Source organism: Clostridium aciditolerans (genome assembly GCF_016316925.1).
GTDB lineage: Bacteria > Bacillota > Clostridia > Clostridiales > Clostridiaceae > Clostridium_AM > Clostridium_AM aciditolerans.
This window is the reverse complement of record NZ_JAEEGB010000015.1, coordinates 115,344-173,014: the sequence shown is the minus strand read 5'-3', so window position 1 is coordinate 173,014 and position 57,671 is coordinate 115,344. Positions and strand designations below refer to the sequence as shown.

General features: G+C 31.0%; 50 protein-coding genes and 20 tRNA genes (1 of these 70 only partly in view). 61 read left to right on the top strand and 9 right to left on the bottom strand.

Annotated elements, in window-relative coordinates; all coding sequences use genetic code 11:
* On the bottom strand, positions 1-2,001 hold the 5' portion of the coding sequence (pulA, locus tag I6U51_RS14275; protein ID WP_211143269.1) for a type I pullulanase. 105 nt of this gene lie to the left of the window's left edge; 2,001 of the gene's 2,106 nt are visible here — the first part of the coding sequence; it begins with the start codon at positions 1,999-2,001; the stop codon falls past the left edge of the window.
* 213 nt (positions 2,002-2,214) lie between these two features.
* Between pulA and I6U51_RS14270 the strand changes: the two genes are divergently transcribed.
* The 7 genes from I6U51_RS14270 (at position 2,215) to I6U51_RS14240 (ending at position 11,142) form a co-directional block, all read left to right on the top strand.
* Positions 2,215-4,218, top strand: a complete 2,004-nt coding sequence (locus tag I6U51_RS14270; protein WP_211143268.1) for a triple tyrosine motif-containing protein — start codon at positions 2,215-2,217, stop codon at positions 4,216-4,218.
* Positions 4,219-4,289: 71 nt separating this feature from the next.
* Positions 4,290-4,946, top strand: coding sequence for a lytic transglycosylase domain-containing protein (locus I6U51_RS14265; protein WP_211143267.1), 657 nt, complete (start codon positions 4,290-4,292; stop codon positions 4,944-4,946).
* A gap of 105 nt (positions 4,947-5,051) precedes the next feature.
* Positions 5,052-5,768: a pseudouridine synthase gene (locus I6U51_RS14260; RefSeq protein WP_211143266.1), complete on the top strand. Its 717-nt coding sequence runs from the start codon at positions 5,052-5,054 to the stop codon at positions 5,766-5,768.
* A gap of 290 nt (positions 5,769-6,058) precedes the next feature.
* Complete coding sequence (locus tag I6U51_RS14255) at positions 6,059-6,367, top strand: YerC/YecD family TrpR-related protein (protein ID WP_178908357.1); 309 nt, start codon at positions 6,059-6,061, stop codon at positions 6,365-6,367.
* Between the two features lie 148 nt (positions 6,368-6,515).
* The gene (gene pcrA, locus I6U51_RS14250; RefSeq protein WP_211143265.1) at positions 6,516-8,777 is read left to right on the top strand and encodes a DNA helicase PcrA; all 2,262 of its coding nucleotides are present in this window, start codon (positions 6,516-6,518) and stop codon (positions 8,775-8,777) included.
* 9 nt (positions 8,778-8,786) lie between these two features.
* Complete coding sequence (gene ligA, locus I6U51_RS14245) at positions 8,787-10,787, top strand: NAD-dependent DNA ligase LigA (protein WP_211143264.1); 2,001 nt, start codon at positions 8,787-8,789, stop codon at positions 10,785-10,787.
* A gap of 85 nt (positions 10,788-10,872) precedes the next feature.
* Complete coding sequence (locus I6U51_RS14240) at positions 10,873-11,142, top strand: hypothetical protein (RefSeq protein WP_211143263.1); 270 nt, start codon at positions 10,873-10,875, stop codon at positions 11,140-11,142.
* Between the two features lie 89 nt (positions 11,143-11,231).
* Here I6U51_RS14240 and I6U51_RS14235 read toward each other — a convergent pair whose 3' ends face one another.
* Positions 11,232-11,417, bottom strand: a complete 186-nt coding sequence (locus I6U51_RS14235) for a hypothetical protein (protein WP_178908361.1) — start codon at positions 11,415-11,417, stop codon at positions 11,232-11,234.
* Positions 11,418-11,635: 218 nt separating this feature from the next.
* On the opposite strand from I6U51_RS14235, the gene I6U51_RS14230 reads away from it, so the two are divergent.
* Entirely contained in the window at positions 11,636-12,082 is a 447-nt protein-coding gene (locus I6U51_RS14230) for a hypothetical protein (protein ID WP_211143262.1), read from the top strand.
* A 115-nt stretch (positions 12,083-12,197) separates the two neighbouring features.
* Entirely contained in the window at positions 12,198-13,799 is a 1,602-nt protein-coding gene (locus I6U51_RS14225; protein WP_211143261.1) for a peptide ABC transporter substrate-binding protein, read from the top strand.
* 15 nt (positions 13,800-13,814) lie between these two features.
* On the opposite strand, the gene I6U51_RS14220 is transcribed toward I6U51_RS14225, so the two are convergent.
* Together I6U51_RS14220 and I6U51_RS14215 are read right to left on the bottom strand one after the other, a co-directional pair.
* Positions 13,815-13,976, bottom strand: a complete 162-nt coding sequence (locus I6U51_RS14220; protein WP_246517350.1) for a hydroxymyristoyl-ACP dehydratase — start codon at positions 13,974-13,976, stop codon at positions 13,815-13,817.
* A 113-nt stretch (positions 13,977-14,089) separates the two neighbouring features.
* Positions 14,090-15,517, bottom strand: coding sequence for a hypothetical protein (locus I6U51_RS14215; protein ID WP_211143260.1), 1,428 nt, complete (start codon positions 15,515-15,517; stop codon positions 14,090-14,092).
* 95 nt (positions 15,518-15,612) lie between these two features.
* On the opposite strand from I6U51_RS14215, the gene I6U51_RS14210 reads away from it, so the two are divergent.
* From I6U51_RS14210 to I6U51_RS13975, 48 genes are all read left to right on the top strand, one after another.
* The gene (locus I6U51_RS14210; protein ID WP_211143259.1) at positions 15,613-16,602 is read left to right on the top strand and encodes an AIR synthase family protein; all 990 of its coding nucleotides are present in this window, start codon (positions 15,613-15,615) and stop codon (positions 16,600-16,602) included.
* An 83-nt stretch (positions 16,603-16,685) separates the two neighbouring features.
* Positions 16,686-17,432 carry a ribonuclease PH gene (gene rph / locus I6U51_RS14205; RefSeq protein ID WP_211143258.1) on the top strand — a complete coding sequence of 249 codons (747 nt, stop codon included), beginning with the start codon at positions 16,686-16,688 and terminating at the stop codon, positions 17,430-17,432.
* Positions 17,432-18,037 carry an XTP/dITP diphosphatase gene (locus I6U51_RS14200; RefSeq protein WP_211143257.1) on the top strand — a complete coding sequence of 202 codons (606 nt, stop codon included), beginning with the start codon at positions 17,432-17,434 and terminating at the stop codon, positions 18,035-18,037. Before rph ends, I6U51_RS14200 begins: the two co-directional genes overlap by 1 nt.
* A 2-nt stretch (positions 18,038-18,039) precedes the next feature.
* A complete protein-coding gene (locus I6U51_RS14195) occupies positions 18,040-18,510 on the top strand; it encodes a metallophosphoesterase (protein ID WP_211143256.1) in 471 nt (156 codons plus the stop codon).
* 129 nt (positions 18,511-18,639) lie between these two features.
* Positions 18,640-18,715: transfer RNA gene (locus I6U51_RS14190), tRNA-Pro, on the top strand.
* A 74-nt stretch (positions 18,716-18,789) separates the two neighbouring features.
* Positions 18,790-18,863 (top strand) — tRNA-Gly (locus tag I6U51_RS14185).
* 6 nt (positions 18,864-18,869) lie between these two features.
* A tRNA-Arg gene (locus tag I6U51_RS14180) sits at positions 18,870-18,946 on the top strand.
* Between the two features lie 5 nt (positions 18,947-18,951).
* Positions 18,952-19,027 (top strand) — tRNA-His (locus tag I6U51_RS14175).
* 5 nt (positions 19,028-19,032) lie between these two features.
* Positions 19,033-19,107, top strand: a tRNA-Gln gene (locus I6U51_RS14170).
* A gap of 4 nt (positions 19,108-19,111) precedes the next feature.
* Positions 19,112-19,187 (top strand) — tRNA-Lys (locus I6U51_RS14165).
* 65 nt (positions 19,188-19,252) lie between these two features.
* Positions 19,253-19,336: transfer RNA gene (locus I6U51_RS14160), tRNA-Leu, on the top strand.
* Positions 19,337-19,343: 7 nt separating this feature from the next.
* Positions 19,344-19,418: transfer RNA gene (locus tag I6U51_RS14155), tRNA-Gly, on the top strand.
* A gap of 4 nt (positions 19,419-19,422) precedes the next feature.
* Positions 19,423-19,496: transfer RNA gene (locus I6U51_RS14150), tRNA-Gly, on the top strand.
* A gap of 45 nt (positions 19,497-19,541) precedes the next feature.
* Positions 19,542-19,617, top strand: a tRNA-Lys gene (locus I6U51_RS14145).
* A gap of 7 nt (positions 19,618-19,624) precedes the next feature.
* A tRNA-Pro gene (locus tag I6U51_RS14140) sits at positions 19,625-19,700 on the top strand.
* A 74-nt stretch (positions 19,701-19,774) separates the two neighbouring features.
* Positions 19,775-19,848 (top strand) — tRNA-Gly (locus I6U51_RS14135).
* Between the two features lie 6 nt (positions 19,849-19,854).
* A tRNA-Arg gene (locus tag I6U51_RS14130) sits at positions 19,855-19,931 on the top strand.
* A gap of 5 nt (positions 19,932-19,936) precedes the next feature.
* Positions 19,937-20,012: transfer RNA gene (locus I6U51_RS14125), tRNA-Lys, on the top strand.
* A gap of 6 nt (positions 20,013-20,018) precedes the next feature.
* A tRNA-His gene (locus I6U51_RS14120) sits at positions 20,019-20,094 on the top strand.
* Positions 20,095-20,103: 9 nt separating this feature from the next.
* A tRNA-Lys gene (locus I6U51_RS14115) sits at positions 20,104-20,179 on the top strand.
* Positions 20,180-20,244: 65 nt separating this feature from the next.
* Positions 20,245-20,328 (top strand) — tRNA-Leu (locus tag I6U51_RS14110).
* Between the two features lie 7 nt (positions 20,329-20,335).
* A tRNA-Gly gene (locus tag I6U51_RS14105) sits at positions 20,336-20,410 on the top strand.
* A 4-nt stretch (positions 20,411-20,414) separates the two neighbouring features.
* Positions 20,415-20,488, top strand: a tRNA-Gly gene (locus tag I6U51_RS14100).
* 45 nt (positions 20,489-20,533) lie between these two features.
* Positions 20,534-20,610 (top strand) — tRNA-Arg (locus I6U51_RS14095).
* A gap of 284 nt (positions 20,611-20,894) precedes the next feature.
* Entirely contained in the window at positions 20,895-21,842 is a 948-nt protein-coding gene (locus I6U51_RS14090; RefSeq protein WP_211143255.1) for a flavodoxin domain-containing protein, read from the top strand.
* A gap of 477 nt (positions 21,843-22,319) precedes the next feature.
* Positions 22,320-23,534: a threonine ammonia-lyase gene (gene ilvA, locus I6U51_RS14085; RefSeq protein WP_211143254.1), complete on the top strand. Its 1,215-nt coding sequence runs from the start codon at positions 22,320-22,322 to the stop codon at positions 23,532-23,534.
* Between the two features lie 221 nt (positions 23,535-23,755).
* Positions 23,756-25,015, top strand: coding sequence for a double-cubane-cluster-containing anaerobic reductase (locus I6U51_RS14080; RefSeq protein ID WP_211143253.1), 1,260 nt, complete (start codon positions 23,756-23,758; stop codon positions 25,013-25,015).
* A 32-nt stretch (positions 25,016-25,047) separates the two neighbouring features.
* Entirely contained in the window at positions 25,048-25,299 is a 252-nt protein-coding gene (locus I6U51_RS14075) for a putative Se/S carrier protein (RefSeq protein WP_211143252.1), read from the top strand.
* A 60-nt stretch (positions 25,300-25,359) separates the two neighbouring features.
* Positions 25,360-25,602 carry a putative Se/S carrier protein gene (locus I6U51_RS14070; RefSeq protein ID WP_178909366.1) on the top strand — a complete coding sequence of 81 codons (243 nt, stop codon included), beginning with the start codon at positions 25,360-25,362 and terminating at the stop codon, positions 25,600-25,602.
* Positions 25,603-25,632: 30 nt separating this feature from the next.
* Positions 25,633-26,391 carry an acyl-CoA dehydratase activase gene (locus I6U51_RS14065; protein WP_211143251.1) on the top strand — a complete coding sequence of 253 codons (759 nt, stop codon included), beginning with the start codon at positions 25,633-25,635 and terminating at the stop codon, positions 26,389-26,391.
* Between the two features lie 256 nt (positions 26,392-26,647).
* Entirely contained in the window at positions 26,648-27,568 is a 921-nt protein-coding gene (gene pyrB, locus I6U51_RS14060) for an aspartate carbamoyltransferase (protein WP_211143250.1), read from the top strand.
* A gap of 19 nt (positions 27,569-27,587) precedes the next feature.
* Entirely contained in the window at positions 27,588-28,019 is a 432-nt protein-coding gene (locus tag I6U51_RS14055; protein ID WP_211143249.1) for an aspartate carbamoyltransferase regulatory subunit, read from the top strand.
* Positions 28,020-28,070: 51 nt separating this feature from the next.
* Positions 28,071-29,255: a dihydroorotase gene (locus I6U51_RS14050; RefSeq protein ID WP_211143248.1), complete on the top strand. Its 1,185-nt coding sequence runs from the start codon at positions 28,071-28,073 to the stop codon at positions 29,253-29,255.
* A 38-nt stretch (positions 29,256-29,293) separates the two neighbouring features.
* Positions 29,294-30,172, top strand: coding sequence for an orotidine-5'-phosphate decarboxylase (pyrF, locus tag I6U51_RS14045; RefSeq protein ID WP_211143247.1), 879 nt, complete (start codon positions 29,294-29,296; stop codon positions 30,170-30,172).
* Positions 30,172-30,915 carry a dihydroorotate dehydrogenase electron transfer subunit gene (locus I6U51_RS14040; RefSeq protein WP_211143246.1) on the top strand — a complete coding sequence of 248 codons (744 nt, stop codon included), beginning with the start codon at positions 30,172-30,174 and terminating at the stop codon, positions 30,913-30,915. The genes pyrF and I6U51_RS14040 overlap by 1 nt, the downstream gene beginning before the upstream one ends.
* Positions 30,916-30,934: 19 nt before the next feature.
* Positions 30,935-31,834, top strand: coding sequence for a dihydroorotate dehydrogenase (locus tag I6U51_RS14035; protein ID WP_211143245.1), 900 nt, complete (start codon positions 30,935-30,937; stop codon positions 31,832-31,834).
* Positions 31,835-31,857: 23 nt separating this feature from the next.
* Positions 31,858-32,439, top strand: coding sequence for an orotate phosphoribosyltransferase (gene pyrE / locus I6U51_RS14030; RefSeq protein WP_211143244.1), 582 nt, complete (start codon positions 31,858-31,860; stop codon positions 32,437-32,439).
* Positions 32,440-33,134: 695 nt separating this feature from the next.
* On the top strand, positions 33,135-34,196 hold the full coding sequence (carA, locus tag I6U51_RS14025; protein ID WP_211143243.1) for a glutamine-hydrolyzing carbamoyl-phosphate synthase small subunit: 1,062 nt from the start codon (positions 33,135-33,137) through the stop codon (positions 34,194-34,196).
* An 85-nt stretch (positions 34,197-34,281) separates the two neighbouring features.
* Complete coding sequence (gene carB, locus I6U51_RS14020) at positions 34,282-37,470, top strand: carbamoyl-phosphate synthase (glutamine-hydrolyzing) large subunit (protein WP_211143242.1); 3,189 nt, start codon at positions 34,282-34,284, stop codon at positions 37,468-37,470.
* A 231-nt stretch (positions 37,471-37,701) separates the two neighbouring features.
* Complete coding sequence (locus tag I6U51_RS14015) at positions 37,702-38,478, top strand: hypothetical protein (RefSeq protein WP_211143241.1); 777 nt, start codon at positions 37,702-37,704, stop codon at positions 38,476-38,478.
* A 48-nt stretch (positions 38,479-38,526) separates the two neighbouring features.
* A complete protein-coding gene (locus tag I6U51_RS14010; protein ID WP_211143240.1) occupies positions 38,527-39,309 on the top strand; it encodes a sugar phosphate isomerase/epimerase family protein in 783 nt (260 codons plus the stop codon).
* A gap of 194 nt (positions 39,310-39,503) precedes the next feature.
* Positions 39,504-40,796, top strand: a complete 1,293-nt coding sequence (gene tig, locus I6U51_RS14005) for a trigger factor (RefSeq protein ID WP_211143239.1) — start codon at positions 39,504-39,506, stop codon at positions 40,794-40,796.
* 136 nt (positions 40,797-40,932) lie between these two features.
* The gene (gene clpP, locus I6U51_RS14000; RefSeq protein WP_211143238.1) at positions 40,933-41,517 is read left to right on the top strand and encodes an ATP-dependent Clp endopeptidase proteolytic subunit ClpP; all 585 of its coding nucleotides are present in this window, start codon (positions 40,933-40,935) and stop codon (positions 41,515-41,517) included.
* A gap of 19 nt (positions 41,518-41,536) precedes the next feature.
* Positions 41,537-42,826: an ATP-dependent Clp protease ATP-binding subunit ClpX gene (gene clpX, locus I6U51_RS13995; protein WP_211143237.1), complete on the top strand. Its 1,290-nt coding sequence runs from the start codon at positions 41,537-41,539 to the stop codon at positions 42,824-42,826.
* 267 nt (positions 42,827-43,093) lie between these two features.
* Positions 43,094-44,773, top strand: a complete 1,680-nt coding sequence (gene lonB / locus I6U51_RS13990; RefSeq protein ID WP_211143236.1) for an ATP-dependent protease LonB — start codon at positions 43,094-43,096, stop codon at positions 44,771-44,773.
* Positions 44,774-45,000: 227 nt separating this feature from the next.
* Entirely contained in the window at positions 45,001-47,322 is a 2,322-nt protein-coding gene (lon, locus tag I6U51_RS13985) for an endopeptidase La (RefSeq protein WP_211143235.1), read from the top strand.
* A 14-nt stretch (positions 47,323-47,336) separates the two neighbouring features.
* Complete coding sequence (gene yihA, locus I6U51_RS13980) at positions 47,337-47,924, top strand: ribosome biogenesis GTP-binding protein YihA/YsxC (RefSeq protein WP_211143234.1); 588 nt, start codon at positions 47,337-47,339, stop codon at positions 47,922-47,924.
* 26 nt (positions 47,925-47,950) lie between these two features.
* A complete protein-coding gene (locus I6U51_RS13975) occupies positions 47,951-48,757 on the top strand; it encodes a CPBP family intramembrane glutamic endopeptidase (protein WP_211143233.1) in 807 nt (268 codons plus the stop codon).
* Between the two features lie 89 nt (positions 48,758-48,846).
* Here I6U51_RS13975 and I6U51_RS13970 read toward each other — a convergent pair whose 3' ends face one another.
* From I6U51_RS13970 to I6U51_RS13960, 3 genes are all read right to left on the bottom strand, one after another.
* Entirely contained in the window at positions 48,847-49,278 is a 432-nt protein-coding gene (locus I6U51_RS13970; protein ID WP_211143232.1) for a hypothetical protein, read from the bottom strand.
* A 65-nt stretch (positions 49,279-49,343) separates the two neighbouring features.
* Positions 49,344-49,499, bottom strand: coding sequence for a hypothetical protein (locus I6U51_RS13965; protein ID WP_211143231.1), 156 nt, complete (start codon positions 49,497-49,499; stop codon positions 49,344-49,346).
* Positions 49,500-49,670: 171 nt separating this feature from the next.
* Positions 49,671-49,850, bottom strand: coding sequence for an LPXTG cell wall anchor domain-containing protein (locus I6U51_RS13960; protein WP_211143230.1), 180 nt, complete (start codon positions 49,848-49,850; stop codon positions 49,671-49,673).
* A 280-nt stretch (positions 49,851-50,130) separates the two neighbouring features.
* Between I6U51_RS13960 and I6U51_RS13955 the strand changes: the two genes are divergently transcribed.
* Positions 50,131-51,084 carry a helix-turn-helix transcriptional regulator gene (locus I6U51_RS13955; RefSeq protein WP_211143229.1) on the top strand — a complete coding sequence of 318 codons (954 nt, stop codon included), beginning with the start codon at positions 50,131-50,133 and terminating at the stop codon, positions 51,082-51,084.
* Positions 51,085-51,261: 177 nt separating this feature from the next.
* Here I6U51_RS13955 and I6U51_RS13950 read toward each other — a convergent pair whose 3' ends face one another.
* Positions 51,262-52,200 (bottom strand): VCBS repeat-containing protein, encoded by a 939-nt coding sequence (locus tag I6U51_RS13950; protein WP_211143228.1) that lies wholly within the window; start codon positions 52,198-52,200, stop codon positions 51,262-51,264.
* A gap of 134 nt (positions 52,201-52,334) precedes the next feature.
* Between I6U51_RS13950 and I6U51_RS13945 the strand changes: the two genes are divergently transcribed.
* A complete protein-coding gene (locus I6U51_RS13945; protein WP_211143227.1) occupies positions 52,335-53,567 on the top strand; it encodes an ABC transporter substrate-binding protein in 1,233 nt (410 codons plus the stop codon).
* Between the two features lie 65 nt (positions 53,568-53,632).
* Here I6U51_RS13945 and perR read toward each other — a convergent pair whose 3' ends face one another.
* Positions 53,633-54,058: a transcriptional regulator PerR gene (gene perR / locus I6U51_RS13940; RefSeq protein ID WP_211143226.1), complete on the bottom strand. Its 426-nt coding sequence runs from the start codon at positions 54,056-54,058 to the stop codon at positions 53,633-53,635.
* Positions 54,059-54,341: 283 nt separating this feature from the next.
* Between perR and I6U51_RS13935 the strand changes: the two genes are divergently transcribed.
* Both I6U51_RS13935 and I6U51_RS13930 read left to right on the top strand, forming a co-directional pair.
* The gene (locus I6U51_RS13935) at positions 54,342-55,595 is read left to right on the top strand and encodes a DUF2334 domain-containing protein (RefSeq protein ID WP_246517347.1); all 1,254 of its coding nucleotides are present in this window, start codon (positions 54,342-54,344) and stop codon (positions 55,593-55,595) included.
* Between the two features lie 447 nt (positions 55,596-56,042).
* A complete protein-coding gene (locus I6U51_RS13930) occupies positions 56,043-57,380 on the top strand; it encodes an APC family permease (protein ID WP_211143224.1) in 1,338 nt (445 codons plus the stop codon).
* Positions 57,381-57,671: the final 291 nt, after the last annotated feature.

The window sequence follows — 57,671 nt, the reverse complement described above, 5'->3', positions numbered from 1 at the left end:
TATTCCATTGGGAATGGATATATCTACACTATATTTATTAGCATTAAAAATAACAAGTATCTCTTTCCAAGAGTCACCATTAGCATAATCTTTTAATATATAAGCTATGGTATTTGCCGGCATATTATCAATAAAAGATAAGTGATTTTTTATACCCTGCAGCGTATTGATTCTAAAAGCAGGATGATTTTTTCTTATATTAATAAGTTTTTTGTAGTAATAAAATATATCAATAAACTCATATTTTCTATTCCAATCTACCCAATTTACATGTTCAGATTTATTATAGCTGTTGCTATCACCGTTTTTAGTTCCGCAGAACTCTTCACCAGAATATATAAATGGTATTCCTTGAGAGATTAGATTTATGGCTGCGCATAATTTTACCATTCTTTTTTTTATGTCAAAGCTTTCAGTAGGACAACTTAAATCTATTTTATCCCATAAAGTATGATTATCGTGACAGGATATATAATTTATAGATTGGTTTGGTGGTAAAAAATAACCGGATATACTTTGTTTTAATTTTTCTTCAAGTAAAGACTTTCCAGTAGCGAATCCTTTATCCTCAATATTAAAGACATCACCTTTTATAAAATTTCTTATTTTATCGTTAAAAAAACCTATGCCAGGAAGCATCTTTACATTGTAATCAGCAGCTTTAAGATTCTTATCTAAGCTTGTATTTAGATCCCAACCCTCGCCATAACACATTATTGATCTTTTAAACATATTAAGTTTCTTACTTAAAGAGTTCATTGTATCTACATCAATAAGCCCCATAAGGTCAAACCTAAAGCCATCAATATGATATTCTTTGGCCCAGTAGATTACTGAGTCTATAATAAATTTCCTTGCCATAGAATGCTCAGAAGCAATATCATTACCGCAGCCACTGCCATTAGAAGGGTTTAAGTTATCATAGAACCTGAAGTAATAACCAGGAAAAATTTTTTCAAAGCTGCTATTTGGAGCATCATATACATGATTATATACTACGTCCATATTAATAGATAAATTATTTTTATGCAGATGTTGAACCATTTTTTTTAGCTCTAATATCCTACATGCTGGATCGTAGGAATTTGTAGAATAAACTCCTTCTGGTACGTTATAGTTTTGGGGGTCATATCCCCAATTATACTTAACAGGGTTTGTTTCATCTACACTAAGATAACTGAAATCGAAAATAGGCATAAATTGAATATGTGTAATTCCTAATTCTTTTATATGATTTAAACAAGTAGATATATTTTTACCAGAGTTTGTATTATCCTCAGTAAGTGCTAAAAACTTTCCTTTATGAATGATGCCGCTATCTGGGTGAGTAGATATATCCCTTATATTTACTTCGTATATTATAGTATCAGTATAGTTTCTATATTCAGGAGATCTGTCATTTTCCCAATCTTGTGGATTAGTTTGAGACATATCTAAAATGGCACCTCTTGCTCCATTAACTCCGACAGCCTTAGAGTAAGGGTCCACGACCTCGTGAATTTTATTATAAACATTAACCTCATAGTTATAGTAATAGCCATGTAAATCACCTTTTACTAGAAGAGACCAAAGGCCATTACTTTCTTTCATTGGCATTGTTGTTTTATTTTCATGAGAGTAGAATTCTGATTTATTGTAAAGTAGTAAATTAATATGAGATGCAGCAGGAGACCATACTCTAAACACAGTAAAATTTTTGGAGTATATAGCACCTAAAGAGGTATGGTGATAGTATTTGTCATCAAATTCTCTTGTTGAAAATAAAGGGAAATAATGCACTTTCTCATATAATTTTTCGTAACGTATAAAGGTCTCATATTTGATATCTACATTATTGGTTAATGTAAATATGATATCATTATCCACTATGCAATACTTAGATATAGAGAACTCTTTACCGCCATTTTCTACTTGAATTTTATAAGATCTGAACTCAGAAAAATTATCCAGCGAAATTTTTATCTTATTAAATTTTAATAATAAAACATTAAAAATTTTCATTTAAATAGCCTCCATTTAATAAGGTGATGCTAAAACTATTTTATAACTATAATATTAAATTATTATACAAATGTTAATAAAAACCTATTACAGAATATGGGATTATAGTATAATGGAATTTAGATACATATTAAGGCATCTTCAAAAAAATAACTAGTCCATCTGCTGGTTTATTTTCTTTCAGATGCCTAAACAGGGGATGGGTAAATAGAGATGAATGAGTTAGGTATTATTTGTAATTTAGAGAGTCCACAAGAAAAAGATACAAATATAATAATAACTATTGAAAATAATTTAGGAGAAGATTTTTTATATAAATATATGATTGGGTGTAATGGAACATGGAGTACATTAAAAGATTTTACTGAAGAGGATAAGGCTTCATGGGTTCCAGAGGAAGATGGAAAATACATAATAATGATACAAGCTAAAAAGGTAAAAGGAGAAAAAAGCTTTGACTATGTATCCAGATTAGATTATATAATAGGTAAAGTTGAAGAAAAGTTAATAAATAGTATAACCCTGAACAAATATGAATTCGATTTAGGAGAAAAAGTTAATTTATTTGTCGATGCTAATAAATTTCCACTCATGTTTAGGTATTGGCTCAGAATTAATGATGAATGGAAGATTATAAAAGACTATTCTGCAGACAATGACCTTACGTGGACAACCAAATCTATTGGAAGAGGACAAATATTAGTAGAGTGTAAGAATATAGACTCTAAAAATAAATATGATGATTTTCAAACCGTTGAATTTGAAGTTATCCCATTAAAAAAAGTAGAAATAACTGATTTTAGGTGTTTAACTTCAGATCTAATTGAAAATCACGAGATTATATTCCAGGTTGACGCAACTTATGATGAAAATAGAACAATACTATACAAGTTTGTAAAGATAACTTCGAATGGGGAAGCTGATTGTGTACAAGATTATTCAACAAAAAGAACTGTAAGTTATATAGCAGAACAAAGTGGAGATTATAAGATTTTGTGTTTAGCAAAGGATATGTATTCTACCAGTGAATATGACGATAGAGCCATAATCCATTTCAAAGTAAAAAAGTATAATGAAATTTTTATAAAAAGTTTTGCAGCTGATTTAAACTCTCCACAGCTATGTGAAACATCTATAGTGCTTAAAGCAGAAATTGTTGGTGGAAGAGAGGTATTATACAGATACATAATTGAAGGAAAATGCCCTGAAGATTCAGGATATACAAGAAATAAAACTTATATATGGAAAAGTAAGATTCCTGGAGAATATAAATTAATACTATGGGTTAAAGATAAGTCTTTCGAAGGAAAATATGAAGCATCAGAAACGATGAGCTTTATAATAGATGAACATAGTAAAGAACCAGTGAGAATTGATAGAGTTCTGATAGATAAAGGCAGTAATGTTTTAGTCGATGAGAAGGTTAATGTTAAAGTTAATGCATCAGGCGGTACCGACTTAAGATATAGTTTTATAATAAAAAGAGATGGATTAGAATTAGAGAAGATGGACTATGGAACATGTAATTGGATAAACTTTATTCCCAATAAGCAGGGATGTTATGAACTTGAAATAAGAGTTAAAGACAAATACTCAAGCAGAGAATTTGACTGTCATTGGATAAAGAGCTTAGAGGCACTTAAATATGTTCCCGCTAATATTGATTATATACTATTCCCAGCGAAGGAATACTATATAGTTGGGGATAAAATTAGTATAAATTCTATAACTAGAAATACTACTAATACACTTCTTAAGTATGTTTTAAAAATCAATGAACGTAAAGTTGAAGAAACAGATTATGTCTTAGAGAAAGCATATGTGTTTACCCCTAAATACAGTGGTTTATACAGCGTGGAACTCTTTGCTAAAAATAAAGATAGCGATAAACCTTTTGATTGTAAAAGAGATATAAAAGTAGAAGTACATGATGCATTTCCTATAACGGGTACTAAAATAACCTGTGATAAGGTAAAGTTTATATGTAATGAATCTATAAATTTTACTGTACATAGTGAGGGTGGAAAAGATGTAATGTATGAGTTTTATGTCATGGAAAAAGGGGAGTGGAATTTAGTTCAAAATTATAGCAAAAAAAATTATTATACATTTATACCATTTTGCAAAGAAGAGTATAAGGTATTAGTATTAGCTAAGAGCCAGTATAGTGAAGTTTCTTATGAGGACTACGACACATTTATATTCAATGCAGAATGATTTTGTATAAAGTTATTATTATAAAATACGATATATAATTTAGTGAAAAGAAAACATAGGTTGGTGAAAACATGAATGTAGATAACAATAAAAAAGTTGAAGATTTTCTACAATTTCAACTTATGACTCAAATGTTTAAAGAAGCAGCTGGAGACTCAGACTCTTTTGGGCTGATTATGGAAAGCTTAACTAAGGCTATGACGGATAGTGATGGAAATTTAGATTTAAGCAAACTTGGGCTTGGAGATGGAGACTTAAGTAAGCTCGGATATGGTGCAGGAGAAAGACTGAACTCTGCATATAAGGGCTTAAAAAGCGATATAAAGAGTGGAAATTTAAGTATAGAAGAAGCTGTAGAAAAGGCTTCAAGAAAGTATGGTCTTGATAAATCCCTCATAATGGCAGTTATAAAACAAGAATCAGATTTTGATCCTAAATCCACATCAAATGCAGGAGCAATGGGACTTATGCAGCTTATGCCTGGTACTGCGAAGGAGTTAGGGGTATCTGATGCATATAGTATAGAGCAGAATGTTGAGGGTGGTACAAAATATCTAAAAGGATTACTTGATATGTATGGCAATTCAAAGGAATTGGCTTTGGCTGCTTATAATGCAGGACCAGGAACTTTGAAATATAGAGGAGTAAGAGATTCCTCAGATATTTCTAAACTGCCATATGAAACTAGAGATTATGTACAAAAAGTTATGAAATACTACGGCAAATAAAGAATTTTTTAAACAGTCTTTAGTTAGGCTGTTTTTATTTTATAGCTAAAAGGTTATAATAATTAATAGAATTTAGGTGCATGCAAAATTATTAGGAGGTAGCTGATGGAAAGATTAGATAAAGTTCTATCAAATTTAGGATATGGAACAAGAAAAGAAGTAAAAGCACTAGCTAAAGATGGTGCTATAGAGGTTGATGGATCAATAATTAAAGATAGCGGAATGAAGATAGATCCCAACATTTGTAAAATAAGAGTTTCAGGTGAATTGGTTAACTATAGAAAATACATATATCTTATGATGAATAAGCCTGACGGTGTGGTTTCTGCTACATTTGACAACTATGATGAAACTGTTATAGATTTGCTCGAGCCAGAACACCAAGTTTTTAATCCATTTCCTATAGGAAGATTGGACAAAGATACAGTAGGACTATTATTACTGACAAATGATGGGGAACTAAATCATAGGTTAATATCACCAAAATGGCATGTAGATAAAGTTTATTATGCTGAAATAGACAAAGTTGTTGATGAAAAAGATATTGAGGCCTTTGAAAAAGGAATTACCTTAGATGATGGCTACAAGTGTATGCCTGCTAAACTAGAAATATTACAAGCAGATAGTGATGGTTCAAAGGTGAAAGTAACTATACAGGAAGGAAAATTTCATCAAGTTAAAAGAATGTTTCAAAGCAGAGATAAGAGTGTAGTGTATTTAAAAAGAATAAAATTTGGACCACTTGATTTAGACACAAATTTAATTGAAGGTGGATATAGAGAATTATCAGAAAAAGAAGTGGAAATACTTAAAAAAATTTAAGATTTTTTAACATATGAAATTAATTCAGGCATTTTAATATATTTTTACAATTAATTATGCAAAATAGCTTGAAATTTCATTTTTACTTTAATATAATAATCTTGCAAGGATAAATAAAAGGAATAAATAGCCCCCTTTTTATTTATGAGCGAACGGCCCATGCCCCAATGGGCTGTTCTTATTTTGTATTAATTTATAATAATTTTGTAGATTAATACTTTAATACGTGATAGAATTAAAATGAATAGGAAATAATTATAATAACGTATAGTAAATAAGGAGTTGAGCTCATGGAAGAATATAAATCCAAATTACAAAGTGAGGCTATGGATTTTTTATGTGAAGCTATGTTATCTCTAAAGACAAAAGAAGAATGCTATAGATTTTTTGATGATATATGTACTATAAATGAAATAAAAGCGCTTGAGCAAAGACTTCAAGTGGCAAAAATGTTAAAGAATAAGAGAACATATTTAGATATTGCTGCAGCTACTGGAGCAAGTACTGCTACCATTAGTAGAGTAAACAGATGTCTAAATTATGGTAGCGATGGATATAATATTGTCTTAGAGAGATTAAAAGGCGATAGCGAAGAATAATATATGTATTATATAGAAACTTTAGATTTCCAAAAAATGTGTTGATATAAATCAGCACATTTTTTACGTTTAATAATGATTAAATCAGTACTTAAATGTTATAATATTAAACATGAGAATTTTGTATAGTAATCAGGGAGTGAATTATATGGATTTAAAAAAGCTTTTAAATAAGGAACAGTATGATGCAGCAGTAACTGTAGAAGGACCGCTATTAATTTTAGCTGGTGCTGGTTCAGGTAAGACAAGAGTGTTAACGCATAGAATAGCTCATATGATAAAAGATTTAAATATATATCCTTCAAAAATTTTAGCTATCACTTTTACAAATAAAGCTGCGGGAGAAATGAAGGATAGAGTAAGAAGCCTAGTTGGCGATGAAGTGGATAATATGTGGGTCTCCACATTTCACTCAAGCTGTGTAAGAATTTTAAGAAGAGAAATTGATAAATTAGGATATAATAAAAATTTTGCTATATATGATAGCTATGACCAAAAAGTATTAATCAAGCAGTGTATGGAAGAGTTAAAAATAAATGATAAAGATATAACCGATAAAGAGATAATAAATAAAATAGGAGAACAGAAGGACAATTTAGTATCTCCAGAACAATTTAAGAGAGAAAATGAGCATAATTTTAGAGTGAATAAAATTGCAGATATGTACAGTTTATATCAAAAAAAGCTTAAAAATAATAATGCATTAGATTTTGATGATTTAATTTACAAAACAGTAGAGCTATTTAAGAAAAATCCAGATGTATTGGAATTCTATCAAAAGAAATTTAAATACATAATGGTAGATGAGTACCAAGATACCAACAAGTCTCAATATGAGTTTGTAAGACTTTTAGCATCAGCTCATAGAAACATTTGTGTTGTTGGTGACGATGATCAGTGTATCTATGCATGGAGAGGCGCAGACATAAGAAACATATTAGACTTTGAAAAAGATTACCCAGAGGCAAAGGTAATTAAGCTTGAACAAAACTATAGATCTAAAGGAAATATATTAAGAGCTGCTAATGATGTTATAAAAAACAATGCTCAAAGAAAGAATAAAATCCTTAGAACGGAAAGTGAAAGTGGAGAAAAAATAAAATTACATAGATCATTTTCTGATATAGATGAAGGAATTTATGTAGCATCTCAAATAAAAAGAATTAGAGAGGAGCAAAATAAAAAATACAAGAATTTTGCAGTACTTTATAGAACTAATGCTCAATCTCGTATATTTGAAGATGTTTTTATGAAATCCAATATACCATATAGAATAGTTGGTGGTCTTAAGTTTTATGACAGAAAAGAAATAAAAGATATAATGGCATATTTAAAGTTTATAAATAATCCACTTGATGATGTAAGCTTAAAAAGAATTATAAATGTTCCTAAAAGAAGCATAGGAGATACTACAGTACAGAAAGTTCAAGAGTTTGCAGGCTCAATGGATGAGTGTATGTATAGTGTTTTATTAGATGTTGAAGAAGTATTAAAGCTTTCAACTAGAACTATATCATCTATAAAGAAATTTGTAAGCTTAATAAATAGCTTTATTAGAAGCAGAGATCAAATTAAGGTGTCTACCTTGATAAAAGAAATATTAGAGACTACAGGATATTTAGAAGAACTTAAAAATTCAAAGGATTTAGAAGCTCTAAGCAGAATAGAAAACTTAAAAGAACTTGTATCTGCAGCTGTAGAATTTGAAAGTTCATCAGAAGATAAGTCTCTATCCGCATTTTTAGAAAAAGTTACGTTAGTATCTGATATAGATAATTTTGATGAAGAGGCGGATAGTGTAGTTATGATGACAGTTCATAGTGCAAAAGGGCTAGAGTTCCCTGTAGTATTTATGGTTGGTATGGAAAATGGAATATTCCCGGGAAATCAAGCCTTAAATGATTTTGCTGAAATGGAAGAAGCGAGAAGGCTTTGTTATGTTGCAATAACTAGAGCTGAGGAGCAATTATATATAACTTCTGCTGAAACTAGAAGAGTGTTTGGAAAAACTGCTGCCTTTTCAGAATCAGATTTTGTACAGGAAATATCTAAGGAATTAGTAGAATATGATAATCCTGCTAAAAGGGGCTTTGGAAAGTTTGGAACTACTATGAATAGCAACTTAAATAGCAATTTAAATAGGAACAGCTTTAGTAATTCACCATCTCCGCTAAGAAATACAGGAATTAAACAGGTTGCAGTGGATGCTGCTAGTAATAATAAAGAAGATAAAAACTCTCTAAAGCTTGAAAATATCAAAGTCGGAATAAAAGTCAAACATCTAAAGTTTGGAGTAGGAACTATAGTAAGTGTTTCTAAGGTTGGAAATGACATAAAACTTACCATAGCTTTTGATAAGATGGGAATCAAAAACTTAATGTATGGAGTCGCTCCATTAGAGGCTGTTTAGGGGGAAAATATGAGTTTAAATAGTGATAAAGTAACAATAATTAAGGAACTAGTAGAGGAATTAAATAAGTATGCACATGAATATTATGTATTAGATAACCCAAGTGTTTCAGATAAAGAGTATGATAAGAAATACGATGAGTTAACTAAACTTGAAAAGGAAACTGGAATCGTACTTCCTTACTCTCCTACGCAAAGAGTAGGAGACAGAGTGTTGGCTGAGTTTCAAAAGTATGCTCATAAAGGAAGATTGTGGAGCTTAGATAAAGCTCAAGATGTTCAGGGAATTAGAGAATGGCATATAAGAAATAAAAAGTCAGTAGATGAGTATAATTCTAGCCATGAAGATAAGTTACCTGAACTTAAATATGTGCTTACTAAAAAGTTTGATGGACTTACTATTAACTGTACCTATGATGAAAATGGAATACTTATTAAAGCTGCCACTAGAGGAACAGGTGAAGTCGGAGAAGATATAACAGCACAGGTAAAAACAATAAAAGCTCTTCCTCTAAAAATAAATAACAGCAGTGTTATAGAAGTTCATGGAGAGGCTGTTATGACGAAGACAGCTTTTGAGGAATATAATAAAAAAGCTGAGACTCCATTAAAGAACTTAAGAAATGGGGCTGCTGGAGCTTTAAGAAACTTAAACGTAAAAGAAACAGCTAGAAGAAATTTATCAGCCTTTTTTTACGATATAGGATATAACGAAGGAACAGCATTTAGAAGTTACGTTGAAATGATGAACTTTATAAAAGAAATGGGTTTTCCACAAGATGATTATGTTAAAGTATGCAGAAACATAGAAGAGATAGAAGAAGAATTAGTAGCTGTTGAAGGTATAAGAAATACATTAGATTATGATATAGATGGTGTTGTTATTGTTGTAGACGACATGAAAACAAGAGATATACTTGGATATACTATAAAATTCCCTAAATGGGCAATTGCATATAAGTTTGAAGCAGAAGAAGCTACTACAAAACTTTTAGAGGTAGAATGGAACGTTGGCAGAAGTGGAAGAGTAACTCCTACCGCAATACTAGAGCCAGTGGAGCTAGCTGGAGTAACTGTTAAAAGGGCTACACTTAATAATATGGATGACATACAAAGAAAAGGAGTAAAAATTGGCTGTCATGTCTTTGTGCGCCGTTCTAATGATGTAATACCAGAAATTATGGGCGTAGTTGAAGAAAGTTTGAAAGAAAGTAATGAAATAGAGCCACCGACAACATGCCCTTACTGTGGTAGTGAGTTGGTACAGGAAGGTGTACATTATTTTTGTGAAAATACCTTATCCTGTAAACCTCAAATGGTAAAGAGTATTGTGCATTTTGGAAGTAGAGAAGCAATGAATATAGAAGGCTTTAGCGAAAAGACTGCAGAACAGCTTTTTGAAAAACTTCAGATTAAATCAATTGCTGATTTATATAGAATAAAAAAAGAAGATTTACTTACACTAGAAAAGTTTGGGGATAAAAAGGCTCAAAATCTAATTGATGCTATAGAAAAGAGTAAAAGTTGCGATTTATCCTCCTTTATATTTGCATTGGGAATACCTAATGTAGGTAAAAAAACTGCTAAAGATTTAGTTAAGAAATTTAAAAATTTAGATAATCTTAAAATAGCTTCCATAGACGAGCTTACATCTGTTCAAGATATAGGAGATATTGTTGCTAAAAGTATAATAGAATTCTTCAAAGAGGAGAAAATAATACAAAGTATAAATGAACTACTACAATTAGGAGTTAATCCTCGTTATGAAGAGGAAGAAATATTAGAAAGTGTTTTTTCAGGGAAAACTGTAGTAGTAACAGGTACATTGAAAAACTATACTAGAAGCAGTATAAAGGAAAAGTTAGAGTCACTTGGAGCAAAGATTGCAGGAAGTGTTAGCAAAAAGACAGACTATGTTTTAGCTGGAGAAGAAGCAGGATCTAAATATAATAAGGCAGTAGAATTAGGTGTAAGAATATTAAGCGAAGATGATTTTGAAAAAATGTTGTAGGTATTTACAAAATTATAAAAAAGGTTTATTATGAAAATGGTTTTGTTTGTACTAAAATAAAAACACAAACATGCGGAGGAGAGAAATGAGAAGGGCTATTCACTTTTTAGGATGGATGGGAGTGTCGTTAACAATACTCACACTGGTATTAACGCTCCTTACTACATATCAATTTACATATGTAAAATATTTTGATAGCTATTATACTCTTCAATGGTGCATATTCTTTACAATGGTTATTTGGGCTATCAATATGTTTGACTTTAAGGCTAGTTTTAAAAACGTAGCATATCCTGTAGCATGTATACTAATAGCAGTTGGAACGATTTTCTTTATTTATATGAAAGTTTATTAGAATTTTTGCAGTTTAAATTAAGTAGTATATTTAAAAATGGGTACAATTTTTAATAAAATTGTACCCATTTTATTTGCAAATATTTATTTTTACATATCTTTTGAGTTTTCATCTTTTTTCGTGAGCATATACATATGCTGAGTTAATTTTTCCATTAAGTAATTTTTATATTTTAATTGATTTAATATTTGGGTAAGGGTTATAAATCCCCATACCAAGGCAAATATTAAAATTAACATAGTTAATATGCCTAGTATTTCTACAGCAAGAATCATTTTAGCTTCCTCCGTATAATTATCTATTAAACTTTTTATTAAGATAGGATTTTACATTATTTCTTTTAGCAGAAGCTGCTAAAAATATGTAAATATTATATCATAAAAATAGGCAAAAAATATCACTTTTGATTAAAAATAGGCAGAAAATTAATTGTATCAAAATTATATTTGATTTCATATAATTAACTAATATTAATAATTTGTGGAGGAGGAACGTGAGCAATATAGTTGATAAAGCTTATTTAAAACTAAGAAAAGATGAGGCTTATAAGGCAAAGTATAAGCTAAAAAGAATAAACATAGACATGATAACTGAAAACATAACTAAAAATTGCTGGAATTATAATATACATTATAATATAATTTTAAAAAATTCAGATTTTGTTATTATAAAGCTCACAGGAGCTGAAAGAACCATATTATTTAAGTATCATAAAAAAGAAAAGGTTTTGCTACAAGAGTATGAAACATTCTTAGAGTGTTTAAATCAGAATGACATAGAAAGAGGTATATATATTACTACAGGTGTATTTGATGAAAAAATAAACAAATATATTGATACTAGCTTCTATAAAAAGGTTCAAAAGATAGATGGTATTAAATTTATGAAAAAGCAATTTAGTATAGAACAATTAAGCTTTTTAGAATATCTTCCTCAATGAATAGAAAATAAACAAAACTTTATACGAGTTTTGTTTATTTTTCTTTTAACTGCCAATAATTTAAATATATTGATTGTTTTTTATATGTTTAAAGAAAAAAATAGGGAGATATTTCATGAAGAAGTTTATAGTTAGCATATTAATTTTAAGTTCTGTATTTTTAAATGGGTGCGTTGAGAAGAGTGTACAAGGAAATAAAAATATAAATATAAAAGATTACATAGTATATAATGTTGGAGAGCTGCCAAAAGATTTATCAATGCTTACAGACTATAATATTAGACAGCAGGATTTTCTTGTAAATTTATTTGAAGGATTAGTGAAAACAGATGAAAAAGGAAATATTATTCCTGGTTTAAGTGGTAGTTGGACTTTAAGTAAAGATGAAACTTGTTATACATTTAATATAAGAGAAGATGCAAAATGGAGTGATGGAAGCGATATTACAGCAGAAGATTTTGTTACCTTCTTTTCTCAAATATTAAATAAAGATTTAAATAATAAGTTTGCAGAACAATTATATTATATATTTGGTGCTTCAGAATATAGACATGGTAAAAAAGGGTTTAATGATGTGGCAATCAGAGCTATTGATAAGAAAAAACTCGAAATAAGATTAAATTATCCTTGTAATTACTTTTTGAATATACTTGCAGAGCCAATATATTCGCTAAGAAAATTTAATAATAATCTATTTGAGTGGAAAAAAAATTATAAAGAAATCTTATACACAGGCTGTTTTATTATAGATGATATATCTAATAATAGTTATATAAGCCTTGTAAAAAACAACAACTATTGGAATGAAGATGAAGTAAAAAGTAACAAGATTATGTTATCTTGCATTGATGGTAGTGAAGCAGCATTAGCTGCATATCAAAGCGATAAGGTAGATATATTTGTAGATCCGCCAATAAGTGAAGCTAAGAATCTTATTAGTTTAGGAAAAGCTAATCAGGTATCAACATATACAACTGATGCTCTGGTTTTTAACTTAAAAAAAGAAGGTATAATAAAAGATGTTAACTTCAGAAAGGCCATAGCAGTCAGTATAGATAGAATCTATATATCAAAAGAAATATTAAGTGAAACAGCAAAACCAGCTCTAACATATATTCCGACAAACATTAGTAATGGCCTAAATGGACAATTCGTAAACAAGTCATATTTTACAAGCGCTTTAGAAAAAGATAAAGCATTAGACTTTATAAAAAAGACTAAATTTGATAAAAATAATGAGCCTTTGAAGCTAATTTATTTGGACACAATAGAAAATAAAAAGGTTTGTGAAGCTATATCTAAAAACCTACGTGATAACTTACAAATAAAGATTGAATGTATCGGTTACAATGCTGAAGAGTTTAATGATGAATTGAGTAAGGGAGATTATGATATAGCTAAAGTTGAATATGAAGGAAGCTATGATTATCCTCTATCATTTCTTGAAAGATGGACTATTAATTCTAAGGATAATATTTACGGATACAAGAATATTGATCTAGACAATACATTAGAAAAAAGTAAAATGGAAAAAGATAAAGGTAAAAAAATAGAACTATTAAGGTCTGGAGAAAATATATTATTTGAAGATATGCCGATGATTCCACTGTACTGTAGTAATATAGTAATTTGTAAAAAGAGTAATATAGAAGATATAAGCATTACAAAAAAGGGAAATATTAAATTAGATAAAGTATATATAAACTTGCAACCTTAATAAAAAAACTACCCCTTAATTTGAAGGGGCAGTTTTTTTATTAGGTTGCTTTAAAATAAAGTAGGCACAGTCTGCTTCTCCATTAGTCGAAAAACTTGAAATTGGTGTTACATGATTTAAAGTACATTTTCCGTTTCTTTCATGTATGCACTTTTCAGAACAATTTATGTTCATCATAAATTACATACCTCCTTTTAAAGCAGGCTGAAGTTTTAGCATAAGCACATGCTTGTACTGTGGTTATATTATTATAACCCAAAAATTAAAATATTATTTTTTAATATTCTTTTTTAATATTCTTGATCAAATTCTATATCTTCTTCCATTATCTTATGAACTAACTTTTTTGGTCTTAGAACGTGAATAATCAAGAAAAATATCAACATGTTTTTATAAGTATCAAAGGAGTTTTTAGGAACTTTAAAGACTTCTTTTTTCTTATTATAGCAAACATTTTTATTAAATACTGAAGCTAATTCACAGTTTTCAGGAGTAGGAATTGAGGCCATCCTAAAATCCTGCTCTTCTAGTAGATCTTCAGATTTTAGCGTATAATTTTTATATCTTTCTACATCCTGCAAGTCAGGCGCGTCAGGCCAACTTGCTATAATCCCTGAATCTACAAGTTGACGCTTGAATACATCTAATATTATTAAATCACTCTTATCCGCATCTTCACTTGTATGTGAATGAATAATGCAAACTAAAACATATAGAGCAATTTCTAAGCAGGAAAAAGTGATGTCTTTACTTTCAGTGTCTTTAAGGAAGATGCCTTTTTCAGGGTCATATAATTCAAGGAACCTAGTATACATATTTTCTGCTTTATCTTTAAATTTCGCAATTCCTGTATTTCTGTAGAATAGGATAAAATTAATATAATTCATACAGTCTTTCTCTAAATCAAATTCCATAGAACAATCATTATTTTTTTCATACAGTAATTCCGATAAATCTAGTAATAAAACTTTACAATCTTCATTTTTAGAATACTTGTAAAATATATTTAAACCTAAACATAGCTCAACAAGTTCACTAGAAGAAAGCAAATATAGATCTTCTTTGAAAGTAATAAACATATTTAATATATCTAGTGAAAAGTTTTTGTAATTATATTTATCCTCATCTTTGCACAAGTAAGCGCACTTATAGTATGCAGCCATTAATAATGCTTGAGTAGAAAATTTAAATTTTTTATTTTTTTCTTCAAATTTTAATTCGCCAGTAAAAAGATCACTTGCATCTTTTTTATCTATAAATACTCCCTCATCATTTCTAAAATAAGAAGCGTAAAATTCTAGTTGTTTTTTAGATAACAACAAATATAGGTTAGCTAAATTGTAATTTTTGGCGTTTATGTTTTTAAAGCTACTGTAATAATCGTATAATTCTAAAAGACATAATGTCATTAAAGCGTTACTGTCTATGTTTATTTCTTTTTTAAATTTATCTTCATCCCAGCATAAGTTGTTTTCAATGTTTATAAGTTTAGGACTTGCCTTTTTATATATACATAGAAGTGGAGAAACATCTTTAAATGTGTTAATATCAAAATTAGATATATTTTTTACTTTAAGTTCTTTAAGCGAGGTGTGTATCCCACACTTAGAGTATAGTGTAATTTGTTTTAAAGATTCTTTTGCTAAATAAAAGAGTTGATGTTCAACATTTTCTTTTTTTAATTTATTTATTCTTAGAAAGGGTCCAATATATTTCAAACACATGCACCTACCATAAATTAATCCTTATATAAATAATATGAAGTAGGTAGTAAAATAGTGCTTGTTTATTTAATAGAAAGGAAGAAATTTTAATGAAAGTAGGAAAATTAAACTGGGATGATCTAAAAGAAATAATAGATGGCAGCAGAAAAGTTAGGAGAGACGATGTAAGAATCAGAAGTGGTGTAGGAGAAGATTGTAGCGTGGTGGAATTTGGAAGCCATGAATGTATACTTTCTACAGATCCTATAACTGGAGCTGATGCTAATAGTGGTAAGTTAGCAGTGCACATAAACTGCAATGATATAGCTTCTTGTGGAGTTGAACCTATAGGTATTCTAGTAACAATTTTGGCTCCAGAAAATACATCACTAGATGAAATAAAAGAAGTAATGAAAGAAATAGGAGAAGAAACTCAAAAGCTTAATGTTGAAATCTTAGGAGGCCATACTGAAATAACAAGAGCTGTAAATAAAATGGTAATATCTTGTACGGTAATTGGTAAAGCTCCAAAGGGAAAAGCAGTAGCTACTTCAGGAGCTAAGGAAGGTGATGATATAATCGTTACTAAACAGTTATGTCTTGAAGGCACTAGCATAATAGTTAATGACTATAAAAATAAAATAAAAGATATTCTAACGGAAGAAGAAATAGAAGAAGCTCAAAATTATACAAATTATTTAAGTGTAGTAAATGAAGGGATTATATCTGGAAACTTTGGAGTTAATTCTATGCATGATATAACAGAAGGGGGAGTGCTGGGAGCATTATGGGAAGTTGCAGAAGCCAGCAACATGGGATTTAAGGTATACAAAGAAAAGATGCCTATAAGTAGTATAACCCAAAGGATATGCAGAGAATGTTCTATAGATCCTCTTAGATTCATATCATCAGGAAGCATGCTTATAACAACTAAAAATGGAAACGAATTAATAGAAATACTTAAAAAAGAAGGTATCAAAGCTACAATAATAGGTAAAATTATTAAAGGAAAAGGCATATTGGTAGATAAAAATATAGAAAAGGAAGTAGAGCCGCCTGAGAGAGATGAGCTATTTGTGTTAGAAGAAAAAATGAAATAAACTGGCAGAATTGAATGCACAATAGGCCATTAATAATGTATAATAATTAAGTAATAGAAAGTTGGTTCTTTTGGAGGTAAAAAATGAGAGTTGATGGTAGAAAAAATGATCAAAATAGACATATAAAAATAACAAGAAACTATACAAAATATGCAGAAGGTGCAGTTTTAATAGAAACAGGTGACACAAAGGTAATTTGTACAGCATCGATAGAGGATAAAGTTCCTCCATTTTTAAAAGGAAAAGGTGAGGGATGGATTACTTGTGAATATAATATGATACCAAGAGCTACTCAAGTTAGAAAAGTCAGAGATATAACTAGAGGTAAAATTGATGGAAGAACTATGGAGATACAAAGATTAATAGGAAGAGCACTAAGATCAATAGTTGACTTAAAAGCTATAGGTGAAAAGACAATATGGGTAGATTGTGATGTTATTCAGGCGGATGGAGGAACAAGGACTGCATCTATATCTGGGGCTTTTGTAGCACTAGTGGATGCTGTTAATAAGCTTCATAAACAGTCTCCTTTTTCAATATACCCTATAAGAGATTTTGTTAGTGCTGTAAGTGTTGGAATTGTAGATAATGTGAAGATGCTGGATTTATGTTATGAAGAGGATTCAAAAGCAAAAGTTGATATGAATGTGGTTATGACTGATTCTGGTGAATTTGTAGAGATACAGGGAACTGGAGAGCAAAGTCCTTTTAGTAGAGCGGATTTAAATGAGCTTATAGCATTAGCAGAAAAAGGCGCAAAACATATGATTCAAGTGCAAAAAGATAGCTTGAAAATGGACTCATTATGGGTTGGAACAGGTGATAGATAATGAGAAGGTTAATAGTAGCGAGTAACAATGCAAAAAAAATAAAAGAGATTAAACAAATATTAGAAAAATACCAAATAGAAGTAGTATCACTAAAAGAAGCGGGAATAGATATAGATGTTGAAGAAGACGGAAATACATTCATTGAAAATTCTTATAAAAAAGCTAGTGAAATATATAAAATTGTAGAGGGATCTATGGTGCTGGCAGATGACTCTGGTCTCGCAGTTGATTGTTTAAACGGTGCACCAGGTATTTATTCTGCTAGGTTTGCAGGAGAACATGGAAATGATAAAAAGAATAATGAAAAGCTTTTAGATTTATTGAAAGATAAAAAAGATGAAGAAAGAAAAGCCAAGTTCATATGTGCAATAGCATTAATAATAAGCGATGATAAAATAGTAAAAGTTCAAGGCGAAATAGAAGGAAGAATAATAGATGAAGAAAGAGGAAGCAATGGATTTGGATATGATCCATTGTTTTATATACCTGAATACAAAATGACATTTGCAGAGATGGACTCCGAACTTAAGAATTCCATAAGTCACAGAGCAAAAGCTCTGAAAAAAATAGAAGGAGAAATAAAAAAACTTATGGAGGAGGAGTAATATTGATAATAGGAGTAATAAGTGATACACATAGATACTCATGGATCATAGAAAATACTATAAATAAACTAGAAAATCCCGATATACTTATTCATTTAGGTGATAATGTTCAAGACCTTAAAGAAATATCTAAATATTATAAAGGTCCAATTATTAACGTAAAGGGGAATTGTGATTTTGCTGTAGATACTCCAAGTGAAAGGATTGAAATGATTGCTGGGAAAAAGGTATTCATGACTCATGGACATAAATATGATGTTAAGTATGACCTATCTAGACTAAAATATAGAGCATTAGAGTTAGAGGTCGATATAGCGTTATTTGGACATACTCATGTTTCAAAGATTGCTTACGAAAATGGAATATGGTTTGTAAACCCAGGAAGTCCAGCTGTATCAAGAGATGGGTTTAATAGCATAGCCACTATAAAAATAGAAGATGGAAAAATCAATCCAAGCATTAAAGGTGTATAAGGCATATTAAAAAAATATAAAAAAGTTTTAAATAAGTATTGACGGAATCAAATATATCGTGTAGAATAATCTATGTCGTCGGGAGTTGATGATTCTCCTGAAGAAACAGTTCAGGGAATTCCTGAACAACGGGGTGTGGCGCAGATGGGAGCGCGCGTGGTTTGGGACCATGAGGTCGCAGGTTCAATCCCTGTCACCCCGACCACTAATGAAACTCCTCAGCAAAGCTGATGAGGATTAAAACATAACAAAATCATAGAATTTTGATATTTTATACCTGCGGGTGTAACTCAATGGTAGAGTGCTAGCCTTCCAAGCTAGTTACGAGGGTTCGATTCCCTTCACCCGCTCCAAAATATGCGTCTTTAGCTCAGTTGGATAGAGCAACGGCCTTCTAAGCCGTGTGCCAGGGGTTCGAATCCCTTAAGACGCACCATTATGGTGGACGTAGTTCAGTTGGTAGAGCGCCAGATTGTGGTTCTGGTTGTCGTGGGTTCGAATCCCATCGTTCACCCCATATATTGGGATATCGCCAAGCGGTAAGGCACCAGACTTTGACTCTGGTATTCGTAGGTTCGAATCCTGCTATCCCAGCCATTTTGGTTTACTAGCTCAGTCGGTAGAGCACATGACTTTTAATCATGGTGTCCGGGGTTCGATTCCCCGGTAAGCCACCAATAAGTAAGCATACAAAATCAAGAGTTTTGTAGCAGTTGCTTACTTAACTACATTTAAATAATTTGCAGGTGTGGCGGAATTGGCAGACGCACTAGACTTAGGATCTAGCGCCAACGGCGTGGGGGTTCGACTCCCTTCACCTGCACCAATTATCTGCGGGAGTGGCTCAGTGGTAGAGCGTCACCTTGCCAAGGTGAACGTCGCGGGTTCGAATCCCGTCTTCCGCTCCAATATGCGGGTGTAACTCAATGGTAGAGTGCTAGCCTTCCAAGCTAGTTACGAGGGTTCGATTCCCTTCACCCGCTCCAAATATGCGTCTTTAGCTCAGNNATCCCTTAAGACGCACCATTAAAGTGCCATTAGCTCAGTTGGTAGAGCACCTGACTCTTAATCAGGGTGCCCAGGGTTCGAATCCCTGATGGCGCACCATGTATCTCGGGGTGTGGCGCAGATGGGAGCGCGCGTGGTTTGGGACCATGAGGTCGCAGGTTCAATCCCTGTCACCCCGACCACTAATGAAACTCCTCAGCAAAGCTGATGAGGAGTAAAACATAACAAAGTCATAGAATTTTGATGTTTTATACCTGCGGGTGTAACTCAATGGTAGAGTGCTAGCCTTCCAAGCTAGTTACGAGGGTTCGATTCCCTTCACCCGCTCCAAAATATGCGTCTTTAGCTCAGTTGGATAGAGCAACGGCCTTCTAAGCCGTGTGCCAGGGGTTCGAATCCCTTAAGACGCACCATTAAAGTGCCATTAGCTCAGTTGGTAGAGCACCTGACTCTTAATCAGGGTGCCCAGGGTTCGAATCCCTGATGGCGCACCATGTATGGTGGACGTAGTTCAGTTGGTAGAGCGCCAGATTGTGGTTCTGGTTGTCGTGGGTTCGAATCCCATCGTTCACCCCATATAAATTTGGTTTACTAGCTCAGTCGGTAGAGCACATGACTTTTAATCATGGTGTCCGGGGTTCGATTCCCCGGTAAGCCACCAATAAGTAGGCATGCAAAATCAAGAGTTTTGTAACAGTTGCTTACTTAACTATATTTAAATAATTTGCAGGTGTGGCGGAATTGGCAGACGCACTAGACTTAGGATCTAGCGCCAACGGCGTGGGGGTTCGACTCCCTTCACCTGCACCAATTATTCGCGGGAGTGGCTCAGTGGTAGAGCGTCACCTTGCCAAGGTGAACGTCGCGGGTTCGAATCCCGTCTTCCGCTCCAATATGCGGGTGTAACTCAATGGTAGAGTGCTAGCCTTCCAAGCTAGTTACGAGGGTTCGATTCCCTTCACCCGCTCCAATACTTATTATATGAATTGAAGTAAGAGACACTAGTATCCTGTGAGCGCCCATAGCTCAGATGGATAGAGTGATGGACTTCGAATCCAGAGGCCGCAGGTTCAACTCCTGCTGGGCGCACCATTAAAAACTAGTTATATAGGGCATTACGTAAGTTTTAAATCTTATATCATAGAAACAGTCTTTAGATTACTCTAAAGACTGTTTTATTTTATCTGAAATAATTACTACTGGAATTAATATTAATAAAACCTAACTTTATATTATTAAAAATAAGAACTTATTAGGGTAAATACTTAATAAGTTCTTATTTTTATGGCGGCATAATATAAATAAATTAACTATATAATCTTAAATATAGTATTATCAAAAACTAGCATATAATTGGTTTTTATGGAGGGGATGAAATGCAAAGAACAATTATACTTTACGAAAGTAGGTATGGGACTACAGAAGTTATAGCTAAGAATTTGTCATTAATATTAGGACCATCAAAATATTGTAAAATAGAGGACTTTAAGAAAAGTGATAAAGATTTTGAGTTTTTTGTGATAGGTTCCCCTGTTTACAACGAAAAAATTCAATTAAAGACCTTAAAGTTTTTAGAAGATAATATAGAATGGATAAAAGATAAAAGAATTGCAGTTTTCTGTACTTGTATTTCAACAAAAAAAGAATATGAATATATAAATAAGCTGTTAGGAATACTAGGGAGTAGTATAGTGTATTTTCGAGCTTTAGGAGGAATAATTCAATTAGATAAATTAAATTCAGAAGATTATAGAGCCATAGAGTCATTTTGCAACAAAGTTACTATGCCATTTGTAGATATAAATATGTACGACATAAATAAAGTAATAGAATTTGGAATAGATGTAAAAAATATAAGAGATGAATTTATAAAAAGAGTGCCTGGAACTCAGTTATTAAAAGGAATAGAAGAATTTTTAAATGCACATAACACGTGTACCTTGTGTACAGCATCTAGTATAGGTGTAAGGGGAACGCCTATAGAATATAGTTATAAGGATGGATATATGTACATTATAACTGAAGGTGGAGAAAAGTTTGCAAATATATTATTAAATAATAAAGTATCAATATCAGTTTATGATAACTATCAAAGCATGATGAAACTTGGAGGTATGCAAATAACCGGTGAAGCATCCATAATTTATAACAATACAGATGAATATAAGAAGATACTATATTTAAAGGAAATAAATCCAGATAGCATAGGAGATTTTTCTGTTAATATGAATATAATTAAGATAAAAATGAGAAAAGTAGAGTTTTTGTATTCAAAATTTAAAAATATGGGATATGATATTAAACAAATATACCTATTTAACTGATTCTTTTGGATAACATTAAACAAAGGTCATGAAATATTACTTTTCATGACTTTTGTTTTGCAATATTAAGTTCATTCAATGAAATTAATATTGCAATATTCATATAAGTTTCCTTGAAAAAAAGCTGAAATTATGTAAATTTTGATTGTGTAAAGGATACAAATATGATAAAATGTAATCGAAAGTTAAAAAAAACTAAATATAACTGCATGAAAAATTGATTATATTTTACATGTTTTTTAAACAAAGGTTAATTTTTACATAATTAATTTCTTATCCGCGTACAGTGTACATTCGTAAACGTTTCTAAAAAAGACAAAATGTAAAAAAAATCAATTTGTGAAAAATGTAGATTAATGAATTATTAACAAAATAATTTTGCAATAAAAAATTCATAATTTTTAAAAGATGCAATTACTTATCTAGCTTTGCTAGATGAATATATAAAAAATATACCATTATTAGGGGGAATAAATTATGGAATTAAATTTAGAAAGAATTAAAAAAGCTCAGGAAACTATTAAGGACGTTGTAAGAAAAACTCCATTATTTTACACAAGTACTTTTTCAAAACAATGTGGTTGCAATTTATATTTAAAGTGTGAAAATAAACAAAAAACAGGTGCTTTTAAATTAAGAGGAGCTTATAATAAAGTAGCTAATCTAACAGAAGAGGAAAAGAGCAGAGGAGTTATAGCTTCATCAGCAGGAAACCATGCACAAGGAGTTGCTTATGCTGCTACAGCTTTTGGAGTTAAGGCTACAATAGCAATGCCAGTAACTGCACCACAAGCAAAAGTTCAAGCAACTAAAGGATACGGAGCAGATGTAATTCAAGCAGGTCAAGTATATGATGAATGTTATGCAAAAGCTGTAGAAGTGCAAAAAGAAACAGGAGCAACATTCCTACACCCATTTAATGATATAGATGTAATGGCTGGACAAGGAACAATAGGAGTTGAAATATTAGAAGAACTACCAAATACTGATGTAATAGTAGTTCCAATTGGTGGAGGCGGATTAATAGCTGGTATTGCAACAGCAGCTAAAGCTATAAAGCCTTCAATAAGAATAATAGGAGTACAGCCTGAAATAGTAGCATCAACAAAAGCTTCATTAGAAAAGGGAAAAGTTGTTACATTACCAGGAGCTAAATCTTTAGCAGACGGTATATCAGTTAGCACACCTGGAGATGTATGCTTCGAATATATTAAAAAATATGTTGATGAAGTAGTAACTGTTAGTGAAGATGATATAGCTTATGGTATGTTCTCACTTATGGAAAGAAATAAACTAGTTGCTGAAGGTGCTGGAGCATCTGCAATTGGATCATTATTAGCAGGAAAAGTATCGGGAATAGAAGGAAAGAACGTTGTAGCATTAATCAGTGGTGGTAACGTAGATATAGCTACTGTTTCTAAGATAATAGAAAGAGAATTAGTTCTACTAAACAGAAGATTAAGATTTACTGTAGAACTTCAAGATAAAGCAGGAACATTAGGTGCATTAATATCTGAAATAGGAATAATGGGAGGAAACGTTGTTACAGCAAGACAAAATAACAACTGGAATGAAAAAGGACTTGATTTTGCTGACGTATCCTTCGAAGTAACAGTACAATCAGCTGAACATGGCGAACAAATAATAAAAGATCTAAAAGAAAAGGGATATAGCATAGAGCTTCATAAATAATTAGTATTAAGAATAGAGTTTCCTATACTAATTATATATGCCATAAAAAAGTTTCCCGTAAAATAGGTTATTTCATTCAAAATGAAATAACCTATTTTTTATTGTAGGACTTTATTTGTAAATTCTATAGATAACTGTCGAATTATAACATATTAAAATAACGTTTACATAGTCATTGTGTTAAAATGTTACTGTAAAATAAAAGATGGAGGGATACAACAATGGGAGATTATAAAAAGCTATGGACGGAATTAGGAGTGGATTTAGAAAAACACGATAAGTTGTGTGCTGTTTTGCCTGAATTATTTGGAGCAACGTATTTAACACAAGAAAATAGACCGGAAGGCATGAACTATTTTAACTTTGTTGTTTCAGAGATACATGGTCTTAGAATACAAGAACTTGATGAACATAGAAAAAAAGGTGGAAAAGTTGTAGGTACATTTTGCGTTTTTGTTCCAGATGAAGTGATATTAGCAGCAAAAGCTGTGGGTATAGGACTTTGTGCTGGTTCACAATTCTGGATAGAAGATGGTGAAAAGGTACTTCCAAGAAATATGTGTCCTCTTATAAAGGCATTTATGGGAGCAAAAATAGGTGGGACATGCCCATACTTCCAATCCTGTGACATGGTAATCGGAGAAACAACTTGTGACGGTAAGAAAAAAGCATGGGAAATATTAAATGAACATGTGCCAGTACATGTAATGGACTTACCTCAAATGAAAAGAGCTAAAGATTATAGCAAGTGGGCAGAGGAGATAAAAGATACTATTGTTAAAATAGAAGAACTTACTGGGAATAAGGTTACAGTAGAAAGCCTTAGAGAAGGAATAAAAATTGCAAATGCTAAAAGAAAAGCATTAAAAAGATTATATGATTTAAGAAAGCATAAACCATCACCAATAAGTGGTTTGGATGCTTTATTAATATCACAAATAGCATTTTATGATGATCCACATAGATTTGTTGAAAAATTAAATGAACTTTGTGATGAACTAGATGAAAGAGTTAAGAACTTAAAAGATAATGGAAAGAAAAGATTAATGATAACAGGAACACCAATGGCAGTGCCTAACTGGAAGCTTCATTCAATAATTGAAAGTTTAAATGCTGAAGTAATTGTTGAAGAAACTTGTACAGGAACAAGATACTTTGAAAATGAAGTATCTGAAGAAGGAGAAACATTGGATGACCTAATTAAAAACTTAGCAGACAGATATTTAAAGATAAACTGCGCATGCTTTACACCAAATACAGGAAGAATTGATGATATAATCAGATATTCAAAAGAGTATGATGTAGAGGGAGTAATTGATTTTAACTTGTCATTCTGTCATACCTATGCTGTAGAACATGGATCAGTTGAAAAAGCATTAAAGGAAAAGAATATACCAGTTATGCATATTGAAACAGATTATTCCACAGAAGATTCAGGACAGATAAAAACAAGAGTTGAAGCATTCTTAGAAATGATTTAAGCGGTTAATTATCGTATGAATTAGGTGATAGTATGGAAAATATAAGACATTATATACTTTTCCCTTCACATACTGAAGGTGTTAAGTTGGAGTCCGCATTAAAGAAAGATAATATAAAACATACAATAGTGCCTACACCTAGAGAACTGTCAGTATCTTGTGGTATAGCCATTATGTATAATAAGGAAGATGAAGAGAAAATAAAAGAATTGGTAGATTGTAATAATGTTAAAATATTAGGTTTTCATTACATAAATAAAAAAGTAACCAATCCTTACTTATAGGTACAATAATTTGTATGTTATGCATATATTATTAGCAAAGCTTGAAATTTAGGTGATGAAATGGGAAAGAAGAAAGTTAAATGTTATATACTTTTCCCTTCTCTAACAGAAGGAATCAAAACGGAAACTTTGCTAAAAAAAGAAAAAATAAAGTATACTATAGTACCAACGCCAAGCAAAACCTCTGTATCTTGTGGGATTTCTATAATGTATAGTAGAAAAGATGAAGAGAAGATAAAGCGTTTAATAGAATATAACAGCATAAATGTTTTAGGATTTTATACGGAAGATAAAAAGAGATAATAATTTTTATAACTTAAAGGTGGATAGCTTATGTTTTATGTAGGAGTAGATATAGGGTCAACTGCTTCAAAAGTTTGCGTTTTAGAGGATGAAAATATAAAATCAACTTTTGTTCTGCCAACAGGATGGAGTAGTGTAGAAACCGCTGAAAATATAAAGGAAAGATTAAGTGAATTGGGAATAAATAAAAATAATTCCCAAATAGTTGCTACAGGATATGGTAGAGTATCCGTTCCTTACGCGGATAAGACAGTCACTGAGATAACCTGTCATGGCAAAGGAGCTTATTATCTATTTGGTAAAGATTGTACAGTTATCGATATAGGTGGACAGGATACAAAAGTTATTACTGTACAAAATGGAAATGTAACTAATTTTACAATGAATGATAAATGTGCAGCAGGTACAGGGCGATTTTTGGAGCTTATGGCAAACACCCTAGGCTTTGATATTGTTGAAATGTGCAAAAGAGCTCAAGAAGGTAAAGAAACAACTATAAGCTCTATGTGCACTGTATTTGCAGAGTCTGAAGTAATAAGTTTGATTGGCAGTGGAAAGAGAAGAGAAGATATAGCTTGTGGTGTAGTTGATTCAATTACAGGAAAAGTGAAGTCATTATGCCAAAAGCACTCAGATAGCTTTAGTTATTTTCTTACTGGAGGACTGAGTGCAAATCCATACATAGTTGAGAAACTTTCAGAAAAGTTAGGTTCAGCTATTAAGACGGATAAGTTAGGAAGATATGCAGGAGCTATCGGCGCAGCATTGATGGCTAAGGGAATTAAGTAATATATTGACTTAAACTAATATTTGTGTTATGATGTTCTAAGTAAAAGTAAATAACACAACATGTGTTACCTTTAAGTCCGGTCCTGTGAGGCTGGGAAGGCAAACAAGTATTAGTATATATTAAATAAGTATTAGTATAGTAAGACCTACTATATAATAATAGTTATTATTGTATGTAAATGCCTTCCATTTAGGGAGGCATTTTTTTATACCTTTAAATTTAGCACAGAGAGGCTAAGAAGGAGGAAAGTGTAGTATGTTAAGAGCAAGACATTTAATTGACACTTCAGATCTTACACTAAAAGAATTAGAAGAAATTTTCGATTTAGCACATCAAATTATGGCCAATCCTAAGGAGTTTTCACACCTGTGTGAGGACAAGATACTAGCCACATTATTTTATGAGCCAAGCACAAGAACTAGGTTTAGTTTTGAAGCAGCCATGCTTAGACTTGGAGGAAAAATTATAGGCTTTTCAGAGCCGAATTCTAGCTCAGTTTCAAAGGGAGAAAGTATAGCGGATACCACTCGAACAGTTGGATGCTATGCTGATATTATAGTTATGAGACACCCTAAGGAAGGGGCTCCAAAAGTGGCGTCTATGTACTCAGATGTACCAATAATAAATGCAGGTGATGGTGGGCATCAACACCCAACACAAACTCTTACAGATCTCCTTACTATTAAATCTATTAAAGGCGAATTATCGAATTTGAAGATAGGATGCTGTGGAGATTTAAAGTTTGGAAGAACTGTACACTCATTAATAAAAACTCTATCAAGGTTTGAAAATAACAAGTTTTATTTAATATCTCCAAATGAACTGAGAATTCCTGAGTATGTTAAAGGAGAATTGAATAAGAATAATATAGAATATACAGAGGTTGAAAAATTAGATGATGTTATAGGTGACCTTGATATACTGTATATGACAAGAGTACAGAGAGAAAGGTTTTTTAATGAAGAGGATTATATAAGGCTTAAAGATAGTTATATATTAGATATAGAAAAAATAAAAAATGCACCAGAGAAAATGATTATTCTTCATCCACTTCCTAGAGTTAATGAGATATCCATTGAGGTAGACGATGATCCAAGAGCATGTTATTTTAAACAAGCTCAGTATGGTATGTACGTAAGGATGGCTCTAATTGTAAAATTATTGGGAGCAAAATAGCTCTAGAAGGAGGAGTGAGATGTTAACTGTAAATAGTATAAAAAATGGTATAGTAATTGATCATATAAAGGCTGGATGCGGTATAAAAATATTTAATTATTTAGGATTAAATAGTGCAGATTACTCAGTTGCACTCATTATGAATGCGGAAAGCAAACAACTAGGTAAAAAAGATATTATAAAAATAGAGAATAATTTGGATATGGATTTAACAGTTTTAGGATTTATAGATCCTAACATTACTATAAATATCATAGATGATGAAACTATAAAGAGAAAAATTAATTTAAGGCTTCCAGATAAAATTGAAAATGTCATAAAGTGCAAAAACCCGAGATGTATAACGTCAGTAGAAGATAGTATATCAAATGTTTTCTATCTTATTGATGAGGATAGAGGAGAATATAAATGCAAATACTGTGACGAAATATACAAGGTTTCAGATATGTAGCTGGTGAATACAAGTCTAAAGAATATACTGAAACAAGGGAGGCACTGTTTTATGGAATTATTAATTAAAGGAGCAATGATAGTAGATTGGTCACAGAACTTTACAGGTGACATTTATATAAAAAACGGAGTAATTTGTGAAATTGGAGAAGATTTAAATAAAAATTGTAAGGTTATAGATGCTAGAGGGCTAACTGTTCTTCCTTCATTTATAGATCTGCATGTACATTTTAGAGATCCAGGTCTAACTTACAAGGAAGATTTAGAAAGTGGAAGCCGAGCAGCTGCTAAAGGCGGATATACAATGGTTAACCTTATGGCAAATACAAATCCAGTATGCAGTAGTATGGATACTGTAGAGTATGTTCTAGATAAGGCAAACAAATTAGACATTATAGATGTTCATCAAGTAGTTTCTATTACGAATAACTTTGATGGAAAAGATATAAGTCATTTAGATAAATTAAAACCATACGTAAGAATAATATCAGAAGATGGAAAAGATGTTATAGATAGCAAAGTAATGTTACAAGCTATGTTAAAGGCTAATGAAAGTAAAAGAATAGTTATGTGCCATTGCGAAGAACATTCACTTACAAATGTTGATACAAGATTAGCTGAGGACACTATGACATGGAGAAACTTGACATTAGCACAATTTACAGGATGCAGCGCTCATATGGCTCATGTAAGCACAAAAAAGTCTATGGAATATATTATAGAGTCAAAGAAAAAAGGATATAACATTACTTGTGAAGTAGCGCCTCACCATATAGCTTTAATAGATAATGATTATAAAGTAAATCCGCCTATAAGAAATAAAGAGGATGTAGATTTTATAATAAGCGCTATAAAGGATGGTTGGGTAGATGCTATAAGCACAGATCATGCGCCACATACTAGTGAAGATAAAAAGAATGGTGCTCCGGGAATATCAGGAATAGAAACGTCCTTTGCAGTATGTTATACAAAATTAGTAAAGGAAGGTCATATAACCTTAAATAAACTTTCTGAAATAATGTCAAGAAATCCTTCTAATATATTAGGAGTAAAAAAAGGACAAATAAAGATAGGCTACGATGGAGATTTAGTTATAGCTAATTTAGATAGAGAATACAGTATTTCTCCTGAGACTTTTATATCAAAGGGTAAAAATACACCCTTTGAAGGGGCAAATGTTTATGGAGATATAGTTAAAACAATAAAAGGCGGAAAAATAACTTTTAGTAAAAATTAAAATACATCATTAAATTGAGGATGGGAGTTGTACTAATTATGATTATTGATAGCTTGTATGAGGCAGTTAAGAAGAAGGGTCATGTATGTGTTGGATTAGATACGGCTCTAGAATATATACCGAAATCAGTTGCTGAGAAACATATATTTGTTGAAGATATGGTGTTTGAATACAACAAGGCATTAATAGATGCAACATTAGATGTAGCATCTTGTTATAAAGTACAAATTGCATATTATGAAGCATTAGGAATTTCAGGTCTTAATGCTTATAAGAAAACTCTTAAGTATATTAGGGATAATAAAGCTATAGCAATTGCAGATATAAAAAGAGGAGATATTACTAAAACAGCAGAGATGTATGCTAAAGCACATTTTGAAGGAGATTTTGAAAGTGATTTTGTAACTTTAAGCCCTTACATGGGATTAGATAGTATAGAGCCATATCTACCTTATGTAAAAAATAATGAAAAGGGCATATTTGTTTTAGTAAGAACGTCAAATAAAGGCGCAGAGGATATACAATACATTGATGCAGAAGATAATAAAAAGATTTATGACATAGTAGGAAGTAAAGTACAACAATTAGGCAGCAATTATTTGGGAAGCTGCGGATATAGTTCAATAGGTGGAGTAGTTGGATGTACCCATGTGGAAGAGGGAATTGAGCTTAGACGCAAATTAGATAAAATGTTTTTCCTTATACCAGGTTATGGCGCTCAAGGAGGAACAGCAAAAGATGTTGCGTTATATTTAAGTAATGGAAACGGCGGAGTAGTTAATTCTTCAAGAGGGATTCTTCTAGCATATAAAAAGCATGAAAATGGAGAAATGAAATACTATATACATGCGAGAGAAGAAGTTATACGTATGAGAAACGATATAAGTAATGCAATTAAGGGGATGGAGAATAGCTAATGAAGGAAAAAAATGTAGAATACTTAACAAAAGTGATTTTTGAAAATATAAAAATAAGTAGCGGTACATTTAAGTTAGTGATTAAAGGAAGCTTTAAGGGAAAACCTGGTCAATTTTATATGATCAGAGGATGGAACAAAGAGCCCCTTTTATCCAGACCAATAAGTATACATCATATAGATGATGAAAAAATAGTGTTTTTATACCACGTAATAGGTCAAGGAACTGAAGCTTTAAGCGAATTAAAAATAGGTGATAGGATAGAACTTCTAGGACCTTTGGGAAATGGATTTGATGTAGATAATATAAAGGGAAAAGTTGCAATGGTTACAGGTGGAATAGGAATAGCGCCTATGTTCTATGTGGCAGAAGGCCTAAGTGACTGTGAAACTGATCTTTATTGTGGGTTTAGAAGCGATATCTATGGTATAGATAATTTTAAGAAATATGTTAATGATATAAACATAGCTACTGAGAGTGGCCAAGTAGGGCATAAAGGATATGTAACTGAAATTTTTCAACCAGAATTATATGATGTAGTTTTATGTTGTGGACCAGAGCCAATGATGGAGAAAGTAGTGCTTATGTGCAGAGAGAAAAATGTGCCTGTATATGTATCTATGGAAAAACATATGGCTTGTGGAATAGGAGCATGCCTTGTTTGCACATGTAAAACTAAACATGGCAATAAGAGAACATGTGAAGATGGACCAGTATTCTTAGGAGATGACATAGTAATTTAGGTTGGAAGGTGAGGATAACATGTTAAATGTTGATATATGCGGAGTAAGATTTAAAAATCCAGTGATTGCAGCATCCGGTACCTTTGGATTTGGGGAAGAGTATAAAGAACTTTTTGATGTATCAAGACTCGGAGGCATATCTACTAAAGGTCTTACGCTAAAACCTAAAGAAGGAAATGACGGAATAAGAGTGTATGAAACAAGAGCTGGACTACTAAATAGTGTTGGACTTCAGAATCCCGGAGTGGATAACTTTATAAAATATGAGTTACCTAAAATGAAAGATTTAAATACTGCTATAATTGCTAACTTAGGTGGGGGCAGTATTGAGGATTACTTATTAGGTGTAGAAAAATTGAATTTTACAGATGTAGAAATGATTGAGCTTAATATATCATGCCCTAATGTAAAGCATGGTGGAATGGCTTTTGGAATAAAATCAGAGGTAGCATATGAGGTGGTAAGAGAGGTAAGAAAGGTTTGTAAAAAGCCTCTTATGGTAAAACTTTCACCTAATGCAGAAGATATTGTGGATATGGCATATAATTGCTGCAAAGCTGGAGCAGATGCAATATCACTTGTAAATACTTTTAAAGGTATGGCTATAGATATAAGGCAAAAGAAGCCAATATTTAATAATGTAACTGCTGGACTATCAGGTCCTGCTATAAAGCCAATAGCACTTAGAATGGTATATGAAGTATGCAAGGCTGTAGATGTACCAGTAGTTGGTATGGGTGGTGTATGCTCATGGAAAGATGCAATAGAGTTTATAATGGCAGGGGCTCATGCAGTTCAAGTTGGAACAGCGAACTTTATAAAGCCAGACATATGCTTAGATATAATAGATGGAATTGATGAATACATGAAAAATGAAGGAATAAGCAATTTAGAAGAGATAAGAGGAGTATGTAAATAGTGGTGAAAGTTGGAGGTAAGAAAATGGAGAATAAAGATAATATGATTATAGATACACTAAAAGAAGTAGAGGCATTGTTAGAAGGTCACTTTTTATTGTCATCAGGAAAACACAGTGATAGATATTGTCAGTGTGCTAAGCTTTTACAATATCCTGATAAAGCAGCAAAAGTATTAAAAGTAGTTGCAGATAAGTTGAAAAATGTAGATTTTGATATAATAGTTGGACCAGCTATGGGGGGAGTAGTAGTTTCCTATGAGCTAGCAAGACAAACAGGAAAGCCAGGAATATTCGCAGAAAGAGAAGATGGTGAAATGACCATAAGAAGAGGCTTCAAGATAAATGAAGGTGATAAAGTTATAATATCTGAAGATGTTATAACTACAGGTAAGTCTTCCGTAGAGGTAGCTAGAGTAATAGAGAGCCTAGGAGGAAAGGTAGTAGGAATTAGCTGTATAGTAGACAGACATGGTGACAATGCATTGATACCATATCCTGTATATAGCGCAATAAAATTAGATATAAATGTATATGATAAAGAAAGCTGTCCAATGTGTAAGCAAGGTAAGCTTTATGTAAAACCAGGAAGCAGAAACATAAAATAAGCTAAGTATTTTCCTTAATATATATTTTTGCCCTGAGATACAAAGCTTAGGGCACCCTTTTAAAAATAAATAAGCTAAGTATTTTCCATTAATATATATTTATATTTTTAGCCCTGAGACATAAGGCTTAGGGCGCCTTTTTAAAAAATAAATAAGCTAAGTATTTTCCATTAATATATATTTATATTTTCGCCCTGAGACATAAGGCTTGGGGCACCTTTTTAAAAAATAAATAAGCTAAGTATTTTCCATTAATATATATTTATATTTTCGCCCTGAGACATAAGGCTTGGGGCACCTTTTTAAAAATAAATAAGCTAAGTATTTTCCATTAATATATATTTATTTTGACCTCAGGTAATATACTTTGAGGAGTCTTTTAGCCTTCTATTTAAAATAGAAGGCTAATTTTTATGCATTTAATTAGGTCTAAGAGATATGTTGACAATATAAAATAATTATGATATCCTTTGTATAAATATTAAATATAATGCATAAAAATTAGTAATTATAATTTTAAAAAGAGAGATTATAGTAGGTTTTGAGTGAAAACAACCTTAGATTAAGTGCATAATTGTTGCATAAAATGTGGCTTTTATAAAACTAGGCGTATTTATGATATGGAATGTTAGTTAACTGGCCAAAGATTAGCAATATATATGATTATTTTAAAATTATTATAGAGGTGGATAATTATGAATGGATTTTTATATCTCGAAGATGGCACTGTATACAAGGGAAAAGGATTTGGAAAAGTTGGAGCAGCAACAGGAGAATTAGTTTTTAATACATCGATAACTGGATATCAGGAGATATTGACGGATCCATCTTATGCAGGACAAATAATAACCATGACCTATCCTTTAATAGGAAATTATGGAGTAAATAGTCTGGAAGGTGAATCGAAGAAAATATATGCTAAAGGATTTATCGTAAAATCAATATCTGATACACCATCAAATTATTTAAGTGAGGATACTGTAGATTATATGTTGAAAAAGATGGATGTAGTTGGTGTGTATGGATTGGATACAAGAAGCATAACAAAAAAAGTGAGAAGCCTAGGAGCAATGAAATGCCTTATATCTAACGAAGAATTAAGCAAAAATCAAGTAGAGGAGCTCTTATGTAATGAAAGCTTAAATGAAAATTATATGGAAGAAGTAAGTACAAAAAAGCCAATTCACATAGAGGGAAATGGTAATAAAGTTGCAGTTATTGATTTTGGTGTAAAATCTAATATCATAGAAAATCTAAAGCATAGAAATTGCGATATAACTATCCTACCGTATAACATATCTTACGAAGAAATAGATAAGCTTAATCCAGATGGGATTCTTTTGAGCAACGGTCCCGGAGATCCAAAGAACGTTATTAAGGATATAGATACAGTTAAAAAAATAATTTATAAATATCCTACCTTTGGAATATGTCTAGGACATCAAATACTTGCCTTGGCTCTAGATGGAGATACTTATAAAATGAAATATGGTCACAGAGGAGGAAACCACGGAGTATACGATATAGAAAGAGATAGAGCATATATAACTTCTCAAAATCATGGATATTCAGTAGATGGAGATAGTATAAAAGATAAAGTTATAATAACTCATACAAATTTAAATGATAACACTATAGAAGGGATGAGGCATAAAGAACTACCAGTATTTTCAGTACAGTTTCATCCAGAAGGAGCACCAGGACCGCAAGATTCAGCATATTTATTTGATAAGTTTATAAGCTCAATGAGAGGGTAAGGCATCTTCAAAAAATAACTAGTCAATCTGCTAGTCTATTTTCTTTCAGATGCCTAATATAATTTCGAGAATTGGAGGATATGTAATGGCTTTAGATAAAAACTTAAAAAAGGTTATGATACTAGGTTCAGGGCCAATAATAATAGGTCAGGCCGCTGAATTTGATTATTCTGGTACTCAGGCCTGTAAAGCAATAAAGGAAGAAGGAATAGAAACTATTCTTATAAACAGTAATCCTGCGACTATAATGACAGATAGTCACATAGCAGACAAGGTTTATATTGAACCATTAAATATTGAATGTATAACAAAAATTATAGAAAAAGAAAAGCCGGATGGAATACTTGCAGGATTTGGAGGACAGACAGCTCTTAATCTTGCCATGAAATTAAAATCAAATGGTACACTAGATAAATATAATGTAAAGCTTCTTGGAATAAATAGTGAGGCTATAAAAAAGGCAGAGGATAGAGAAGAATTTAAAAAATTAATGCTAGATACAAATCAACCTATCCCTAGGAGTATAATAGCTACTAAGGTGGAACAATGTGTAGAATTTGTAAACAAATACGGATTTCCAGTTATAATTAGACCGGCATACACCTTAGGAGGAACCGGTGGTGGAATAGCAGATAATATGAATGAACTCTTAGAGATATGCCACATAGGAATAAAAATGAGTCCAATAGGCCAGATACTTTTAGAGCAGAGTGTGGCTGGCTGGAAAGAACTTGAGTATGAAGTTATAAGGGACGGAAAAGATAATTGCATAATAATATGTAATATGGAAAATATCGATCCTGTTGGAATACACACAGGGGATAGTATAGTAGTAGCACCATCTCAAACACTCAGAGACAAAGAGTATCATATGTTAAGAAAAGCTGCTATAGACATAATAAGAAGCTTAAAAATAGAAGGTGGATGTAATATACAATTCGCATTAGATCCAAATAGTAGCAATTATGTAGTAATAGAGGTTAATCCAAGAGTTAGCCGCTCCAGTGCTTTAGCATCTAAGGCTACAGGATATCCGATTGCAAAGATAGCTGCAAAGATAGCAATTGGGCATAGCTTAGATGAACTTAAAAATTATGTTACAGGAAGTTCTAGTGCTTGTTTTGAGCCCACCTTAGATTATGTAGTAACTAAAATACCTAAGTGGCCTTTTGACAAATTTAGTAAAGCAGAGCGAACTTTAGGGACACAAATGAAAGCAACAGGAGAAGTTATGGCTATAAGTAGAACTTTTGAGGGATCACTTTTAAAAGCTGTTACTTCATTAGATGGAAGATTTACTGGACTTAGAATTAATAAGATGTCAGAATTAAGTGAAGATGAAATCATAGAAAAAATAAAGAGGCAAGATGACCAAAGAATTTTTGCTGTAGCAGAAGGTCTGAGAAAAGGACTCACTGTAGATAAGATGCATGATATAACTAAGATAGATAAGTGGTTCTTAAATGGCATAAATAACATTGTTACTATGGAGAAAAAACTTAAGAATGACAAGTTAGATGCTAAACTTTTATATGAAGCAGAGGCTACAGGACTTATTGATGAAGAAATATGTGAATTTACTGGAATGACAAAGGAGCAGCTTGAGAAGATTAGAAAAGAAAATAGTATCTATCCAGTATATAAAATGGTTGATACCTGTAGTGGTGAATTTGATGCTACAACTCCATATTATTATTCTTGTTACGAAGATGAAGATGAGAATATAATATCGGATGAGAAAAAGGTACTAGTAATAGGTTCAGGACCGATAAGAATAGGGCAAGGCATAGAGTTCGACTACAGTTGTGTACATGGTATATGGGGAATAAAAGAGGCTGGATATCAAGCAATTATAATAAATAATAATCCAGAGACAGTTAGTACAGACTTTGATACTGCAGATAAACTTTACTTTGAGCCTTTGCACATAGATGATGTGATGAATATTGTTGAGAGAGAAAAACCGGAAGGTGTCATAGTGCAGCTTGGTGGTCAAACATCAATAAATATTGCAAAGAAACTTAATGAAAGAGGAGTAAATATTTTTGGGACCTCTTTTGAATCTATAGACCTAGCGGAAGACAGAGATAAATTTAGAAATTTTTTAGAAGATCTAAATATACCATCACCTAGGGGGACTGCTGTTACGAGTGTAGAAGAAGCTTATGACGCAGTTGAAGCTTTAGGATATCCAGTTGTAGTAAGGCCTTCTTATGTAATAGGCGGTCGTGCTATGGAAGTTGTTTACGATAAAAGCGCACTTACAAAATACATGGCTGAAGCAGTTCAGATTTCTTCCGAGCACCCAATACTTATAGATAGATATATAAAAGGAATAGAAATAGAAGTGGATGCAATTTCTGATGGAGAAAATATATTGACTCCTGGCATAATGGAGCATATCGAAAGAACAGGAGTACATTCAGGTGACAGTATAACTGTATATCCATATATAAGCTTATGCGAGGATACCGTTAAAAGGCTTGTGCAGTATACTAAAGAAATTGCTAAAGGATTAAAAATAATAGGACTCATGAATATACAATATGTATTTGATGGCAGAAGCATTTATGTAATAGAGGTAAACCCAAGAGCGTCAAGAACAGTACCTATACTAAGTAAAGTAACAGGAATTCCTATAGTGAAAATAGCTATAGAAACAATGTTAGGTAAAAAACTTGTTGACCTTGATTATGGCACTGGTTTACTAGGAAAAAAAGATTTTTTTGCCGTGAAAGTACCCGTATTCTCTGGAGAAAAGCTTGTTGATGCGGATATATATTTGGGTCCAGAAATGAAATCTACGGGGGAAGTGCTAGGAATAGATAGGACACTAAGCAAAGCTTTATATAAAGGTTTTAGCGCATCTGGTGTTGAAATAATTACAGAGGGAAATGTATATGTATCATTAAAAGACGTAGATAAAAAAGAGAGCCTTGAAATAGTAAAAAATTATATAGAGGTTGGTTTTAAAATTTATGCCTCAGAGAAAACAGGAAATTACTTAATAGAAAATAATATAGATTGTATTATTGTAAACATCAAAGACGCATTAAATTTAATAGCAAAAGGTAAAATAAATATGGTTATAAATACACCAACAAAAGGAAATAATATTGATAGTACTGGATTTAAGTTAAGGCGTAAGGCAGCAGAATATAAAGTTCCTGTTTTTACATGTATAGATACTTTTAAAGCATTTTTAACAGCTATACAAGTTAGAAAAAATAATAGCAACATAGAATATAATACTATTAATGAATATTTGAATTAGATTGATTAAACCTCATGATTTGCATGGGGTTTTAATTTTTTAGCTTTACTTAAACAGGGCAAAAGGGTATAATTTACAAAAAATAATACTATTTTTTATTCTTTTGAGTTATAATAAATATGAATTGCCGTAGAATGACAATAATCTTATTGTAAGGATGTAGTTGATAAATAATTAATATTAACTTATGTATAAATACTAAATATTTATACTATATAGGAGGAATCAGCGGTGGTAAAACCAAGCATATTCAGCAAGGATTATGAAAAAAAAATGCGAAGAAGAAAAAAAAGAATAGCTTTTGCAGCCTTTGTATCAATTATCCTAATTATATTTGCTGTAATATATAGTAAAAATGTCTTTAGAAATTTTGGAACAAATGCAAATAACACAAAGAATAATGTTACTTCCAATAAAAATGAAACAAAGAATTTAGATATAAATAAGCAGGAGTCTAAAGCACCAGCTAAACAGGAAAAGATAGAAGGCTATCCTATCCAATTAAGTGATGGAACTACTGTAAACGCCATATATGAAACTAAAAATAATGACAAAACATTTAAAAATATTTCTCCAGCAGAAAGCAATATACAGTATAATATAAGTCCAGCTGGCAAGAATATAGTTTTATTTGATAGTAAAGTTCAAAGCATTATCTTAATGGATATAAGCGGAAATAAACAAGATATAACTAATCCCCAGTATGTATCTACTAGTGGAACAGTTATAACAAAGAGTAGTCAGCTTTCAGCGCAGCCGGGATATATTTGGTGTTCTGCACCAAAATTTATTGATGAAGATAATATAGCATACATAAGTCAGCTTCCTTGGATTGGAAAAACAACTAAATATGTATGGATTGAAAACATAAAAAACAAAACACATACATGGGTTCAGGGAATAGAAGGAGAAGATGTAAAATTAGATAAACTTACGGATAAAGGACTTACTGTAATAGTAGATGGGAAAACTATATACTTAACATCAAATGGAAGTATTACGGAATAAGGATTGGAATTTTGTCATAAATTTATTTGAGCACTTTTGGAGGGTCGGATGGAGATAGGTTTATCGTCAGCAAGTTTTTACCCAAAGGTAAATACAGAAAATAGTATAGCTTTAATGAAAAAATTAGGATTTAATATTGGAGAGTTATTCTTAAATAGCCCAAGTGAATACGACGAAGATTTTATAAAATTGCTTTTAGAGGAAAAAGACAAAAATAGTTTTAAAGTCAACTCTATTCATGGATTTTCTTCATCCTTTGAACCTTTTCTTTTTGATAGTTATAAAAGAAGAAGAGAGGATATGTTTATATATTTCAAAAAGATATGCAAAGCAGCTAAATTACTAGGAGCAGAATGCTATACTTTTCATGGTATGAGGCGTCAGGATCTAAGCTTTGTGGATCATAAATTTATAGTTGAAATATATAATAAATTAGTATACACTGCGATGGAAGAAGGGATAAAGCTTTGCCAAGAAAATGTTTCATGGTGTATGTCTGCAGATGTTAAATTTTTAAAAATGATAAAAGAAGAATGTCAATATCCTCTATATTTTACTTTCGATATAAAACAATCATATAAAGCAAAGGTTGAACCTGAAGAGTATATTGATATAATGGATAGTAGGATAATGAACTTCCATATAAATGATAGGGATGAAAAGAACTTATGTCTATTGCCTGGGAAAGGGAATGTTACTTATAGAAATTTGTTTAATAAATTAAATGAAAAAGGATATAGTGGATCTGGAATAATTGAAGTTTACAGTAATAATTATTTGAATTATGATGAATTAATAGATGCAAAAAAATTTTTAATAGGTTTTCTTTAGAAACAAAAAATAATTGTAAAAATTATGTTTTTTGGTATATAATTATTAATACAGAAACTCTTACTTTATATATTAATATTTAAAAATAATATTAAAATTATATAAGATACAGTAACATATGTTAATACATTTAAATATATGTTATAATGGTGGGGTTAACAATAAGCACGATGGTGATTAGGAGGAATAATGCAATGAACGTTAAGATGGAAAAAATAGAAAATAATGTAGTAAAATTAGAAATAACTGTGGAAGCAGAAAAGTTTAATGAGGCTATGAAAAAGGCATTTGCTAAAAATGCTAAAAAATTTAATATACCAGGATTTAGAAAAGGTAAGGCTCCAATGAATATAATAAAGAAATATTATGGTGAAGGAGTATTTTATGAAGATGCCATAAATTTCTGTTGTGATGATACATATTCAAAAGCAATAAGTGAGAATAATATAAAACCAGTTGATTATCCAGAAATAGACGTAGTTGAAGTAGGGGAAGGAAAAGATTTCATATATACAGCTGTAGTTACAGTAGTTCCAGAAGTGGAATTAGGAGAGTATAAAGGACTAGAAGTTAAAAAGCCTGTATATGAAGTGAAGGATGAAGAAGTAGAAAACGAATTAAAATCAATGCAACAAAGAAACGCAAGAATAGAGACAAAAGAAGATGGAACCGTTGAAAAGGGAGATATAGCTGTAATCGACTTTAAAGGATTTGTTAATGGCGAAGCTTTTGAAGGTGGAGAAGGAACTGACTATCAATTAGAAATTGGTTCAGGTACTTTCATAGACAACTTTGAAGACCAATTAGTTGGTTTAAAGAAAGATGATGAAAAAGAAGTTGTTGTTAAGTTCCCAGAGGAATACGGTAGAGAAGATTTAAATGGTAAGGATGCTACTTTTAAAGTTACAGTTAAAGATATAAAAGTAAAAGAGTTACCTACACTAGATGATGAATTTGCAAAAGAAGTTTCAGAATTTGATACTATAGATGAAGTAAAAGCTGATATAAGAAGAAAAATGGAAGAAGCAAATGAATTAAGAGCAAAAAGAGAATTCGAAGAAGCAGTAATAGATGCAGTTTGCGCAAACGCAAAGGTAGAAATACCAAGTGTTATGATAGATAAAGAAATAGATAATATGCTTAGAGATTTAGAAATGAGATTAAAATATCAAGGTTTAGATTTACAAACATATTATCAATATACGAATAATACTGAAGAAAAAGTTAGAGAATATATGAAAGAAACAGCAGATAAGAGAGTAAAAACTGATTTAGTAGTTGAAGAAATAGCAAAGAAAGAAAACATAGATGCTACTGAAGAAGAACTTTTAGAAAGAGCTACAGAGATGGCTAAGCAATACGGTAGTAAAGATTTAGAAAAAACTGCTAAATTAGTGCTTGAGTCACAAAAGAACTATCTAAAAGTAGATGTAGTTAATGAAAAAGTTGTTAAAATGTTAGTAGAAAATACTAAAGCAATAGCATAATATATTAAAGGGTTAATTGCCAGGAATTTTTCTGGCAATTAATTTTAAATTAATATAAATTATATTAAAAACTGATTTAATTTAGATTTAAATGGGTAAAATCACTTAATGTGATTACAAAAAGGAGGAGAGATTTATGAGTTTAGTACCAGTAGTTGTTGAGCAAACTAATAGGGGAGAAAGATCTTATGATATTTATTCTAGACTTTTAAAGGATAGAATAGTAATGCTAAGTGAAGAGGTTAATGATGTTACCGCAAGTTTAGTTGTAGCACAATTATTATTCTTAGAAGCAGAAGATCCAGAGAAGGACATATATTTATACATAAATAGTCCAGGAGGGTCAATAACATCAGGAATGGCAATTTATGATACAATGCAGCATATTAAACCTGATGTTTCTACTATATGTGTAGGAATGGCTGCTTCTATGGGAGCATTTTTACTTGCAGCAGGTGCAAAAGGAAAAAGATTTGCACTACCAAATGCTGAAATAATGATACATCAACCTCTTGGTGGCTTCCAAGGTCAGGCAACAGATATAGGAATACATGCAGATAGAATACTAAGAATAAAGAAAAAATTAAATAGCATACTAAGTGAGAGAACAGGACAGCCGCTTGAAAAGGTTGAAAGAGACACAGAAAGAGATTACTTTATGGAAGCAGAAGAAGCTAAAAATTATGGATTAGTAGACGAAGTAATTATAAAAAAGAAATAACCTTTAGTGAGGTGTAAAGATGGCCAAAATTGATGATAAAAAACAGTTGAAATGTTCATTTTGCGGTAAAACTCAAGATCAAGTTAGAAGACTTATAGCTGGGCCAGGAGTATATATATGTGATGAATGTATAGAACTTTGTTCAGAAATAATAAGTGATGAATTTGAAGAAGACATTCAAGTGGATATGAGTTCACTTCCAAAACCTGTAGAGATAAAAAGCTATCTTGATCAATATGTCATCGGTCAAGATGGTGCAAAAAAATCACTAGCTGTAGCGGTTTACAACCATTATAAAAGAATTAACTCAAACGCTAATAATGATGATGTAGAATTACAAAAAAGTAATATATTATTATTAGGGCCTACAGGATCAGGAAAAACTCTATTAGCGCAAACTCTAGCTAAGTTTTTAAATGTTCCATTTGCAATTGCAGATGCTACAACTTTAACAGAAGCAGGGTATGTTGGGGAAGATGTTGAAAATATACTTTTAAAGCTTATTCAAAATGCTGATTATGATATAGAGAGAGCTGAAAGAGGTATAGTATACATCGATGAAATAGATAAAATAGCAAGAAAATCAGAAAATCCATCTATAACAAGAGATGTTTCTGGTGAAGGTGTACAACAAGCATTGCTAAAAATACTTGAAGGTACAGTAGCATCAGTGCCACCACAAGGCGGTAGAAAGCACCCTCATCAAGAATTCATACAGATAAATACTACTAATATACTATTTATCTGCGGTGGTGCTTTTGATGGAATAGAAAAAATTATAGAAAGAAGAACAAGAATAAGTACATTAGGATTTGGTGCTAGTATACAATCTAAAACTGAAAAGGATGTAGGAAAGCTTTTAAAAGACATAATGCCTGGAGATCTTTTGAAATTTGGTCTTATTCCTGAATTTGTTGGAAGACTTCCTATAGTGGTAACTCTTGATGCTTTAGATAGAAACGCACTAATAAGCATATTGAAAGAGCCTAAAAATGCACTTGTTAAACAATATAGAAAGCTCTTTGAGATAGATAATGTTGAGCTTGAATTTTCAGATGATGCTTTAGAAGCAATAGCTGACGAAGCGTTAAAGAGAAATACAGGAGCAAGGGGTCTAAGAGCAATTATAGAAGATACTATGAAGAATATAATGTTTGATATTCCTTCAAGAGAAGAAATTGCAAAAGTAATAGTTAATAAAGAAACTGTTGATACAAAAGAGCCAATTCTTATTGAGGCGGAAGGTGAAAAAAGATCACCTATAAAAGTAAAAAAGTCTAGAACTCGAAAGGGTTCAGAAACAGCATAAGCAGAGAACCAAAATCCATGATTTTGTGTGAATGGGTTAAGCAGATATCCCAAATCTTTGATTTGGTGATAGTCGCTTACACAGCGTGTACTCATTCGACGAATGGAGAAGGAGTTTCATAATAAAAAGGAGTACTGTGAAATATCAGAACTCCTTTTTTATTGCCGTTATTAGGCATATGAAAGAATATAGTGAGTGAAAGATGTGCATAATACTAAGGAAATATAATTTGAAATTATAGGGAGTCTTTAAGGGAGGTTTAAAAATATGATTTATACCTTAATGATTATTGAATTAGTAGTTACAGTAGTTATGGGACTCTATTTTCTTAATGCATTAAAAGGTCAACAATCACGAAGGTTAGTTGTAGACAGAGAAAATAGAAAAGAAATGGAAAAGTTGAAAAAGTTAAGAGAAGTAAAATTAACAGAACCATTAACAGAAAAAAGTAGACCCTCTAATTTTAATGAAATAATAGGTCAAGAAAAAGGAATTAAAGCTCTTCAAGCAGCATTGTGTGGTCCTAATCCTCAACATGTTATAATATATGGACCTCCTGGAATAGGTAAAACTGCAGCTGCAAGATTGGTTTTAGAATACGCAAAGAAAAAAGATCATTCACCTTTTAATGAAAGTTCTAAGTTCATAGAAATTGACGCGACAACAATAAGATTTGATGATAGGGGAATAGCAGATCCTCTTATTGGTTCTGTTCATGATCCAATATACCAAGGAGCTGGTCCTTTAGGCGTTGCAGGAATACCTCAACCTAAACCTGGAGCAGTAACAAAAGCCCATGGAGGTGTATTATTTATAGATGAGATAGGAGAACTTCACCCTATAGAAATGAATAAATTACTTAAGGTGCTGGAAGATAGAAAAGTGTTCTTAGATAGTTCCTATTATAATTCCTCAGATGAAAATATGCCTACATATATAAAAGATGTTTTTGATAACGGACTTCCTGCGGACTTTAGGTTAGTTGGTGCTACAACGAGAAATCCAGAAGAGATAGTACCAGCGTTAAGATCAAGATGTGTAGAAATATTTTTTAGAGCATTGCTTCCAGAAGAAATTGAAGTTATAGCTCAAAATGCAGTTGATAAGATAGGATTTACAATTGAAAATAAAGCTTGCAATATGGTAGGAAAGTATGCGCAAAATGGAAGAGATGTTGTTAATTTGATTCAGCTTGCATCAGGAATAGCATTAAATGAAGAAAGAAGCGAAATTAATGTAAGTGATGTAGAATGGGTAATAGAAAATGGTCAGTATTCTCCAAGAGCTGAAAAGAAGATTTCTGGTAAACCTTCTGTAGGATATGTCAATGGGCTTGCGGTTTACGGAGCTAATATGGGAGCATTAATGGAAGTTGAAGCTACTGCAAAAAAGGTTAGTCTTAGAAAAGGTAATCTTAAAATAACAGGAATAATTGAAGAAGAAGAAATAAACGCTCAAAATAGAAGAATGAGGAGAAAAAGTACAGCTAGATGTTCTGTTGAAAATGTAATAACTGTAATTGAGAGATTATTTAATCTAAATTGTGATGAGTATGATATACATATAAATTTTTCAGGAGGTGCACCAGTAGATGGACCATCTGCGGGAGTAAGTATAGCTACGGCTGTATATAGTGCTATAAAGAATATTCCTGTAAATAATAAAGTAGCAATGACTGGCGAAATATCAATACATGGTGAGGTTAAACCAATAGGTGGTGCCAATGCAAAAATTCAGGCTGCTAAAAAGGCAGGAGCAAATATCGTAGTAATACCTAATGAAAATTGGCAGGATAACTTTTCACAAATAGAAGGAGTAAAAATAATACCTGTAAGTAATATAAAAGAAGTTATTGATATTGCTATTGTCAATGAATCAATGGAACGTTCATCTATAGAAATAGAAGCTAATTTAGATGTATTGTCAGCTGAGTCAATAAATATGTAGTTAGGTTCAATTGACAATTGAGAATGTATACTTCTCAATTGTCATTTTTCAATTTTAAGGCACCTTCAAAAAATATTTGATATTAATCGATAACTATAATTGAAAAAAAGCTATTTTATAGTTATAATATATTAGTCTAACTATATATAAATTTATTTCAATATCTATTTTAAGTTATTGTAATTATAATAGTTTTTACTAAATTATTTTAAAAGTGAGGGGAAAATATGGATAAAAATTTGAAAATCCTTCCTCTAATTCCCTTAAGAGGTATTACTATATTTCCATATATGGTTATACATTTTGATGTAGGCCGTGAAAAATCTATACTTGCGCTTGAAGAAGCTATGCTTGTTGACCAAAAAATATTTTTGGTATCACAGAAGGAAGCTAAAGTTGAAGAGCCGGAAGAAGAAGATATTTATACAATGGGTACCATTTGTAATATAAAACAAATATTAAAGTTACCAGGTGATACTGTACGAGTACTCGTTGAAGGTGAAAGTAGAGGAAGACTAGAAAAATACATTGAAAAAAGTCCTTTTTTTAAGGCAGAAGTTGAAATATTAGAAGATGACGAATGTGATAAAACTAATAAATGCGAAGCCCTAGTTCGCTCTGTTAGAAAAGCTTTCGATGACTATACAAAGTTATCAGGAAGTATACCTGTTGAAACAATAGTAACATTAGAGGAATTGGATAATCCAGGTAGATTAAGTGATGTTATCAGTTCTTATTTAATGTTAAAACAGGAAAATAAGCAAGAACTTCTTGAAGCATATGACGTTGAAGAAAGACTTCAAAAATTATTAGATATACTATCTAATGAAGTTGATATTTTAAAGTTAGAAAGAAAAATAGGTGTTAAGGTAAAAAATAAAATAGATAAGGTACAAAAAGAATATTACTTAAGAGAACAACTAAAAGCTATTCAAGAAGAGCTTGGTGAGGAAGATGAAGATAAAAAAGAAATAACAAGATATAAGAATAGGATAACAAAGGCAAAACTTCCTAAGTTGGTTAAAGAAAAGGCTCTATATGAGTTAGATAGATTAAAGAATAGCGGAAGCTACTCTGCGGAGGGTGGCGTAATAAGAACTTATTTAGATTGGATATTAGACCTTCCTTGGAATGCTGAAACTAAAGACAATTTAGATATAAAGTCTGCTAGAATGGTATTAGAGAAAGAGCACTATGGACTTGAAGATGTAAAGGATAGAATTATTGAATATTTAGCTGTTAAAAAAATGAGTAATTCACTAAGAGGACCTATACTTTGTCTTGTAGGACCTCCAGGAGTAGGTAAGACTTCAATTGCAAGATCTATAGCTCATGCATTAAACAGAAACTTTGTTAGAATGTCCTTAGGTGGAGTTAGAGATGAAGCAGAGATAAGAGGTCATAGAAAAACTTATATTGGCGCAATTCCAGGAAGAATAGTATATGGCATGAAGCAGGCTAAATCAAAAAATCCATTATTTTTATTAGATGAGATAGACAAGATGAGTAATGATTTTAAGGGAGATCCAGCAGACGCACTTTTAGAAGTACTAGATGCGGAACAAAATAGTACCTTTAGGGATCATTATCTTGAATTAGAGTTTGATTTATCTAAAGTTTTGTTTATAACAACTGCTAATTCATTAGAAACTATCCCAAGACCTTTGTTAGATAGAATGGAAGTTATAGAAGTTTCGGGATATACTTCAGAAGAGAAGTTTCATATAGCAAAGGATCATTTGCTACCTAAGAAATTAAAAGAGCATGAAGTAAAGGACAATAAAATAAAGATTTCTGACTCCTCTCTATATTTTGTCATAGAAAACTACACAAGAGAATCTGGTGTCAGAAGCCTTGAGAGAAAAATATCTTCTCTTATAAGAAAATCAATAGCAGAAATGATTGAAAAGGATAAGGATAAGATTATAGTTAATACAAATAAAGTTAAAAGCTATCTAGGTCCTGAGTTATTTACTTACGAAAAAACAGATAAAGAAGATAAAATTGGAGTTGTAATGGGCATGGCATGGACAGGGTATGGTGGAGACACCTTGCCAGTAGAGGTAACTGCTATGTCTGGAACAGGAAAACTAGAGTTAACTGGCCAACTTGGAGATGTGATGAAGGAATCTGCAAGAGCTGGATATAGCTATGTTAGAGCCAATGCAAAAAAATATGGAATAGATGAGGAATTTTATAAAAATAAAGATATTCATATACATGTTCCGGAGGGTGCTGTACCTAAAGATGGGCCATCAGCAGGTGTTACTATGATTACCGCTATAATATCCGCTTTAAGTGGAAAAAAAGTAAGACACAATGTAGCTATGACTGGAGAAATAACATTAACTGGTAGAGTGCTTGCAATTGGAGGACTCAAAGAAAAGAGCTTAGCTGCGTATAGAGCGGGTATAGATACTGTAATTATACCAAAGGAAAATGAAAAAGACTTATCAAAAATACCTAAAACAATAAAGAGTAAATTGAGTTTTATACTAGCAGATAATATAGATACAGTATTAGAACAGGCTTTAGTAAAAATTGATTAGATGGTGATGAAATTATGGAAATAAAACAAGCAGAGTTTATTATTTCAGCAGTAGCTGCAGCCCAGTATCCTACTGACAATAGAGTAGAAATAGCTTTTGTAGGAAGATCTAATGTAGGTAAGTCTTCTTTAATTAACACCTTAACTAATAGAAGAAAACTAGTTAAAGTAAGTGGTACTCCAGGAAAGACGAGACTAGTGAATTTCTTCTTAATAAATAACGAGTTCTATTTTGTTGATCTACCTGGATACGGATATGCAAAAGTTTCAAAGGTAGAAAAAGAAAGTTGGGGAAAAGTAATTGAGACGTACCTAACTAAAAGAGAGCAGCTTAAAAAAATAGTACTTTTAGTTGACTGTAGACATAAACCAAGTACGGATGACATAAACATGTATAAGTGGATTAAGTATTATAATTATGAGGCTGTTGTAGTAGCAACAAAAATCGATAAACTAACCAAAAATGAATTGCAAAAGAACTTAAAGATGATAAGAGAAACATTAGAATTAAATCCAAATGATAAGCTTTTGACATTTTCTTCTCTTAAAAAGATGGGAAAGGAAGAATTGCTAGAGGTTATTGATGAAACTGTTCAAGGTTAAGTAAGTATAAACAAGGAGAAAGTTGAATGACTAAAATTAATATTATTAAAGATTTCCTTGTGTTTTTATTTGTTTATTTACCTCCGCTTATAATATTTATAAGATTTTCAAGGGAAAGAAAGAGAAGTTATTTGCTATTAACAATAATAAGTATACTGTATATTGTAACTTCTTTATTTACACAAAATCTAATTCCTTTTATTTTTGTATTGATAAATATTAGATATTTAAAAACGGCGGAAAAAATTTGCTATAACAGCACTAGGAATGAGTATACTTCTCCATGTGAATTAAATATTTCAACAAAACCTACCATAAGCAGTAGATTGTTAGAAGATTATAATAGATTTAAGTTTAGTATAAGGAATTTAAATCTATTATCAGCTATTAAGTATACTATTCAGTCATATTTAATAACAATTTTAATCTCCGCAATATCATCAGGTATATTTTATCGATTAAATGTAAATGCAAAACAGCAAGAAATAGTTACATGGATGTCTAGTATGCCCCTTAAAAGATTTTTGATAATGATTCCGATTGTTACTATATTTGCACCTATACTTGAAGAATTTGTGTTTAGGTGGCTATTATTTGAAAAGATATTTAGACCTAGGATAGGTATATATTTATCAGCAATATTAAGCAGCATAATTTTTGCATTTATACATTTTAACTTAATGGCATTACCTATACTAATATGGATAGGGCTATACAATTGTTATTTAATTAATAAAAAGGGTTATTGGTATTCTGTGTTTAATCATTTTGCATTTAATTTTATAACTACCATGGTATTATTGGCTCAGAAGCTAGGAGCGGCAAGATTTTAGAGAATTTAATTAGTGCAATATAATAAAGGTAAAGACATGTATTACAAGTTATGTAAACGTGTCTTTACCTTTGTTTAGTTTAATATAGTTTATTTCCTTTTTTTATTGTCATTATTACTATTTCCTAGGGCACCTTTTAACAGAGAGCCTAAAAGATCTTGTCCATCAGGAGATGACTGTAGAGCTTTTACAGCATTTAATAATTGGTCTTGTACATTACTATTTTTTCCGTTATCTACATCGTCTAATCTATCTGCAAGAGCTAAAAGTTGAGATTTTATTTCATTTTCATCCATATTACTTGAGCTTACTACTTTACCTAAATCACCTTTATTTAAATCGCTTAAATCAAAGTTTCTAAGCATTGAACTTAATTGGTTTGTAGTCATATTATTAGCACCTACAAGAGAACTGATTATTGATATAATTTGATTTATGTCAATATTTTTCAATAAATCGCCAAAATTAAATCCTTGAGAAACAGCTGTTTTAGTATTACTTTTGCGGTGATGTTTTCCCATTTTATCACTCCTTTATGTTAAGGAGAGCAGAAGGCTCTCCCTAATTAAATGATCTTATTTAAATACTAATTGTTGTTGCAAGCGCAACCGCATACTATTATCACAGCAAGTGTAATTATAATAGCATCACGAGCTCCTTTTCTTCTATTACGTCCTAACAATAGTAAGCCTATTAAAGCTGCTAATGCTATGAATCCGAATCCGAAGTTATTATTGAACATACGCAAATCCCCCTTTTCTAGGCTATGGCTTTATTTAACTCTTTTTACTTTACATCCTAAGTTCCACCAATTTCTTTTGCTCTTGTGCACTAATCATATTTTACTTTTAGTGATCAAACAGCTCATGGAAGTCATTTTTGTAAGATATGATGTGATACTTACAACTTTGTTTTATCTGTTAAAGCCAGAGCATCCACAAACTATTATTACAGCAAGTATTATTAAAACAGCGAAACGAGTACCTCTGCGTCTACCAAATATTAGCAAGAAAAATGCTATTAAAGCTGCTAATGATGCTACTGGAAAAAAGTTGTTGTTGCTGCTATTACAGCAGTGACGATGTCTACTCATATTCTAATCCCCCTTTTCTAGGCTGTGGTTTTATTTTATTCTTTTCACTTTATATCTTAAGTTTAAATATTTTTTAATTAGTAGTTTTTCTAATACTTATCTTTGGCTTGTTTATAATATATATTATTCATTTATTATAGATTTGACACAATAAAAAAAAATTACGAAGTAATTTTTTTATAATATAATTTTTAAAATCATATGAAAATGTACTAAAAAAATATCAAAATAACACGATAAAAGTAAAGATTAGTATAACTATATACTGGGGGGAAAAAATATGTCTAAGATTTCTCATTTGCTAGAGATGATAATTACGCTACAGTATAAGGGACTTACAACCGCATCAGAATTAGCTGAAACTTTGGAAGTCGATAAAAAAACTATATATAGATATATAAACAGTTTAAATAAAGCTAATATACCTGTATATACAAAGAAAGGAAGATATGGAGGGTTTTATATAGATGAAGAATTTTATATGAAACCATCAAAGCTCAGCGAAGAAGAATTACAGTCTTTATTAATGGCCACTAAAATACTTACTGAAGAAAATGGATTTATAGCGGAAAAAAACCTACAGTCAGCGGTTTCCAAAATAAAAAGCATTTGTATAAATGATGACGACGAACTAAAACTTTTAAATGACAACGGGTGTTTTAAAATAAGCGAAATTGGAAATTTGCAAGGTATGGAAGATAAAATATCAAAAATTAATTATGCTATAAATAGAGGAAGAACTATAAGTATAAATTATTTTTCAATAAATAAAAATAATTTGACTGTAAGAAAAGTAGATCCATATACTTTATTATTCAGAGAGGGTGCTTGGTATATTATTGGTTATTGTCACATGAAAGATACCATAGAGACTTTTAAGTTATCAAGAATTAAGACAATAAAAGCAACAAATGAAATATACATGATACCTCACACTTTCTCATTAAAAGATTATCTTAATAATAATTGGGGCGTATTTAAAGGCGAGAAGACAAAGATCATAATAAAATTTGATAAGAACATTTCGGAGTTTATTAAAGATGGCAGGTGGCACATTAGCCAACAGATAGAAGAACTCCAAAGTGGAGATGTATTATTAAGTATTTATTTAGATGATACCGATGAATTAAAGAAATGGATACTTGGAATTGGAAAAGATGCTGAGGTTATAGAACCTAAAAGTCTTCGAGAGGAGATAAAAGCGGAAATAGAACAAATATATAAAAAATATTAAAAAAGTTATTTATATATGTATAAATATTGGGGAATGGGACAAAATAAAAAATGTAATTCGGAGATAAAATCTCCTGTAGCATCAAGTACTATAATCTCTACTTGATGCGATAACCCCCCATCCCCCTTGGGACCGTAAATGCGGTCCCTTTTTAATTACTAATAAATCTTAATCCTATTATTTTAAGTTAATTGATATAATCTTGAAATAGTTCTTTTCTTTGCTGTTTTCATCCGGAATTAAGTTGACATTTAAAGTATAATTTTTAACTATGTTTTTATCTTTATTAGAAGTGCCTCTGAAGTTAAGAGTCCAAATAATCTCTGATACGTTACCATTCTTATCGCATCTATTCTCCATAAATATTGCATCTTGAAACACATAAGTGTTGTTATCACCAGACAATTTGCCAATTACAGACAAACTGCTACCAGGTATATTAGATGAAAATATCTCCTTTGGTGTATACTCTTCACTTTGAGGAAGACTTTGTATAAACTTAATAAAAGTAAAAATTGTATCCTTCCCCATAAATGTATTTGTAGTTTCATAATTATAGTTTTTGAATTTATAGTTTAAAAATATATAGTTTGACATCCATATGCCAGCGTCTTGCAATCTACCGGATATAACTTTTGGTGTTTTGTTATTTTTACAATCTATAAATCCTAGTATGTTGTTAGAATTAGAAAAAATATTTTCAAATTTTTCATTGTTCCAAAAGAATACATGTTGAATAGGTGTATCTTTGTTTGAAGCTTGTACAAATATTTCTGGGATTTTATCTCTTGAAACATCAATAAGAGTTACACGCATAGGCCAGTAAGGAGAATAAAAACCAATAGGTGATTGCTTACTTTCAGCTTCTATAGGATAAATTTTATCTTTACATTTTAATTCTAGGATATATTTAGTACCATCTTTCTTAATATACAACTCCTCTTCCTTACCATCTCCATTAAAATCTGCCTTTAACACCTTATTATCAGATACATTATTAAAAGCTGCAGATGAATTTTTTGATATTAGTAAAACTGTTAAAAATATAAAAATGATAAGTATGAAAATTATAAAATAAATATGTTTTTTCTTTAGAAATATTACCCTGAAATTCATATATTTCACCTCCACTTAATTATATGAATTTATTATATATTTAATTATTATGCACAAAATAAATTTAGAAGTACTTTGTAACTAGAAAGAAGGTGATATTTATAAAGAATAAGTTATTGTGAAAGGAGAAAAATATGTTTTATAAGAAAAGAGTATTAACTATTTTTTTATTAGTTATATTAACTTTAAGTATTAGTGCTTGCTCCTTTAAAAAAGATACACCTAAAGAAAAGCAATTAAACATATATGTTGATATTAAAGATAAAGAATCTTTGAATATATTAAAAATTATTACAGAAGAATACAAAAAATCTAATCCTAAAGTAAAGCTCAGTATTAATAATGCAATAGGTGGAAAAATTGAAGATGACATAAGTAAGGGAAGCGAACAAGATATAGTAATAACTTCTAGAAACAATATGATAAAACTAAGTAGAAAAGGACTTCTGAGTGATTTAGGAAGTTATTATGATGAGAATAAGATAAGTGATAAGTACTATAGTGTTGCAAATGCATATGGAAGGTTTGGAGATAAATATTACGGTATAGCACTAATGCCTTACACTATGGAGATATTATATAATAAAAGTGCTTTTGATAAATTGGGCTTAACTCAACCATCTACAGTTAATGATTTAAAAGAAGCGTTAAAAAAGATAAATAGTACAGCAGCGAGAATTCCAGTTGTGCTTACTGAAGATTTAGATATAAACAGTGGACTATCTTCTATAATAGTTAATAATAAGATAAGTATGAGAAAACTAGAAAGCATATTTGATAGTGGGGGAGCGGCTTATAAATCTTTAAAGGAAATGCAGCAGGCCTTTGATACCATATATAGTCTTGTTAGTGGTGGGAATATAAACAAGAACACTTTTGAAGTGGGAAACGAAAGTAGTGTGGAGAAGTTTGTAAAAGGAGATATTCCATTAATAATAAGTTCATCTTATTATTCAAGTCATTTCAAGGATAACAATATAATGGTTGCTGCTGATAGTACAAATGATCCTTCAAAAAAAATGAACGTACCTGTTATAAGTAATGCAATAATGTGTACTCCAGTAAATAGTAAGAATGGTGAAGAGATAGGAAACTTTATAAAGTTTTTTACTGATGAAGAAATTAATAAAAAATTAGTAGAACAGGGATTTGTTACTGGTAATAAAAAAGCTAATAATTCTATAGTTGGAGGGGCTAAAGCAAGTATAGTAAAACATCTTGAGAATAGTACAGAAGATAGTCTAATTTATGTTTACAATATACCAGATAAATTAAAAAGTAGTATATCATCGAAAATAGATCAAATACTAAATGGAAAGCATACAGGCAAAGAGTGGGATGAAGCTGTAGATGACGCTTTTAAATAGAGAAATGAAATAATGAGAAGACAAAAGAGCAGTTGATTACAACTGCTCTAAAAATTTGTACTAAACTATTGTTCACAGGCATTATCTTTACAACATTTACATATTCCATAAAAATATATTTTGTTATTGATAATATCGTAGTCAGTATAATCTTTCACTTTGTCATTTAAGTCTGAGAAGGAAATACCATCAATGTCATCAACTCTTGCACAATTTAAACATTGTATATGCGGATGAGACGTAACATTTCCATCATATCTAAAGTTACCTTCGCCTACATTAATTTCCTTAACTAGATCTACCTCAACTAATGTTTTTAAAGCTTTATAAACAGTTGCCAAACTCATTGTAGGATATTCCGGTTGTAGAGCTTTATATATAGTTTCAGCAGATGGATGCTCTTTTGTAGATTGCAAAAACTTATATACTGCAATACGCTGAGGAGTAAGTTTTAATTTCTTCTCTCTAAAAATACCAGCTAAATTATTCATATACACCATCCTTACTATATAATTAATTATATCATATAATAAAAATTATTACTTGTCAAAAGTAATTTTTTAGAAAATATTGTTGATGTGAAATTTAGGAAAATTAAATTATAAAATTAGGATAATTTTCATGAGAAAGGCAAAAATAAAGTGAAGAATTTTTTATATTAATAAAGAAAGAAGCGATAAAATGAGAATTTTTAACAGGTGGAAATTTTTTATTGTAATTATAGTGCTTTTAGTATTCACATATTTTATTAAGTCTGTAAGTAGTAAAATATATATGGAAAATAGTGGCGATAAGTATACATCAAAAGATATTAATATGATAAAGGCTAACATAAGCTTAAAATACGAAGACGCTGATTTAAATTTGTTAAAGCCTATATATGTAGAAAATAATAGATATTATATTCCTGTGACAGAGATCTTAAGTAAACTTCATGGAAAGAGCTCTATAAAAAATAATAGTACAGTTTTAGAATTAAATCAATGTAATATTATTGTTAATCATGATAAAGATGAATTTGTCAAAAATGAAAGAGGTATTAAATTAAAAGAGAAAGCTATATGTACTAATGATTGTGTTTATATAACACTATTTGACTTCATAAAAATGTTCGATTTAAAGACTCAATGGAATATAGATAAAAATACTATATCTCTATATAAAAATAGAGATATAGTAAATTGTGCTGCAGTAAGTAAGAAAGGAAAACCTGCTTTAATTAGGCTAGAAGATATAGCAGCAGGGGGAATGTATAGCTCGGAAGAGTCTTTAGAGAAACTCAGAATAATTTGTGACTATCTGCATAGTGAAGGAGTGCCTTTTCATATTGCATGGATACCTAGATATGTTAGCCCGAAAAAAAATATAGATAATGATCTTTTAAAAAATTATAATATGCATAATGCTGATTTTGTCTTTACGTTAGATTACTTTATGGATAAGGGTGGAATAATAGGACTTCACGGATATACTCATCAATATGGAGAGACAGAGAGTGTAGATGGAATAGAATTTCATAGAAGTTTAAGAGACAATATTCCAGGAGATATTCAGTATGCACAGGAAAGAATAAAGGCTGCATTAGAGACTGCTGGAAAATTAAAAATCCAATGCAGTTTTTTTGAAGTGCCGCACTATGCTATTTTATATCCTCAACAAGATATTATTGAAAAAAATTTTGATTATATATATGAACCATATTCTGAAGATGGAGGTATAACTGAGTGTAATAAGGTGTTTTATAAAGATAAATATGGCAGAATCATAAAGTATATTCCTACACCATTGAATTATATAGATGGTAAAGATGATTGTATAAATATGATTAATAAGATAGATACATTAAAAGAGGGTTTGATTGCAAGTTTTTTTTATCATCCATATATAGAATTTGATGATATAAAGATATCTAAGGGGGAAGATGGATACCCATATTACGAATACTCTAATCAGTCGGTAATGCATCAAGTAATTGATAGATTGAAATATAGAAATTTTACATTTTATCGAATAAATGATGTTAAATAAATTTTTAATACCACTACGGGGTTGCTACTATCAGGTTAAAAATATTACTATGATTATTAGTTGTGAATGTATATGTTAAATTTTTTGCATTTTAATTGTAGTAAAGAACTTTTTATGTATGCAAAACTTTAGCATGGGAATTTCAATATGACATAAATTATGACAAATTTATCTCAAGTATAACAAAAATTATTCTTATTAAAAGTTTTGCAATAATTAAATAATTATAAAAATAACAATTTGTATAGAGGCAAAATTTCAAAAAATGACCATAAAATTATAAATTCGCAAAAATAACATGCTTATTATGTAAATTAATGCAAAAAATTCATTTAAATATAAAATTATTGTGAAAATTTCACTTGATTTAGTGAATGATTCATGTTAAGATTTTATCGGAATAAGAAATATATATAATAATACTTTTGTGGGGAGGTAAATCACGCAATGAGTAAAAGTGAATTAAAAAAAGAAATTGGTTTAGTACCCGCTCTTGCAATCGTTATCGGTATGGTTATAGGTGGAGGAGTATTCTTCAAACCTACAGCTGTATTTGGTGCAACAGGAGCGCCAGGATTGGGTATGACTGCATGGGTTTTAGGCGGAATTATTTCTATAGCAGGTGGTCTTACTGCTGCTGAGGTATCTGCAGCTATACCAAAAACAGGTGGTATGGTAGCATATTTAGAGGAAACATATGGTGATGTTTGGGGTTACCTTTTAGGATGGGCTCAAACAGTTATATATTTCCCAGCAAATATTGCAGCTCTTGGAATAATATTTGGTACTCAAGCTGCTACTCTACTAGGTTTAAGTGATTCAATGATAATTCCAGTAGCAATTATAACTATTATATTCCTTACATGTATGAATTCACTAGGATCAAAGACAGGTGGAGCTATTCAGACAGTTGCAACAGCAGGTAAATTAATACCTTTATTTGCAATCATAATAGTAGGACTTATAAAAGGTGATGGTGGAGTAGTTAGATTATTCCCAATGACTGCTGTTGACCACCCAATTGGTACAAGCTTAGGATCAGCACTAGTTGCTACAATGTTCGCTTATGATGGATGGATAAACGTTGGAGCTATAGCTGGAGAAATGAAAAATCCTGCTAAAGACTTACCAAGAGCGATTATTGGTGGATTATCATTAGTTATGGCTGTTTATCTATTAATAAACGTAGCTTACCTATTCGTATTACCAGCATCAGCACTTGCAGCTACAAAGACACCAGCTGCAGACGTTGCAACAATAATCTTTGGACCATCAGGTGGAAAGATTATCACAGTAGGTATATTAGTATCAATATTTGGAGCAATCAATGGATATATATTAACAGGAATGAGAATTCCATATGCTATGGCAACTGAAAATAAACTACCATTTAGTAACTGGTTAGCAAAATTACACCCAACATTTAAGACACCAATAAACAGTGGTATATTAATGGCTGTTATATCAATATTATTAGTATTCTCAGGAAAGTTTGATCAGTTAACTGACTTATTAATATTCGTAATATGGTTGTTCTATGTTATGACATTCTATGCTGTGTTTGTTCTTAGAAAAAATCAACCAAATCTTCATAGACCATATAAAGTACCTCTATATCCTATAGTACCTGCTATAGCAATAATTGGAGGAGCTTATATAATATTAAATACTTTATTTACTCAACCTATGAACGCTGGATTAGGACTTGTCTTTACATTAATAGGATATCCTGTTTATAAGTCAAGAAAGAGTAAGTTTAAGAAAGTAGATGACAATATTGCATAAAATGTAATATATGAAAGTTAGACTTATGTGAAAATAAAACTAATTGTTTTCACATAGGTCTTTTTTTATAAATAAAATAAAGAGAGTCCTTAAACCTATCACCAGTTGGGAAAATATCTCTTTACATAATTTAAATTTTTCCTTTAAATACTTGTACATAAAAAATTAAAAAAATGTACATAACTTATCTTGGAAAACACTTGAAAAAAACGAATTAATATCATATAATAGTAATTGTTGATGATATTTTAATGTTTATAAATAAAAACCTATATATAAATTATGATTAGA

Excerpts from the sequence above, each read along its gene's own strand:
- I6U51_RS14270 (WP_211143268.1), top strand. The coding sequence starts at position 2,215 with ATGAATGAGTTAGGTATTATTTGTAATTTAGAGAGTCCACAAGAAAAA.
- I6U51_RS14265 (WP_211143267.1), top strand. The coding sequence starts at position 4,290 with ATGAATGTAGATAACAATAAAAAAGTTGAAGATTTTCTACAATTTCAA.
- I6U51_RS14260 (WP_211143266.1), top strand. The coding sequence starts at position 5,052 with ATGGAAAGATTAGATAAAGTTCTATCAAATTTAGGATATGGAACAAGA.
- I6U51_RS14255 (WP_178908357.1), top strand. The coding sequence starts at position 6,059 with ATGGAAGAATATAAATCCAAATTACAAAGTGAGGCTATGGATTTTTTA.
- pcrA (WP_211143265.1), top strand. The coding sequence starts at position 6,516 with ATGGATTTAAAAAAGCTTTTAAATAAGGAACAGTATGATGCAGCAGTA.
- ligA (WP_211143264.1), top strand. The coding sequence starts at position 8,787 with ATGAGTTTAAATAGTGATAAAGTAACAATAATTAAGGAACTAGTAGAG.
- I6U51_RS14240 (WP_211143263.1), top strand. The coding sequence starts at position 10,873 with ATGAGAAGGGCTATTCACTTTTTAGGATGGATGGGAGTGTCGTTAACA.
- I6U51_RS14235 (WP_178908361.1), bottom strand. The coding sequence starts at position 11,417 with ATGATTCTTGCTGTAGAAATACTAGGCATATTAACTATGTTAATTTTA.
- I6U51_RS14225 (WP_211143261.1), top strand. The coding sequence starts at position 12,198 with ATGAAGAAGTTTATAGTTAGCATATTAATTTTAAGTTCTGTATTTTTA.
- I6U51_RS14220 (WP_246517350.1), bottom strand. The coding sequence starts at position 13,976 with ATGATGAACATAAATTGTTCTGAAAAGTGCATACATGAAAGAAACGGA.
- I6U51_RS14210 (WP_211143259.1), top strand. The coding sequence starts at position 15,613 with ATGAAAGTAGGAAAATTAAACTGGGATGATCTAAAAGAAATAATAGAT.
- rph (WP_211143258.1), top strand. The coding sequence starts at position 16,686 with ATGAGAGTTGATGGTAGAAAAAATGATCAAAATAGACATATAAAAATA.
- I6U51_RS14200 (WP_211143257.1), top strand. The coding sequence starts at position 17,432 with ATGAGAAGGTTAATAGTAGCGAGTAACAATGCAAAAAAAATAAAAGAG.
- I6U51_RS14090 (WP_211143255.1), top strand. The coding sequence starts at position 20,895 with ATGCAAAGAACAATTATACTTTACGAAAGTAGGTATGGGACTACAGAA.
- ilvA (WP_211143254.1), top strand. The coding sequence starts at position 22,320 with ATGGAATTAAATTTAGAAAGAATTAAAAAAGCTCAGGAAACTATTAAG.
- I6U51_RS14080 (WP_211143253.1), top strand. The coding sequence starts at position 23,756 with ATGGGAGATTATAAAAAGCTATGGACGGAATTAGGAGTGGATTTAGAA.
- I6U51_RS14075 (WP_211143252.1), top strand. The coding sequence starts at position 25,048 with ATGGAAAATATAAGACATTATATACTTTTCCCTTCACATACTGAAGGT.
- I6U51_RS14070 (WP_178909366.1), top strand. The coding sequence starts at position 25,360 with ATGGGAAAGAAGAAAGTTAAATGTTATATACTTTTCCCTTCTCTAACA.
- I6U51_RS14065 (WP_211143251.1), top strand. The coding sequence starts at position 25,633 with ATGTTTTATGTAGGAGTAGATATAGGGTCAACTGCTTCAAAAGTTTGC.
- pyrB (WP_211143250.1), top strand. The coding sequence starts at position 26,648 with ATGTTAAGAGCAAGACATTTAATTGACACTTCAGATCTTACACTAAAA.
- I6U51_RS14055 (WP_211143249.1), top strand. The coding sequence starts at position 27,588 with ATGTTAACTGTAAATAGTATAAAAAATGGTATAGTAATTGATCATATA.
- I6U51_RS14050 (WP_211143248.1), top strand. The coding sequence starts at position 28,071 with ATGGAATTATTAATTAAAGGAGCAATGATAGTAGATTGGTCACAGAAC.
- pyrF (WP_211143247.1), top strand. The coding sequence starts at position 29,294 with ATGATTATTGATAGCTTGTATGAGGCAGTTAAGAAGAAGGGTCATGTA.
- I6U51_RS14040 (WP_211143246.1), top strand. The coding sequence starts at position 30,172 with ATGAAGGAAAAAAATGTAGAATACTTAACAAAAGTGATTTTTGAAAAT.
- I6U51_RS14035 (WP_211143245.1), top strand. The coding sequence starts at position 30,935 with ATGTTAAATGTTGATATATGCGGAGTAAGATTTAAAAATCCAGTGATT.
- pyrE (WP_211143244.1), top strand. The coding sequence starts at position 31,858 with ATGGAGAATAAAGATAATATGATTATAGATACACTAAAAGAAGTAGAG.
- carA (WP_211143243.1), top strand. The coding sequence starts at position 33,135 with ATGAATGGATTTTTATATCTCGAAGATGGCACTGTATACAAGGGAAAA.
- carB (WP_211143242.1), top strand. The coding sequence starts at position 34,282 with ATGGCTTTAGATAAAAACTTAAAAAAGGTTATGATACTAGGTTCAGGG.
- I6U51_RS14010 (WP_211143240.1), top strand. The coding sequence starts at position 38,527 with ATGGAGATAGGTTTATCGTCAGCAAGTTTTTACCCAAAGGTAAATACA.
- tig (WP_211143239.1), top strand. The coding sequence starts at position 39,504 with ATGAACGTTAAGATGGAAAAAATAGAAAATAATGTAGTAAAATTAGAA.
- clpP (WP_211143238.1), top strand. The coding sequence starts at position 40,933 with ATGAGTTTAGTACCAGTAGTTGTTGAGCAAACTAATAGGGGAGAAAGA.
- clpX (WP_211143237.1), top strand. The coding sequence starts at position 41,537 with ATGGCCAAAATTGATGATAAAAAACAGTTGAAATGTTCATTTTGCGGT.
- lonB (WP_211143236.1), top strand. The coding sequence starts at position 43,094 with ATGATTTATACCTTAATGATTATTGAATTAGTAGTTACAGTAGTTATG.
- lon (WP_211143235.1), top strand. The coding sequence starts at position 45,001 with ATGGATAAAAATTTGAAAATCCTTCCTCTAATTCCCTTAAGAGGTATT.
- yihA (WP_211143234.1), top strand. The coding sequence starts at position 47,337 with ATGGAAATAAAACAAGCAGAGTTTATTATTTCAGCAGTAGCTGCAGCC.
- I6U51_RS13975 (WP_211143233.1), top strand. The coding sequence starts at position 47,951 with ATGACTAAAATTAATATTATTAAAGATTTCCTTGTGTTTTTATTTGTT.
- I6U51_RS13970 (WP_211143232.1), bottom strand. The coding sequence starts at position 49,278 with ATGGGAAAACATCACCGCAAAAGTAATACTAAAACAGCTGTTTCTCAA.
- I6U51_RS13965 (WP_211143231.1), bottom strand. The coding sequence starts at position 49,499 with ATGTTCAATAATAACTTCGGATTCGGATTCATAGCATTAGCAGCTTTA.
- I6U51_RS13960 (WP_211143230.1), bottom strand. The coding sequence starts at position 49,850 with ATGAGTAGACATCGTCACTGCTGTAATAGCAGCAACAACAACTTTTTT.
- I6U51_RS13955 (WP_211143229.1), top strand. The coding sequence starts at position 50,131 with ATGTCTAAGATTTCTCATTTGCTAGAGATGATAATTACGCTACAGTAT.
- I6U51_RS13950 (WP_211143228.1), bottom strand. The coding sequence starts at position 52,200 with ATGAATTTCAGGGTAATATTTCTAAAGAAAAAACATATTTATTTTATA.
- I6U51_RS13945 (WP_211143227.1), top strand. The coding sequence starts at position 52,335 with ATGTTTTATAAGAAAAGAGTATTAACTATTTTTTTATTAGTTATATTA.
- perR (WP_211143226.1), bottom strand. The coding sequence starts at position 54,058 with ATGAATAATTTAGCTGGTATTTTTAGAGAGAAGAAATTAAAACTTACT.
- I6U51_RS13935 (WP_246517347.1), top strand. The coding sequence starts at position 54,342 with ATGGAAAATAGTGGCGATAAGTATACATCAAAAGATATTAATATGATA.
- I6U51_RS13930 (WP_211143224.1), top strand. The coding sequence starts at position 56,043 with ATGAGTAAAAGTGAATTAAAAAAAGAAATTGGTTTAGTACCCGCTCTT.